This window comes from Chelativorans sp. Marseille-P2723 (assembly GCF_902809845.1).
Lineage (GTDB): Bacteria > Pseudomonadota > Alphaproteobacteria > Rhizobiales > Rhizobiaceae > Chelativorans.
Genome location: NZ_CADDWI010000008.1, coordinates 906,444 through 961,891, shown reverse-complemented (window position 1 = coordinate 961,891; position 55,448 = coordinate 906,444). Strand labels below are relative to the sequence as shown.

55 protein-coding genes and 2 pseudogenes are annotated in these 55,448 nt (G+C 58.7%); 28 read left to right on the top strand and 29 right to left on the bottom strand.

Annotation, left to right across the window (positions count from 1 at the left end; translation table 11 throughout):
- Positions 1–37 precede the first annotated feature (37 nt).
- Both HUS57_RS06345 and carB read left to right on the top strand, forming a co-directional pair.
- Complete coding sequence (locus HUS57_RS06345) at positions 38–856, top strand: MipA/OmpV family protein (RefSeq protein ID WP_173932324.1); 819 nt, start codon at positions 38–40, stop codon at positions 854–856.
- A gap of 270 nt (positions 857–1,126) precedes the next feature.
- A complete protein-coding gene (gene carB / locus HUS57_RS06340) occupies positions 1,127–4,621 on the top strand; it encodes a carbamoyl-phosphate synthase large subunit (protein WP_173932023.1) in 3,495 nt (1,164 codons plus the stop codon).
- A 442-nt stretch (positions 4,622–5,063) separates the two neighbouring features.
- Here carB and HUS57_RS06335 read toward each other — a convergent pair whose 3' ends face one another.
- Positions 5,064–5,849, bottom strand: coding sequence for a reverse transcriptase domain-containing protein (locus HUS57_RS06335; protein WP_173932022.1), 786 nt, complete (start codon positions 5,847–5,849; stop codon positions 5,064–5,066).
- Between the two features lie 138 nt (positions 5,850–5,987).
- Here HUS57_RS06335 and HUS57_RS06330 point away from each other — a divergent pair, with 138 nt between their 5' ends.
- On the top strand, positions 5,988–6,263 hold the full coding sequence (locus tag HUS57_RS06330; protein ID WP_173932021.1) for a hypothetical protein: 276 nt from the start codon (positions 5,988–5,990) through the stop codon (positions 6,261–6,263).
- 934 nt (positions 6,264–7,197) lie between these two features.
- Positions 7,198–7,713: a hypothetical protein gene (locus tag HUS57_RS06325; protein ID WP_173932020.1), complete on the top strand. Its 516-nt coding sequence runs from the start codon at positions 7,198–7,200 to the stop codon at positions 7,711–7,713.
- Positions 7,714–7,761: 48 nt separating this feature from the next.
- Here the strand turns inward: HUS57_RS06325 and HUS57_RS06320 are convergent, their stop codons facing one another.
- On the bottom strand, positions 7,762–8,451 hold the full coding sequence (locus HUS57_RS06320) for a lytic transglycosylase domain-containing protein (RefSeq protein WP_173932019.1): 690 nt from the start codon (positions 8,449–8,451) through the stop codon (positions 7,762–7,764).
- A gap of 105 nt (positions 8,452–8,556) precedes the next feature.
- On the opposite strand from HUS57_RS06320, the gene HUS57_RS06315 reads away from it, so the two are divergent.
- Positions 8,557–8,694: a hypothetical protein gene (locus HUS57_RS06315; RefSeq protein ID WP_173932018.1), complete on the top strand. Its 138-nt coding sequence runs from the start codon at positions 8,557–8,559 to the stop codon at positions 8,692–8,694.
- Positions 8,695–9,073: 379 nt separating this feature from the next.
- Positions 9,074–9,250: a hypothetical protein gene (locus HUS57_RS06310; protein ID WP_173932017.1), complete on the top strand. Its 177-nt coding sequence runs from the start codon at positions 9,074–9,076 to the stop codon at positions 9,248–9,250.
- 140 nt (positions 9,251–9,390) lie between these two features.
- Here the strand turns inward: HUS57_RS06310 and HUS57_RS06305 are convergent, their stop codons facing one another.
- Entirely contained in the window at positions 9,391–10,305 is a 915-nt protein-coding gene (locus tag HUS57_RS06305) for an EAL domain-containing protein (protein WP_173932016.1), read from the bottom strand.
- 329 nt (positions 10,306–10,634) lie between these two features.
- On the opposite strand from HUS57_RS06305, the gene HUS57_RS06300 reads away from it, so the two are divergent.
- Together HUS57_RS06300 and HUS57_RS06295 are read left to right on the top strand one after the other, a co-directional pair.
- Complete coding sequence (locus tag HUS57_RS06300) at positions 10,635–11,837, top strand: pyridoxal phosphate-dependent aminotransferase (protein ID WP_173932015.1); 1,203 nt, start codon at positions 10,635–10,637, stop codon at positions 11,835–11,837.
- Between the two features lie 317 nt (positions 11,838–12,154).
- On the top strand, positions 12,155–14,161 hold the full coding sequence (locus HUS57_RS06295) for an elongation factor G (protein WP_173932014.1): 2,007 nt from the start codon (positions 12,155–12,157) through the stop codon (positions 14,159–14,161).
- A 285-nt stretch (positions 14,162–14,446) separates the two neighbouring features.
- Here HUS57_RS06295 and HUS57_RS06290 read toward each other — a convergent pair whose 3' ends face one another.
- The gene (locus HUS57_RS06290) at positions 14,447–15,337 is read right to left on the bottom strand and encodes a LysR family transcriptional regulator (protein ID WP_173932013.1); all 891 of its coding nucleotides are present in this window, start codon (positions 15,335–15,337) and stop codon (positions 14,447–14,449) included.
- A gap of 38 nt (positions 15,338–15,375) precedes the next feature.
- Positions 15,376–16,350, bottom strand: a complete 975-nt coding sequence (gene trxB, locus HUS57_RS06285) for a thioredoxin-disulfide reductase (protein WP_173932012.1) — start codon at positions 16,348–16,350, stop codon at positions 15,376–15,378.
- A 260-nt stretch (positions 16,351–16,610) separates the two neighbouring features.
- Between trxB and HUS57_RS06280 the strand changes: the two genes are divergently transcribed.
- The 7 genes from HUS57_RS06280 to HUS57_RS06250 all read left to right on the top strand — a co-directional run bounded on the left by HUS57_RS06280 (position 16,611) and on the right by HUS57_RS06250 (position 23,115).
- Complete coding sequence (locus tag HUS57_RS06280; protein WP_173932011.1) at positions 16,611–17,081, top strand: Lrp/AsnC family transcriptional regulator; 471 nt, start codon at positions 16,611–16,613, stop codon at positions 17,079–17,081.
- Between the two features lie 182 nt (positions 17,082–17,263).
- Entirely contained in the window at positions 17,264–18,409 is a 1,146-nt protein-coding gene (gene ugpC / locus HUS57_RS06275) for a sn-glycerol-3-phosphate ABC transporter ATP-binding protein UgpC (protein WP_173932010.1), read from the top strand.
- Entirely contained in the window at positions 18,379–19,227 is an 849-nt protein-coding gene (locus HUS57_RS06270) for a metallophosphoesterase (RefSeq protein ID WP_173932009.1), read from the top strand. Before ugpC ends, HUS57_RS06270 begins: the two co-directional genes overlap by 31 nt.
- A gap of 29 nt (positions 19,228–19,256) precedes the next feature.
- Positions 19,257–20,555: an ABC transporter substrate-binding protein gene (locus HUS57_RS06265; protein ID WP_173932008.1), complete on the top strand. Its 1,299-nt coding sequence runs from the start codon at positions 19,257–19,259 to the stop codon at positions 20,553–20,555.
- 61 nt (positions 20,556–20,616) lie between these two features.
- Positions 20,617–21,543, top strand: coding sequence for a sugar ABC transporter permease (locus tag HUS57_RS06260; RefSeq protein WP_173932007.1), 927 nt, complete (start codon positions 20,617–20,619; stop codon positions 21,541–21,543).
- Positions 21,533–22,351, top strand: a complete 819-nt coding sequence (locus HUS57_RS06255; RefSeq protein ID WP_173932006.1) for a carbohydrate ABC transporter permease — start codon at positions 21,533–21,535, stop codon at positions 22,349–22,351. Before HUS57_RS06260 ends, HUS57_RS06255 begins: the two co-directional genes overlap by 11 nt.
- Positions 22,351–23,115, top strand: a complete 765-nt coding sequence (locus HUS57_RS06250; RefSeq protein ID WP_173932005.1) for a tyrosine-protein phosphatase — start codon at positions 22,351–22,353, stop codon at positions 23,113–23,115. Before HUS57_RS06255 ends, HUS57_RS06250 begins: the two co-directional genes overlap by 1 nt.
- A gap of 94 nt (positions 23,116–23,209) precedes the next feature.
- Here HUS57_RS06250 and thpD read toward each other — a convergent pair whose 3' ends face one another.
- The 9 genes from thpD to greA all read right to left on the bottom strand — a co-directional run bounded on the left by thpD (position 23,210) and on the right by greA (position 31,724).
- On the bottom strand, positions 23,210–24,142 hold the full coding sequence (gene thpD, locus HUS57_RS06245) for an ectoine hydroxylase (protein ID WP_173932004.1): 933 nt from the start codon (positions 24,140–24,142) through the stop codon (positions 23,210–23,212).
- Positions 24,143–24,183: 41 nt separating this feature from the next.
- Positions 24,184–24,582, bottom strand: coding sequence for an ectoine synthase (locus HUS57_RS06240; RefSeq protein WP_173932003.1), 399 nt, complete (start codon positions 24,580–24,582; stop codon positions 24,184–24,186).
- 4 nt (positions 24,583–24,586) lie between these two features.
- Positions 24,587–25,876: a diaminobutyrate--2-oxoglutarate transaminase gene (gene ectB, locus HUS57_RS06235; RefSeq protein WP_173932002.1), complete on the bottom strand. Its 1,290-nt coding sequence runs from the start codon at positions 25,874–25,876 to the stop codon at positions 24,587–24,589.
- A gap of 48 nt (positions 25,877–25,924) precedes the next feature.
- A complete protein-coding gene (ectA, locus tag HUS57_RS06230; RefSeq protein WP_173932001.1) occupies positions 25,925–26,473 on the bottom strand; it encodes a diaminobutyrate acetyltransferase in 549 nt (182 codons plus the stop codon).
- Between the two features lie 581 nt (positions 26,474–27,054).
- Positions 27,055–27,996: a polysaccharide pyruvyl transferase family protein gene (locus HUS57_RS06225; RefSeq protein ID WP_246727785.1), complete on the bottom strand. Its 942-nt coding sequence runs from the start codon at positions 27,994–27,996 to the stop codon at positions 27,055–27,057.
- Positions 27,997–28,795: 799 nt separating this feature from the next.
- Positions 28,796–29,407, bottom strand: coding sequence for a glycosyltransferase family 29 protein (locus HUS57_RS06215; RefSeq protein ID WP_173931998.1), 612 nt, complete (start codon positions 29,405–29,407; stop codon positions 28,796–28,798).
- On the bottom strand, positions 29,404–30,147 hold the full coding sequence (locus HUS57_RS06210; RefSeq protein ID WP_173931997.1) for a glycosyltransferase family 25 protein: 744 nt from the start codon (positions 30,145–30,147) through the stop codon (positions 29,404–29,406). The genes HUS57_RS06215 and HUS57_RS06210 overlap by 4 nt, the downstream gene beginning before the upstream one ends.
- Positions 30,144–31,190, bottom strand: coding sequence for a glycosyltransferase family 4 protein (locus tag HUS57_RS06205; protein ID WP_173932322.1), 1,047 nt, complete (start codon positions 31,188–31,190; stop codon positions 30,144–30,146). Before HUS57_RS06205 ends, HUS57_RS06210 begins: the two co-directional genes overlap by 4 nt.
- 60 nt (positions 31,191–31,250) lie before the next feature.
- Positions 31,251–31,724, bottom strand: coding sequence for a transcription elongation factor GreA (greA, locus tag HUS57_RS06200; protein WP_173931996.1), 474 nt, complete (start codon positions 31,722–31,724; stop codon positions 31,251–31,253).
- Between the two features lie 267 nt (positions 31,725–31,991).
- Between greA and HUS57_RS06195 the strand changes: the two genes are divergently transcribed.
- Together HUS57_RS06195 and HUS57_RS06190 are read left to right on the top strand one after the other, a co-directional pair.
- Positions 31,992–32,783: an extensin family protein gene (locus HUS57_RS06195; RefSeq protein WP_173931995.1), complete on the top strand. Its 792-nt coding sequence runs from the start codon at positions 31,992–31,994 to the stop codon at positions 32,781–32,783.
- Positions 32,784–32,867: 84 nt separating this feature from the next.
- Entirely contained in the window at positions 32,868–34,181 is a 1,314-nt protein-coding gene (locus HUS57_RS06190) for a hemolysin family protein (RefSeq protein ID WP_173931994.1), read from the top strand.
- A gap of 82 nt (positions 34,182–34,263) precedes the next feature.
- On the opposite strand, the gene HUS57_RS06185 is transcribed toward HUS57_RS06190, so the two are convergent.
- The gene (locus HUS57_RS06185) at positions 34,264–34,851 is read right to left on the bottom strand and encodes an NAD(P)H-dependent oxidoreductase (protein ID WP_173931993.1); all 588 of its coding nucleotides are present in this window, start codon (positions 34,849–34,851) and stop codon (positions 34,264–34,266) included.
- 78 nt (positions 34,852–34,929) lie between these two features.
- Here HUS57_RS06185 and HUS57_RS06180 point away from each other — a divergent pair, with 78 nt between their 5' ends.
- Positions 34,930–35,376, top strand: a complete 447-nt coding sequence (locus HUS57_RS06180) for a helix-turn-helix domain-containing protein (protein ID WP_173931992.1) — start codon at positions 34,930–34,932, stop codon at positions 35,374–35,376.
- Here the strand turns inward: HUS57_RS06180 and HUS57_RS06175 are convergent.
- From HUS57_RS06175 to HUS57_RS06160, 4 genes are all read right to left on the bottom strand, one after another.
- Positions 35,357–35,749: an acyl-CoA thioesterase gene (locus HUS57_RS06175; protein ID WP_173931991.1), complete on the bottom strand. Its 393-nt coding sequence runs from the start codon at positions 35,747–35,749 to the stop codon at positions 35,357–35,359. The genes HUS57_RS06180 and HUS57_RS06175 overlap by 20 nt on opposite strands.
- A 75-nt stretch (positions 35,750–35,824) precedes the next feature.
- Complete coding sequence (locus HUS57_RS06170; RefSeq protein WP_173931990.1) at positions 35,825–36,772, bottom strand: NAD(P)-dependent oxidoreductase; 948 nt, start codon at positions 36,770–36,772, stop codon at positions 35,825–35,827.
- Positions 36,769–37,584, bottom strand: a complete 816-nt coding sequence (locus tag HUS57_RS06165; protein ID WP_173931989.1) for a glycosyltransferase — start codon at positions 37,582–37,584, stop codon at positions 36,769–36,771. Before HUS57_RS06165 ends, HUS57_RS06170 begins: the two co-directional genes overlap by 4 nt.
- Before the next feature lie 16 nt (positions 37,585–37,600).
- Positions 37,601–38,821, bottom strand: coding sequence for an NAD-dependent epimerase/dehydratase family protein (locus HUS57_RS06160; protein ID WP_173931988.1), 1,221 nt, complete (start codon positions 38,819–38,821; stop codon positions 37,601–37,603).
- A gap of 305 nt (positions 38,822–39,126) precedes the next feature.
- Here HUS57_RS06160 and HUS57_RS06155 point away from each other — a divergent pair, with 305 nt between their 5' ends.
- From HUS57_RS06155 to HUS57_RS06145, 3 genes are all read left to right on the top strand, one after another.
- The gene (locus tag HUS57_RS06155) at positions 39,127–39,342 is read left to right on the top strand and encodes a hypothetical protein (protein WP_173931987.1); all 216 of its coding nucleotides are present in this window, start codon (positions 39,127–39,129) and stop codon (positions 39,340–39,342) included.
- Positions 39,343–39,382: 40 nt separating this feature from the next.
- Positions 39,383–39,688: an ATP-dependent Clp protease adapter ClpS gene (gene clpS / locus HUS57_RS06150; RefSeq protein WP_173931986.1), complete on the top strand. Its 306-nt coding sequence runs from the start codon at positions 39,383–39,385 to the stop codon at positions 39,686–39,688.
- A 68-nt stretch (positions 39,689–39,756) separates the two neighbouring features.
- On the top strand, positions 39,757–40,581 hold the full coding sequence (locus HUS57_RS06145) for an SIR2 family protein (protein ID WP_173931985.1): 825 nt from the start codon (positions 39,757–39,759) through the stop codon (positions 40,579–40,581).
- A 36-nt stretch (positions 40,582–40,617) separates the two neighbouring features.
- Here HUS57_RS06145 and HUS57_RS06140 read toward each other — a convergent pair whose 3' ends face one another.
- Together HUS57_RS06140 and HUS57_RS06135 are read right to left on the bottom strand one after the other, a co-directional pair.
- Complete coding sequence (locus HUS57_RS06140; protein ID WP_173931984.1) at positions 40,618–41,118, bottom strand: DUF2165 domain-containing protein; 501 nt, start codon at positions 41,116–41,118, stop codon at positions 40,618–40,620.
- A 129-nt stretch (positions 41,119–41,247) separates the two neighbouring features.
- Positions 41,248–41,820 (bottom strand): NADPH-dependent FMN reductase, encoded by a 573-nt coding sequence (locus HUS57_RS06135; protein WP_173931983.1) that lies wholly within the window; start codon positions 41,818–41,820, stop codon positions 41,248–41,250.
- Between HUS57_RS06135 and HUS57_RS06130 the strand changes: the two genes are divergently transcribed.
- The gene (locus HUS57_RS06130) at positions 41,819–41,974 is read left to right on the top strand and encodes a hypothetical protein (protein WP_173931982.1); all 156 of its coding nucleotides are present in this window, start codon (positions 41,819–41,821) and stop codon (positions 41,972–41,974) included. The two genes, HUS57_RS06135 and HUS57_RS06130, sit on opposite strands and share 2 nt — an antisense overlap.
- A 60-nt stretch (positions 41,975–42,034) precedes the next feature.
- Here HUS57_RS06130 and uvrB read toward each other — a convergent pair.
- A pseudogene (gene uvrB, locus HUS57_RS06125) lies at positions 42,035–44,834 on the bottom strand (excinuclease ABC subunit UvrB).
- 333 nt (positions 44,835–45,167) lie between these two features.
- Between uvrB and HUS57_RS06120 the strand changes: the two are divergent.
- Together HUS57_RS06120 and HUS57_RS06115 are read left to right on the top strand one after the other, a co-directional pair.
- Positions 45,168–45,380: a cold-shock protein gene (locus tag HUS57_RS06120; RefSeq protein ID WP_173931981.1), complete on the top strand. Its 213-nt coding sequence runs from the start codon at positions 45,168–45,170 to the stop codon at positions 45,378–45,380.
- 425 nt (positions 45,381–45,805) lie between these two features.
- Entirely contained in the window at positions 45,806–46,018 is a 213-nt protein-coding gene (locus HUS57_RS06115) for a cold-shock protein (protein ID WP_173931980.1), read from the top strand.
- A 90-nt stretch (positions 46,019–46,108) separates the two neighbouring features.
- Here HUS57_RS06115 and HUS57_RS17930 read toward each other — a convergent pair.
- Both HUS57_RS17930 and HUS57_RS17925 read right to left on the bottom strand, forming a co-directional pair.
- Positions 46,109–46,210, bottom strand: a pseudogene (locus HUS57_RS17930) (IS5/IS1182 family transposase); the annotation flags it as partial.
- Between the two features lie 56 nt (positions 46,211–46,266).
- Positions 46,267–46,653 carry a hypothetical protein gene (locus tag HUS57_RS17925; protein WP_246727756.1) on the bottom strand — a complete coding sequence of 129 codons (387 nt, stop codon included), beginning with the start codon at positions 46,651–46,653 and terminating at the stop codon, positions 46,267–46,269.
- Positions 46,654–47,933: 1,280 nt separating this feature from the next.
- Here HUS57_RS17925 and HUS57_RS06105 point away from each other — a divergent pair.
- A complete protein-coding gene (locus tag HUS57_RS06105; protein WP_173931979.1) occupies positions 47,934–48,386 on the top strand; it encodes a BA14K family protein in 453 nt (150 codons plus the stop codon).
- Between the two features lie 221 nt (positions 48,387–48,607).
- Here the strand turns inward: HUS57_RS06105 and HUS57_RS06100 are convergent, their stop codons facing one another.
- Both HUS57_RS06100 and HUS57_RS06095 read right to left on the bottom strand, forming a co-directional pair.
- Complete coding sequence (locus HUS57_RS06100; RefSeq protein WP_246727755.1) at positions 48,608–49,246, bottom strand: MBL fold metallo-hydrolase; 639 nt, start codon at positions 49,244–49,246, stop codon at positions 48,608–48,610.
- A 189-nt stretch (positions 49,247–49,435) separates the two neighbouring features.
- Positions 49,436–50,329 carry a branched-chain amino acid aminotransferase gene (locus HUS57_RS06095; RefSeq protein WP_173931977.1) on the bottom strand — a complete coding sequence of 298 codons (894 nt, stop codon included), beginning with the start codon at positions 50,327–50,329 and terminating at the stop codon, positions 49,436–49,438.
- Positions 50,330–50,558: 229 nt separating this feature from the next.
- Here HUS57_RS06095 and HUS57_RS06090 point away from each other — a divergent pair, with 229 nt between their 5' ends.
- From HUS57_RS06090 to HUS57_RS06080, 3 genes are all read left to right on the top strand, one after another.
- Complete coding sequence (locus HUS57_RS06090) at positions 50,559–51,089, top strand: MarR family transcriptional regulator (protein WP_173931976.1); 531 nt, start codon at positions 50,559–50,561, stop codon at positions 51,087–51,089.
- A complete protein-coding gene (locus HUS57_RS06085) occupies positions 51,076–51,798 on the top strand; it encodes a response regulator transcription factor (RefSeq protein ID WP_173931975.1) in 723 nt (240 codons plus the stop codon). Before HUS57_RS06090 ends, HUS57_RS06085 begins: the two co-directional genes overlap by 14 nt.
- A 533-nt stretch (positions 51,799–52,331) precedes the next feature.
- Complete coding sequence (locus HUS57_RS06080; RefSeq protein WP_246727784.1) at positions 52,332–53,624, top strand: ATP-binding protein; 1,293 nt, start codon at positions 52,332–52,334, stop codon at positions 53,622–53,624.
- An 80-nt stretch (positions 53,625–53,704) separates the two neighbouring features.
- Here the strand turns inward: HUS57_RS06080 and HUS57_RS06075 are convergent, their stop codons facing one another.
- From HUS57_RS06075 to HUS57_RS06065, 3 genes are all read right to left on the bottom strand, one after another.
- Entirely contained in the window at positions 53,705–54,301 is a 597-nt protein-coding gene (locus HUS57_RS06075; protein WP_173931973.1) for an NADPH-dependent FMN reductase, read from the bottom strand.
- Between the two features lie 177 nt (positions 54,302–54,478).
- A complete protein-coding gene (locus HUS57_RS06070) occupies positions 54,479–54,829 on the bottom strand; it encodes a tRNA-binding protein (RefSeq protein WP_173931972.1) in 351 nt (116 codons plus the stop codon).
- A 7-nt stretch (positions 54,830–54,836) separates the two neighbouring features.
- Positions 54,837–55,337 carry a YbjN domain-containing protein gene (locus HUS57_RS06065; protein WP_173931971.1) on the bottom strand — a complete coding sequence of 167 codons (501 nt, stop codon included), beginning with the start codon at positions 55,335–55,337 and terminating at the stop codon, positions 54,837–54,839.
- Between the last annotated feature and the right edge of the window lie 111 nt (positions 55,338–55,448).

Here is a 55,448-nt window from a genome sequence, read left to right as displayed (position 1 = left end):
GGGCCGCAAGGCGTTCGTATCGGAGTCTTCCTTGTCCATGCACTTCTCCGCCCTTTCAGCGGGCGCTCTCCTCCTTGCGGGTATCAGCACCGCTTCAGTCGCGGTCGCCCAGGAAGGATACAGCGATAATTTCCTGTCGGGCCACTGGTCGCTGACAGTAGGTGCAGCCGGCCTCGTGGCTCCACGATTCGATGGTTCGAAGGATTGGATCTTCAGGATCTCGCCCATGGTTTCGCTAAGCCGCAACGGACCGGAACCGCTTTTTTCTTCCCGCAACGACAGCCCGTCCTTCGGCTTCGTGGATACGGGTGTCTTCCGCGCCGGCCCCGCGGGCAAGCTTGTCTTCCGCCGCGACGGTGACACTGACAAGGCTCTCAGGGGCCTCGATCCCATAAGATTTGGCGTAGAGCTTGGCGGATTCGCGGAGGTTTATCCCTCCCAGAACATCCGCCTTCGCGGAGAGGTGCGCCGAGGCATCCGCTCGCATGATGGCCTTGTGGCGGATGTCGCGCTCGATGTTTTCGACGACCTTTCCTCCACCATACGCATTTCGGGCGGCCCGCGCCTGTCGTTCGCGAACGCTGACTACTTCGACGCCTATTATGGCATAAGCGCCACCGAATCCGCACGTTCTGGCCTGCCGCGATACGAGCCGGGCGGTGGCATCAAGTCCGTGGGAGCAGGTGCCGCTATTACTTGGATGACCACTGAAAAGATCACGACCAGCGTCTTCAGCGAATATGAACGTCTGGTGGGACCGGCGGCAAATTCCCCACTTGTCAAGCGCCGCGGCTCAGCCAACCAGTTCACCGTCGGCGTGTCCGCCACCTACCGGTTCGACTTTATGGTGGATTGAAAATCGGGCGCGCTGCCGCTCGAAACCCGCCCGCCGGCCCCGTGCCTCCAGTCGGTTGGCCGGCGGGCGAGACCATTGCGAACGCGCCTGCGCCAAAAGGTCCGAGCCTGCATGCTTCATATCTGTGGCTTGCCCGCATTTTCGGGGTTCCGTCGCCGGCTATCCTTGCCTATAAGGCCCGCCTAGCCTCAAAGTTATACCATCCCGCGCGAAGCTTCCGCCGCCACCGGCAGGCGGCGTGCGACCGCCGGAGCCACGGACGGATTTTTCATGCCCAAGCGCACCGACATTAAGTCGATCCTGATCATCGGGGCCGGCCCCATCGTTATCGGCCAGGCCTGCGAGTTCGATTATTCCGGCACTCAGGCCATAAAGGCGCTGAAGTCGGAGGGCTACCGCGTCATTCTGGTCAACTCCAATCCGGCCACTATCATGACCGACCCGGAACTGGCCGACGCAACCTATGTCGAGCCGATTACTCCTGAAGTTGTGGCCAAGATTATTGCAAAGGAGCGGCCGGACGCTCTGCTGCCTACCATGGGAGGCCAGACAGCTCTCAACACAGCTCTGTCGCTGCGCCGCATGGGCGTGCTCGACCGCTATAGCGTGGAAATGATCGGCGCCAATGCCGAAGCGATCGACAAGGCCGAGGATCGGGCTCTTTTCCGCGAGGCAATGGCGCGCATCGGCCTTGAGACTCCCAAATCCATGCTCGCAAACGCCACCGAGGTGAAGGAGGCGGACCGCAGGAAGCACGAGGCCGAACGGAAGGCGCTGCGCGAAAGATCTTCCGGCGCAGAGCTTGACGCCGCACTGGATGCGCTGGAGGCTGAATGGCAGCGCGGAGAAGGCGACCGGAAGCAGCGCTATGTGAACCACGCCATGGCTGTTGCCGCGCAGGCGCTGGATGAGGTTGGCCTACCTGCGATCATCCGCCCCTCCTTCACCCTGGGCGGCACCGGCGGCGGCATCGCCTATAACCGCTCCGAGTTCTTCGAGATCGTCGAGCGTGGCCTCGACGCCTCCCCCACCACGGAAGTGCTCATTGAAGAATCCGTGCTTGGCTGGAAGGAGTACGAGATGGAAGTTGTCCGCGACAAGGCGGACAACTGTATCATCGTCTGCTCCATCGAGAATGTGGACCCGATGGGCGTCCACACCGGCGATTCCATCACCGTCGCCCCCGCGCTGACGCTCACCGACAAGGAATATCAGCGCATGCGTAACGCCTCGATCGCGGTCCTGCGCGAGATCGGGGTGGAGACCGGCGGCTCCAACGTCCAGTTTGCCATCAATCCGGCCGATGGGCGCATGGTCGTTATCGAGATGAACCCGCGCGTCTCCCGTTCTTCCGCCCTCGCCTCCAAGGCAACTGGATTCCCCATTGCCAAGATCGCGGCGAAACTTGCCGTCGGCTACACGCTGGACGAACTAGAGAACGACATTACGGGCGGCGCCACGCCCGCCTCCTTCGAGCCCTCGATAGATTATGTCGTCACCAAGATCCCGCGCTTCGCCTTCGAGAAATTTCCGGGCACGGAGCCCCTCCTGACCACGGCGATGAAGTCCGTCGGCGAGGTCATGGCCATCGGCCGCACCTTCGCCGAATCCCTGCAGAAGGCGCTGCGCGGCCTTGAAACCGGCCTGACCGGCCTCGACGAGATCGAGATCCCCGGTTACGATCCGGAAGGCGACGCATCGGAGAACAAGAACGCCATCCGCGCAGCCCTCGGCACACCCACGCCTGACCGGCTGCGCATGGTGGCACAGGCGATGCGCCTCGGCATTACGGTCGATGAAGTGCACGCCATGTGCCACATCGACCCTTGGTTCCTGGAGCAGATCGCTGCCATCATCGCCATGGAAGAGCGCGTGCGCGAGCACGGCCTGCCCGGTGACACCGCCAATCTGCGCATGCTGAAGAGCATGGGCTTCTCCGATTCCCGCCTCGGCTCGCTCGCTGGACAAGACGCGGAAGATGTCCACAAGCTCCGCCGGGCGCTTGGCGTCCATCCTGTCTTCAAGCGCATCGACACTTGTGCTGCCGAATTTGCCGCGCCCACGGCCTATATGTACTCGACCTACGAGACGCCTTTTGCGGGAACGCCCGCCGATGAGGCGCAGGTGTCAGACCGCCGGAAGGTGGTGATCCTCGGCGGCGGGCCGAACCGCATCGGCCAGGGCATCGAGTTCGACTATTGCTGCTGTCATGCCGCCTTTGCGCTGCATGATGCCGGCTTCGAGTCGATCATGATCAACTGCAACCCGGAGACGGTCTCGACCGACTACGACACCTCCGACCGCCTCTATTTCGAGCCGCTGACGCCGGAGGACGTGCTTGAAATCCTGCGCGCCGAACGTGCGAAGGGAGAGCTTGTCGGCGTCATCGTGCAGTTTGGCGGCCAGACACCGCTCAAGCTGGCGGATGCGCTGGAGCGCGAAGGCATCCCGATCCTCGGCACCTCGCCCGACATGATCGACCTTGCCGAGGACCGCGACCGCTTCCAGAAGCTGCTTGTCAAGCTGGGCCTGAAGCAGCCGAAGAATGGCATTGCCTATTCAGTCGAGCAGGCTCGTCTCGTGGCATCGGAGCTTGGTTTTCCGCTTGTCGTGCGTCCCTCCTATGTTCTGGGTGGCCGCGCCATGCAGATCATCTGGGACGAGGCGCGGCTCCAGTCCTACCTCTTGGACACCGTCCCGGAGCTTGTGCCGGAGGAAATCCGGCAGAAGTATCCGGCCGACAAAACGGGGCAGATCAACACGCTTCTGTCGAAGAACCCCCTCCTCTTCGACACCTATCTTACCGAGGCAACCGAAGTCGACGTGGATTGCCTTTCCGATGGGAGCGATGTCTTCGTCTGCGGTATCATGGAGCATATCGAGGAGGCCGGCATCCATTCGGGTGACTCAGCCTGCTCGCTGCCCGTCCACTCCCTTTCCAGGGAAGTGGTAGACGAGCTTAAACGCCAGACCACGGCACTCGCCAAGGCTTTGAATGTCGGCGGCCTCATGAACGTACAATATGCGGTGAAAAACGGTGAGGTCTTCGTGCTGGAGGTCAATCCGCGCGCATCCCGCACAGTTCCCTTCGTGGCCAAGACCATTGGCCGCCCCATCGCCAAGATTGCCGCGCGCGTCATGGCGGGTGAGACGCTGGACAAGGCCGTCGCCACCTATGGCTCGCTCCCCGACACGCAGGATCTCGGCCACATTGCGGTGAAGGAGGCGGTGTTCCCGTTTGCCCGCTTCCCCGGAGTGGACATCCTCCTCGGCCCCGAAATGAAATCGACCGGCGAGGTGATGGGCCTCGACCGGGACTATGCGCTGGCCTTTGCCAAGGCCCAGCTTGGCGCGGGCGTCGACCTTCCCCGCTCCGGCACGCTCTTCGTCTCCGTGCGCGACGAGGACAAGCCGCGCGTGCTTCCTGCCGTCAAGCGTTTGGCCGATCTGGGCTTCAAGGTGCTCGCCACCGGCGGCACGGCCCGCTTCCTGCGCGAGAACGGCGTGGAGGCCGAGAAGATCAACAAGGTGCTGGAAGGCCGCCCGCACATTGAGGACGCCATCCGCAACCGCCAGGTGCAGATCGTCTTCAACACGACGGACGGGCAGAAAGCCGTCTCGGATTCAAAGTCCCTCCGCCGCGCGACCCTGATGCAGAAGGTGCCTTATTACACGACGATGGCCGGCGCCGATGCGGTGGTCGAAGCCATCGCCGCGCTGAAGGCAGGAAGCTTGGAAGTGCGGCCGCTGCAGGGGTATTTTTGAAGGCAGCTGTTTCGAGCCAAGCCACTATCAGCGGACGTTGTAGCATTTGCAGCAAGATGGAATCATCTGACGACCGCAAAATTCGGAAAAACAAGAAGAGCGTCCCTTGTCCGCCCGAATGAACGCCCGCGCTTCTAGTATATTTCGACTATCTCGTCGAAGATTGGCTCAATTTTGTCAATACCCAGAAATCCACCATATTTCTCTGCAGCAATGGATACACTCTTCGCGCCAAAAATCGTCGTGTACGCATTTTTTAGTATCTCTTTCCCTTTTCGACGCAACTCGTACTCGAAGTGTAACGCATTCCAGGTATCGCTGTAGCACTTTATGTAAGATCCAATCATCTGAGAAATAACCCTACTCATATCAGATATTCCATGGCCATTATTAAGCATATGATGGAAATTACACATGGATTCCATCTTATATAAAATAGATTCTATTTTTTTTCAGATATTCTTTGTATATATCTCCCCTCCCTCTTTGAAAAATAGACCTCCCTACCTAAAAAGCTAAAAGACTGCAGTTTAGACGCTATCTTTGTTTTCCCATTCTGCTCAATTGAGGGAATAGAATGGCCAATACTTCTAAGTTGCTCAGCTATGAATTCGCCTCGTTCGAGAGCTTCGCTCTTGGTCGACGCGAATAGAACGATGTCATCTGCATAGCGAACCATCGGGATCCCGGCTCGTTCAACAGCGAGATCAAACTCGCTCAGGGCAAGGTTAGATAGCAGCGGAGACAGCGGCATTCCCTGCCGTATCCCCCAGCCCTGGCGAATGCCTAAGCTAACCAACTTCTTGGCATCGCAATTGGCATCAGGCTTCACTTCTGTGCAAATTGCACTCCTGAGTAGTGGGATCAGGCTATGCCGTTTGAGCGCCCGTTCGACTTTCTCTACGAGCTTATCGCGATGAATTGTATCGAAGAAGCCTACGATATCGGTCTCAAAAACAAAAGGATAACAATGCCTTAGTTCAAGAGTCCGCTTTACGGCCTTGCGCAATCCCTTATCTTGAACAAAGCCGAAGGACGAGTTGTTTAAAATCGGAAAAAGGCGCCTTTGCTCAAGGTGCCTCATCATGCATCTTTGGACAAGGCGATCTTGTACCGTTGGGATGCAAATCAGACGCTCTTTGTTAGTGCCCTCTTTAGGAATCGGAAACGGACGAAGTCTGGAAAAGCCGAATTCGCCATCAGCTATCCTGCGACTAAGGAGCCGCAAATTGTGGTCTAAGTTCGCCGCAAATGCTTTGGCCGAAACCCCATCAATTCCTCGTGCCCCGGAATTCTTTGTACTGTCGCGCGAATTCTGCCAAGCCCAAGATAAACTCGTTCTCGAAAGTATTTTGGTCGGTCTTGGGTGATCATTCTTACCTTCGGCATAGGAGCACAAGGTGAGAAAACCTATGCCTTAGACAAGAGCGTGACATTGCGTCATCACGACGCCTGCCGGATCGTCTCCCCGCCCGTTTTGCCGTCTTTCCGGCAAATCGATTGGCTGGCGACCCATAACCGTAGTGAAGGCGGCTTCGGCATGAAGCTCAAGACGCACATCAACTACGGCACCGCCAACATGGTTTCGCACCTCACTCAAGGAAAGGAGAACAAATTGCGGCGACGCGCCCCCATCGCCTAGTCCGCCGGACAATAGTGTCACTCGCCCGTTGTGCCATTTTACAATCCTCGAGCATGGACACCTCCTTCGAGCAGCTATGGCGACATTGCGTCATCACGACGCCTGCCGGATCGTCTCCCCGCCCGTTTTGCCGTCTTTCCGGCAAATCGATTGGCTGGCGACCCATAACCGTACTGAAGGCGGCTTCGGCATGAAGCGTACACCATATTTGCCGCCTAACATAAGGTAATGGCGATCCGCAAGTGGGCTTTGCTGATATTCACCATAAAGTTGTTAGTCGCCAAAGCGGTCCCAGCGCTATCTCTCCCTTGGCTACGGCGTGAGCGGCCAGTTCGCCCAAAGCGAGTTCATCGTGCCAACGGCACGATGGAAGAAGCAGCGGGGACAAGTTCGAACCCTTCCGGAAATATTCAGCAGCACAAACAATCCCCTACTCACTATTCGCCATGCGCTGTTCGCTTATTTATCCCCGTCCTCTCTGCCTGCTCTAAGCTTCGCCCATCGCTCTTGCGGGAACCGGGTCCGGACCGGGGATCAGGGAGAGCGGCGGCAGCCTCCCTCCCCGGGGAACGGTACCCGGGGACATGTGAGGGCCCGCGAAAGGCCGGAGCCTTGCGCCGACCCCATCGGCCCCAAGCCGCAAATGGCGAGGGAAAGACGGGTGTGAAGCGCCGGGTGCGGAGAAGCCGCGGGGGTTCGGCTCAGGCGTTTCTGCGTGACCGCCTGGGCGCCCGAAAGGGCACGAGGAGCCTTCCTTGACCGGTCGACGTCGGGACAGCGGCCGGCGGGGCGCGTTGTGCGCGCCACCAAACCAAACAGAGAGGCACGGATGACGCGCCCCGCTTCCCGGTCTTCCAACAGCCAGACGCGATGTGCGGGCGTGGCGGCGATGAAGCACGTCGCGAACATGCACCAGAAGAGGTTCACCCAATAAATGGACGAGAACGAACAGCTGATATGCGAACTGACCGGCATCCTCAATGGGGCGCGCGAAGCCCTGCCGGAACTCCTGCGCAGCATCGCCGTCGTCCTCGAGCCGCCTTCATGGCCGCAGGCAGAGATGAACTTCATCTACCGTTTCCTGGCGGAGGAAGCCGGCCTGCCGGCGCGTTGCCCGCAGCCGCCTGCCGGCGGGCCGGCCGGCGGGCCGGCAAGTGCCGGAGCGGGCTTGCGCGGCGGAATGCGGGAGCCTGCGCGGCCCTGTGGAGCGGGGCCGAAGCCGAAAAGCTGGAAACGGCGTATCTGGGGCTTGCGGTTGGCTGGGCCTTCGAGGCGCAGCGCCGGCGCAAAATGGCCGGCATGGTTCTCGCGAGCCCGCTCCTGGCGGAGAGCGCCCCGCCGGATTCCGGCCCGCGATGACGGAGCGGGGCAAGAGATGCATGACGGCTGTCCGCTGGTCCGCGCCGCTCCCCATCTGCCGAAAAGCCGCCCCTCGACGCCCGCGCCATAGGCTGCAATGAGCAAGGCGGCAGGGGAACAGCGCGTGCTCGCCGGGAGGCTAGTTCCTCAGGCCCGTCTCCCTCAAAAGGCCTTTCCGCTTGGCATCGTAGTAATAGCCGCTGGCATAAAAGCGCACCGCCCGGTCCTCGTCGCCGTCGGCGGTGATATAGGCCCCGCGGAGATATCTGACGGCGTATTTGAGGTTGGTTTCCGCATCGAGCAGCCCGTGCGCCGGACCGCGATAGCCCATGGTCTGTGCCGTATCGTGGCGAATCTGCATGAGGCCCCAATAGATCCGGTTGCGCGCTGATGGATCGAAATTGCTTTCCCGCTTCACCACCCGCCGGACGAGCCTTTCCGGCAGTTTGTAATGGGCCGCATATTTGGCAATGAGGGCGTCAAGTTCCGGGCTGCGGGCGGTGACAGGCCGCAACTTTCCTTCCTGCTCGAAGGCGGTGAGCGCGGCGGGCCTTGCCTGGCTTGCGGCGAAAGCTTCATGCACTCCCGCCTTCACATTGGTAATTTCGGCGTGCTGCTCCTCGGCCAGTCCGACAATAGCATCACCGGTGGCGGAGGCTGCCACCGTCTGCCTGTCTTCGCCGATGGTGGAGTCAGAAAGCACCTCCGCCACCCCTCCCGTGCTCGTGCAGCCCGTCAGCGGCAAAAGGGCTATGAGCGCACAGAGCCCGAAGCTGCATGCGCCAAGGCGGCGTGTTCCGGCTGCAGGAACATTCGCAAAATCCGGCATGAAAATCCCCCAAGAATGCTTTGCCGGGGAGGCCAAGACATTTCCATGATTTACATCAAAGGATGCTTCTAGCGTGAAAATAAAGAAACCCTATGGGACTTTTTCATGTCCTATTGCCGCATCTTCGACACGCCATCCAGCTTCTGCGGCATTGGATGGTATCAATGGGGTTGCACCACCCGCTTCCTGCTGCCCATGGCGAGTGCCGATCCGTGGAAGAATGCATTCGACGACCAGGCTTAACCGGCGCGGCATACCCGGTAGAGAGGGAGTATCGGCGCCGCCCGGCGCTAACAACAAGATATGCTGGGAGGCGACCTCACCGTGGTGAATCCGGCGCGTGCTCGCTCAAGCCTATTACAACCTGTTATAGAATTTGCGCAACCTTATCCACAACTGTTGACTGGTTGTCCGGGTGCGCTTCTTGCGCATGATGCGCAATTGGACGATTCGTAACTTGCCGCTTTGTCATCGCTCGTTTTTTTTCCAGTTGTGCGTTCAATCTCATGTGCGTTTCGGCGGGCTGCGTGCGGCCTAACCCGCTTCATTCGCCGGCGAGGACAATATGCGTTATACGTGGGAAGATAATATCAAGCTGCGCCTGACAGACAGGAGGAAGCTCATGCTGGCTGTAGAAAGGCTGCTGGCCCGGGGAGTGCCGGAGGAGCTGATACCCATCCGCCTTGCCCATGCTTTTTATGTAGATATGGACGAACTTAATTCCGTCCTCGAATCCATGAGAGAAAGTTCGAAGGCCACGGAGCAACCCGCGCAGAGCGGCTACAGGGCTGTCGCTTAAGGCCGCTCCGCCGCTTTGTCTTTTACTGGCTGGATGCAGGTGCTGTGGTGCTTCCTGTCATAGAGCCAGACAGGCGCCGGGACTTGTTATGCCGTAGACGGTGACACGCGGGCAGGAAGATCGGCCAAAGCAAAAGCCAGTCAGCGGCGGCCGTCCTTTCGACCACGGCTCCCAGTGAATCGCAGGATCTTCGAGCGCGGGGCGAGCAGCGCCTTCCTGTTGAGTGGAGAGGTATCAAAGATTGCCCCGGCAAGTTTTGCCGGGCGCAGGAGATCGCCTTGCAACAGATCGACTCCAGCATCCAGCGCAACCCGCAATTGATCCACCGTCTCCAGCCCGTCTACCAGAACCTCTCTTCCCTCGGCATGGATCGCGGCCAGGAGCGAAGCAAGAAGCCCTGATGCCCCTGGGACCTCGACGATGCGGCGGAACCAGCCGCTGTCGAGCCTGATGAGGTCCGAGTCGGCTAGGCGCGCCCTTTCAAGGAATCTCGTGCCAACACCGAACTGACCTATGGCGACGCGAATGCCCCGTCGCCTGAGCGCAACGGCAAGGGGCCGCACAGATTCGATTTTCACATTCTCCGCAATCTCGCATATCAGCAGTTCACGCGGCAGTTCGATCTCCTCAAGGAGGTCTGCAAGATTGCTTGCCTGACGCGAAGTCGTCGTGGCGCGGCTAGCCGCGGCCGGGTCGAAGCTGGCAAGCAGCGCCAGTCCGGCTATGCCGATATTGCGGTAATTGCGCAATTGCAGCATGCGGGAAACTCCTTCCACAAAAGCGGCCTGACGGGGTAGCATGTCTGCGGCGAACGTCTTGCACGAGGCGGGACGGCCGTTGCGGTAGGGAACGATGTCTCCGCGCACGCCCCAAGGAACGAGTTGCCCCGATCTGTTGCGGAAGATCGGCTGGTAGACCGTTTTCAGAAGGTAGGGACCGCAGCGGGCCGCTTCGATCCCTATTTCATCGACCATAAGGGCGTCATCTATTCGCTTCCAAAGCGGCTGATCCGACATCACCCGGCAGTCCTCGCGCCGATGAAGGATGCGTTCCATAGATGCGACTTACCTCCCCCATGCAGAAACCCGGACATACGCCCTGACGCCGCTTTTCGCGGAGACATTGCTGGCGGTGCGCTGCCGTCCGGAATCCAGGCGCGTGAAGCATCGGAATAGCTTCTGACGTGAGCCATTCTTAGGCTTGGCGGCATGTGCCTCCCCGCAGGTGCCGAAAATACCCCGAACCTCGCATTCAACCCTTGATCGGGCGTTAAGAATGTTCCGAGAATTAGAGGAACTCTTGCGATCCGCCGCGCGATGGGACATTAAGGCGTGCCCTGCCGTCTCCCTGCCGGCACCATGAAATTCCTTTGGAGAAGCGACCCATGGCGTTCCTTGCCGATGCCCTCTCACGTGTTAAGCCTTCTGCTACTATAGCCGTCAGTCAAAAGGCGCGAGAGCTGAAAGCCCAAGGCCGCGACGTTATCGGCCTGGGTGCCGGCGAACCGGACTTCGATACGCCCGACAATATCAAACAGGCTGCTATCGATGCGATCAGGCGCGGCGAGACGAAGTACCCGCCGGTATCCGGCATTCAGCCCCTGCGCGAGGCGATCGCCGACAAGTTCAAGCGGGAGAACAAGCTCGATTACGACTGGAGACAGACCATTGTCGGCACAGGCGGGAAGCAGATTCTTTTCAATGCTTTCATGGCCACCCTCAATCCGGGCGACGAGGTTGTGATTCCCGCTCCCTATTGGGTCAGCTATCCGGAGATGGTGGCACTGTGCGGGGGTAACGCGGTCTTTGCCGAGACGAGGCTGGAGGATGGCTTCAAGCTGAAGCCGGAAGCGCTGGAAAAGGCGATAACGCCACGTACCAAGTGGCTGGTCATGAATTCGCCATCCAACCCCTCTGGCGCCGCTTATACGGGAGAGGAACTTAAGGGCATCGCCGAGGTGATTCTGCGGAATCCCCACGTGTGGGTGCTCACCGACGACATGTATGAGCACCTGACCTATGGCGATTTCACCTACCGGACGATAGCGGAGGTCGAGCCCCGCCTTTACGAGCGCACTCTTACCATGAACGGCGTCTCGAAGGCCTACGCAATGACGGGGTGGCGCATCGGTTATGCGGCTGGTCCCATCGAACTCATCAAGGCCATGGACATGATCCAGGGACAGCAAACCTCCGGCGCGGCGACGATCTGCCAGTGGGCGGCAGTCGAAGCTCTCACCGGACCGCAAGACTTCATCGCCAGGAACAAGGCGATCTTCCAGGGCCGCCGCGATCTGGTCGTATCCATGCTGAACCAGGCGAAGGGGATCAATTGCCCGGTGCCGGAAGGGGCGTTCTACGTCTATCCATCCTGTGCCGGAACAATCGGCAAGAAGGCGCCTTCCGGCAAGGTAATCGAGAACGACGCGGACTTTGTCTCTGAACTGCTGGAGGCAGAAGGCGTAGCTGTGGTGCACGGGTCGGCTTTCGGACTCGGGCCCAATTTCCGCATCTCCTACGCTACGTCCGAGGAGCAGCTTGAGGAGGCCTGCAAGCGCATCCAACGTTTTACCGCCGAGCTCCGGTAGAACGTAGGCTTTTCCGCGACCAGTCCTTCTTCCGCCTTGCTCTTATCGCCCTCTCGTGGGACGATAGCTCAATGCGAGTACCGGACACGTTACTCGCACGCGTGATGGCCGCCGCAGGTTTTCCCGGCATAGGAGCAGGTCCGGCGTTGTACGAGCATCATCCATTTCCGAGTATGGGCGCAGGGCGAAGGCCCCGGCTGCCTTTGGCAGCCGCTGGCGCTGCACGCTCGTCGATGCTTTGTATCATCGGCTCCTGACAAGGGGAGAGATCTAGGCCGGCCGCCGCCCAACGGGGCATGTGAAAGGAGGTCGGCACCATGGGAGATCGAGCCGGAGAAAGACTGACGGGGCCGAAATGCATCGCCATTATCGGCCCACTCGCAAGCGGAAAGACCACACTCCTGGATGCGATATTAACTCGCACCGGCGCACAGGCGGCAAATCACCCGATCGAGTCCCGGTCGAACGGCATGAGCGTAGAAGCGTGTTTCGCCTCCGTCAGCTTCATGGGCGAAAGCATGACCTTCATCGATTGCCCAGGCTCCGTCGAGTTCGCGCTGGAAGCAGAACCTGTGCTTGCGGCTGCTGACATAGCTATCGTGGTGGTGGACGCCGATGACAACAAGCTGCCGATGCTGCAGCTTTTGATGCACCGGCTGGAAGAGTTGCGCATGCCGCGCATCCTGTTCCTGAACAAGATCGACAAGAGCGCCACCAGCGTTCGCGAGATGCTCAAGGCGTTGCAGCCGGCAAGCACCAGCACTTTGCTCCTTCGTCAGATCCCGTTGCGGAGGAATGGCATTGTCGTGGGATCGATCGATCTGGCGCTGGAGCGCGCCTACGTTTACCAGGAGCACGCTCCCAGTGAAATTGCTCCCATCCCAGACGATGAAAAGGCGCGCGAACTTGAAGCTCGTTTTTCGATGCTGGAAACCCTGGCCGACCATGACGACCAGCTCATGGAACAGCTTCTTGAGGAGATCGAACCGCCGCGCGACGCCGTATTCGATGATCTTGCCGCAGACTTACGCGAAGGCGCTGTCACACCGGTTCTGATCGGCTCGGCGGAAAAGGGACATGGCGTGCTGCGCCTGCTGAAGAGCATCCGTCACGATGCACATGATGTTACCCGCACGCGACAGCGCCTTGGTCTTGGCGCAACCGACGGCGCGGTACTGCAAGTGATGAAAACCATTCATACGGGCCATGGCGGCAAGCTTTCGGTGGCAAGGGTTCTTGCCGGCAGCATCCCCGACGGGACTGAGCTTCCCGGCGCCGGGCGCGTATCGGGCATTTACAGGCTCCTTGGCCGGGAGCAGACGAAAATCCCATCCGCTGCCGAAGGTGAGACGGTAGCGCTGGGAAAACTGGATGTGGCAAATACCGGCGACACGCTTTACTCGGGTAAGTCCGCCCAAGGACCGCTCGCGCCTCTGGCGATCCCGCAACCGGTTTTTGCCATGGCTATCAGTCCGCGAGACCGGAAGGACGAAGTGAAACTGTCGGCCGCCCTTCAAAAGCTCATGCAGGAAGACCCGTCGCTCACTCTTGAGCAGAACCCCGAAACGAGCGAGACTGTTCTTAGCGGTCAGGGCGAGATGCATCTGCGCACAGCGCGCGAGCATCTTGAAGAAAGATACCAGATCGCAGTTGAAACGCGTGCACCATCGATTCCCTATCGCGAGACTATAAGAAGCAGCGTCATCCAGCGCGGCCGCCACAAGAAGCAATCGGGCGGACATGGCCAGTTCGGCGATGTGGTGCTGGTGATCAGGCCCCTGCCCCGAGGCGCTGGCTTTGAGTTCACCGAAACCATTACCGGCGGCGTGGTGCCGCGCCAGTACATCCCTTCCGTGGAGGCAGGAGTTCGAGAGGCGCTCAAGTCGGGACCGCTCGGTTTCCCCGTGGTCGACCTGGCAGTCAACCTTTCGGACGGCTCCTATCACACGGTCGATTCCTCCGACATGGCCTTCCAGCTTGCAGCGCGACTTGCGATGAAGGAGGGACTTGCCGCCGCAGGCCCCATACTGTTGGAGCCGGTGCTGAAGGTGGAGGTCGATACGCCAAGCGAGGCAACGGCGCGTGTAACCGCCATCCTTTCGCAGAGGCGCGGACAGATCCTTGGCTTTGACACAAGGGTCGACTGGCCCGGGTGGGATGTGGTGGAAGCGATGGTGCCTACCGCCGAAATGGGCAATCTCATCATCGAGTTGCGTTCGGCGACGGCAGGCGCTGCGCGCTATCGTTCAACCTTCTCCCACATGTCTGAGCTAACCGGGAGGTTGGCGGAAGACGCGCTGAATGGCAAAGGCAAGGCGGCGTAAAGTACCGGGTTGGCGGGAACGTTCCGCAGCCACTCAGTGCAAAAGCACAAAAAAAGAGCCGGATCACGAAGATCCGGCTAATCATTGGAGTGCCAATTAAGGCGAAACCTCCAGAGGGGAACACTCACCGGGGACTAATGGGAGGAGAACGCCCCCGGGAGTAACCTGCATATGGGCATTCGCCGCCTAAATGGCAAGCTCACACCAATGCATTTCAGCCATGCAATTTAGCATGGCTGATAACATTTCAGCTTTATCCCTTTATTGAACGAGCACATGGCAGGTTCAGTACGACCAGTTCCGCGACTTTGAAATCAGGAAATCGCGGAACACCTGCAACTTTGCCTGGTTCTTCATCGTGTCCGGGTAGCAGAAATACGTGTCGAACGAGGGCACAGCGGTCTCGGGCAAGAGTTGCACAAGGTCGCTATCGTCGCCCACAAAATAATCTGGAAGCATGGCGATTCCCGCGCCCCGCTGCACGGCAAGCTTGATCGCCAGAATATTGTTAATCTGCAAGGCGGCAGGCCGCCTGGAGCCTTCAGGACGCCCGGCCATCTCAAGCCAGTTCATGTCGCTCAGATGCGCAGGCACGGTTTCACCGAAGGTCACAATCCGGTGTCGATCAAGGTCGGCAATCGTGGTTGGCTTGCCATGCCGGCTCACATATTGAGGCGAGGCGTATAGATGGAAATGCACGGTGAACAGCTTGCGTTGTATGAGGTCGGGCTGCTGAGGCTGGCGCATCCGAATCGCACAGTCAGCCTCTCTCATCGTCAGATCCAGTTCCTCATTATCGAGAATGAGTTCAAGCTGAATGTCCGGGTATAAATCTCCGAACTCCGGCACCCGTTCAGTAAGCCACCCGGTGCCGAGGCCGACGGTCGTGGAGACGCGAAGAATGCCTGACGGACGGTCCTTCGTCTCGGAAAGCCGCACCTTAACGCTTTCAAGCTTCATCACCACTTCATGAGTGGTGCGATAAAGCATTTCGCCTTGTTCGGTAAGCACCAGCCCACGGGCGTGGCGGTGGAAAAGTGGCACGCCCAGTTCCTGCTCCAGCGCGCTTACCTGCCGGGATATCGCCGATTGTGAAAGATGCAGGGTCTCGGCCGCATGGGTGAAAGACCCTGCCGCTGCAGCGGCATGGAATACACGTAGCTTATCCCAGTCCAACGCCCTTATCCCCTCTTGTTCTGGCGAAACCTTCGCCTTTATTCGGCTGCCTCGCGATGCAGCGCCGTCTCCTCCAAAAATTTTTCCGCTTCGAGCGCAGCCATGCAGCCTAGCGCCGCTGCAGTCACCGCCTGGCGATAGACATCATCCGTGACGTCACCTGCGGCAAATACCCCCGGAACATCCGTGCGCGTGGAATCCGGCGCGGTCCACAGATACCCGTTCGGCTTCTGCTTCAGCTTGCCCTGGAAAAGTTCAACTGCCGGGGCATGCCCGATAGCCACGAACACGCCGTCTACCGGAATTTCGCTCTTCTTACCCGTTATGACGTTCTGCACGCGTATACCAGTGACCGAAGGCGGCATGGGCGGCTTTGCAGGTTCGCCGAGGATCTCGTCCACAACCGAGTCCCACAGAACTTCCACATTATCCTTTTTCAGAATGCGCTCCTGGAGAATTCGCTCCGCGCGGAACTCATCGCGCCGATGGATGACCATCACCTTGCGGGCAAGGTTGGAAAGATAAAGCGCTTCCTCAACTGCCGTATTGCCGCCGCCGATCACTACCACATCCTTGCCGCGGTAGAAGAAGCCATCGCAAGTAGCGCAGGCGGAGACACCAAATCCCATGAAAGACCGTTCCGAAGGCAGGCCAAGCCATTTGGCCTTCGCGCCGGTGGCTATGATCAGCGCATCGCAGGTATAGACCACACCTGAATCGCCGATCAGACGGAATGGTCGCGACTCGATATCAGCCTCAACGATCAGGTCGCCGACGATTTCAGCACCCACATTTTCCGCCTGCAAACGCATCTGCTCCATGAGCCATGGCCCCTGAATCGGCTCGGCGAAACCGGGGTAATTTTCCACCTCCGTCGTGATCATCAACTGCCCGCCCTGTTCAAGGCCCGCTATCAGCAGGGGTTTCAGCATCGCTCGCGCCGCGTAGATGGCCGCCGTGTATCCGGCCGGTCCCGATCCAATGATAAGAACTGGCGCGTGGCGGCTGGTCATTTTCGAGATCCTTTTTTTACGAACACAGAGGGCTACGGATGCGCTTGATGTAAGTATTCCATAGGTCTGAGCGCAAGGCGAAGGCGTACTTTCCAACAGTTAGCGCCTCCTGTGGGTCAATGTGCGGCCACGAGGGCAAGCTGTGGCTGTCTTTTGCGCTTCGCCTTCCGTAACGCACTTGGCTATGCAGGATGCATAGCTTAGGTTTTGTGGCGCATGTGCGACACAATCGTGTGCCGGAGCGGGCAAAGGGGAGCGCAATGCCGTTGAGGGCTGATCTCGACGCCATCGACTGGAAGATCCTGCGGGAACTTCAGAACAATGGCCGAATCACGAATGTCGAGCTTTCCAGCCGTGTCGGCATTTCCGCGCCGCCGTGTCTTCGGCGGGTGAAAAGGCTGGAGGAGAGCGGCGTCATCAAAGGCTACCGCGCCTTGCTCAACAAGCCCATGCTGGGTCTTGACGTGGTAGCCTTCTGCCTCGTCGGGCTACAGCATCAATCGGAAGCGGAGCTTAGGGCATTCGCCGAACGTGCGCGAAACTGGCCCATTGTGCGTCGCGCTTGGATGGTCTCCGGGGAATCCGATTTCCTCCTTCACTGTGTCGCAACAGATCTCACCACCTTCCAAACCTTTGTCATAGAAGAACTGACATCAACCCCCAATGTGGATACCGTGCGCACCGCCTTGACCATCCGGCAGGTGAAGGATGAAGGCCTGGCGGCAATCTAAGAAAGTAGAGAACGTTCATACTTAACAGCGAACCGCCGCTTTTTGGCAGGCGTTCAGCCGCAATGTCAGCCTGACTATACACCAATCTTCACAGTTTCAGGACAATACCGAGAACTGTCATCTAACCGTTATCCATCCACGCTATTTCCCCGCCATCGCTGAACCGACAACGGGACGCAGTCATGGCATCGATAGACATTCGCTCTGTCCGGAAATTGTATGGCAAGACGCTTGCCGTTCGCGGCATCGACCTTTCGGTGGAGCCAGGCGAATTCGTCGTCATTCTCGGCCCTTCCGGCTGCGGCAAGTCCACGCTGCTGCGCATGATCGCCGGATTAGAGGACATCAGTTCCGGAGAGATCCTGATCGGCGGTGCCGTCGTCAATGACGTTGACCCGGCCAGACGCGGATGCGCCATGGTCTTCCAGAACTATGCTCTCTATCCGCATATGACCGTCGCGCAGAATATTGGCTATGCGCTCAAAGTTGCCGGCAACCCCCGCAAAGAACGTGACGAACGTGTGGAGCGCATTGCCAAAACGCTCGGTCTCGAACTCTATCTCGATCGCAAGCCGAACGAACTGTCCGGGGGCCAGCGCCAGCGTGTGGCGATGGGGCGGGCGATGGTCCGTCAGCCTAGCATCTTCCTTTTCGATGAGCCGCTTTCGAACCTTGATGCGAAGCTGCGCATCCAGATGCGACTAGAGATCAAAAGCCTTCACCGCGAATTGAAGACCACGAGCGTCTTCGTCACCCACGACCAGGTGGAGGCCATGACCTTGGCCGACAAGCTCGTGGTGATGAGGGACGGGAAAATCGAGCAGGTAGGTTCGCCGTCCGAAGTCTACCGGCGCCCCCAGAGCCAGTTCGTGGCAAGTTTCCTCGGCTCGCCCCCCATGAACTTCCTGCCTGCGGTTGTTAACGCGTCGGGACGCGCCTGTGTTGCCGGAGATATCGTGACATGGCCGGGTCAGATCTTTGACCTTCCGGAGAATACCCGCATCGAGGTTGCGTTCCGCCCGGCTGCGGCACAGCTTTCGCAGGATTTCGACGGGACAAATGTGCTGCCCTTCCATTACGAAATGGTCGAGGATCTTGGCAGCGAACTGCATCTTTACGGTAGCGTCGCAGGAACGAGGGTTGCTGTTGCCCTGCCTCAGGAAACAGCCATCCCTCCCCGCCCCCTCGGCATTACCGTTCCCACCGATGCCGTCCACGCCTTCATCAGCGAGAATGGACGCCGTGTTGAGCCGCGCCTTGAAAACACTCCCCCCAACCGAAGCCTCGGAGCCGAACAATGTCGCGAGACGTCACTTTCGTACATCTGACCGATCTTCATATCGGTGATCCCGCCCAAGATGATCATCTCTTCAGCGATACGGCGCAAACGCTTCGTGAGATCCTTGCGCAGGTGGCGTCCATCACGCCCAAGCCAAGCTTCATCGTCGCCAGCGGCGACCTGACGAACCGCGGCGATGCCGCCAGCTATAGGCTGCTGTGTGAGATCATGAATGGCACTGACCTGCCGGTCATTTATGCGATCGGCAATCACGACACCCGGGAAGGGTTCTACGCCGGCATGGACATCCACTCCGAAGCGCCGGATGCGCCATTCTACCATGATCGCGTCATTGATGGCATTCATGTCATCACGCTGGACTCAAGCACGCCAAACTACATCGGCGGCACCATCGAGGACGAGCAATTCGATTGGCTTGCCAATGTTCTTGATACCAAGACCGAGTTGCCAAAACTCATCGTATCGCACCATCCGCCAGCGCTCGGAGACGGCCCGGATCTGGCCCATTGGCGGCACATCGACCACGGTCATTCGATGCGCCTTGCACAGCTTCTCAAAGGCCGCAATATCGTCGGCATCCTTAGCGGCCATATCCACCATGACCGCGTGTCTAACTGGTATGGCATTCCCGTTGTCGTCGGAACCGGTCAGCATGCCGCCACCGATATTCTGCGCAACGACGTCCTGCGCATGGTGCGCGGCTCTTCCTTTGCGATCGGCACCATCCGCAAAAGCGGATTGACGGTGGCATTTGTGCCCCAGCCAGCCAACCGCGAAGAACTCAACGTCTACCCTCTCGAAATGCTCCTCCAACGTGCCGCCGCCGCTCCGGTCGCTGCCGAATAACTCTCACAGAACAACCAGGACCGATATCGATGAACCGCAGAAATTTCCTTGCCTTTTCAGCCTCAACCTGCCTGACGCTTTCGGCCGGGATCGGCTTTGCCGATGCCCAGATGGCGGATGTCATCACCCAGCCGGTAACGATTTCTTTCTATAACTACAACCTGGCATCAGCCGGCATTGGCCGTGAAGCGACCCTTGAGTTGATCGAGGCGTTCGAAAAAGCCAACCCGCTGATCAAGGTCGAGCCAATTGGCGCCCCTTCCAATGAAGTGCTCAGCCGCGTCCAGGCCGACATGGTTGCCGGGCAGGACGTTGACGTTGCCCAGCTTGTCTTCCGTGACCTGATCTATGCCGCCGAGCAGCTTGGTGCACAGCCGCTCGAAGACGTAGTTGGACAAGAACTTGCCGACCATGCCGGCGGTTTCGTCCCTTCCGGCCTTTCTCTTGGCGAGGTGGAAGGTAAAACCTATGGCCTTGCCTATGTCTTCTCGACGCCGATCATGTACATCAACCGCACATTGTTCGAGCAGGCCGGCCTTGATCCTGATCAGCCGCCCCGCACCTGGGAAGACGTGAAGGCGGCAGGCATTGCAATCGCAGAGAAGACCGGCAAGCACGGCTTCTTTCCGGGAGCATACGGTCCCGCCGACGGCACCTTCGTTTACCAGTCGATCGTGATGTCGAATGGCGGCAAGGTGCGCGACGGCAATACGCTGACCTTCGCCGAGAAGAATCAGGCTGACGCGGTTGCAATGCTGCGCGATCTGATCGATTCGGGTGCCCATGCGCGGATCGATGTCGGCGCGCATGTCGATACGTTCCAGTCGGGCAATCTCGGCATGTTCCTTTACACCTCTGCCGTGCTTAACCGTCTGGAGAGCGCCGCCGCTGGCAATTTCGAACTTGGGCTTGCTGCGATGCCGGCGTTTGGCGACAAGCCGACTGCACCGACAAATTCCGGCTCGGCAATCTTCATGTTCTCCCAGGACCCGGTAAAGCAGCGGGCGGCTTGGGAGCTGATGAAATTCCTTACCTCGGACGAGGCTTATACCATCATCACCACCAAGATTGGTTATCTTCCGCTGCGCCTTGGAACGTTGGACGATCCGCGCTACCTCAAGAACTGGATCGAAGCGAACCCCAAATATCGCGCCAACCTTGAGCAGCTTGAACGACTGACGCCCAACATCGCATTCGGCGGCCCGAACTACCGTCAGGTGGAAAACATGATGAAGGATGCCGTCACGGAAGCCGTCTTCGGTACCGGCGATGCGTATGAAATCCTGCGCGCCGCGCAGGAACGGGCCCAGCCGCTGATGCCAAGATAATCACTCATCAGCGCCGAAGTCATGTGCTTCGGCGCAAACTCTTCCAGGTGAGATAACAGACATGGCAGTTGCCCATACCTATGCACCGCCGCGGCGGCTGCCGCGCCTGAAGCTGAGGGCGTTTGAGCCTTGGCTCTATCTGGCGCCTGCAGTTACGGTACTCCTGATGTGGACCTATGTCCCGCTCCTGCAGGCGTTCGAACTTTCCTTCTACGAATGGAACATGCTGCCGCGCTCGCAGCCACGCTATGTCGGCCTCGATAATTACGTAAACCTTCTGACTCTTCCCGACATGAAGCGGGCTGTAGTAAACACCATCCTCTACACGACCGGGCTGCTGCCCCTTTCGGTAGGTGTCCCGCTTGTTATTGCAATTCTGACGTCCGATCTGCGCGGACCGATGCGTAATATCTATCGGGCGATCATTTTCGTGCCTATGATTGTTGCGCCTATCGTTGCTGCCATTGTCTGGCGCTGGTTGCTCAATGAAGACCACGGGCTCGTCAACGCCTTGCTTCAGCACGTTGGTTTTAATGCAATCGGCTTTCTGCGTGATCCGCAGATAGCGTTGTGGACATTGGTCTGGATCACCGGATGGAAACTGATCGGGTTCTCGACCCTTCTGTTCGCTGCTGCCGATAGTGCCATCAACCCGACCTATTTCGAAGCTGCACGCATGGACGGAGCCAGCCGCTGGCAGGTCCTGCGGGACATCCGTCTGCCGCTCCTGTCGCCAACCATTTTGCTTCTGACGATGATGACCTTCCTCTTCGGCGCCCAGTGGAGCTTCGTTTACATCAACGCGCTGACCGGCGGCGGACCTCTCGGCTCCACCACCAACGTCTATTATCTGATGTGGGAATACGGATTCATGACCATGTCAGCAGGCTGGAGCACAGCCGCCGGGATATTGGTGTTCACCGTCCTGGGCGTCGTTTCCCTCGGGTGTCTGGCTTCAATGAAGAGGCTTGCCGTCTATGACGACTAAATCACGGCCGCCCCATGTCGCAGCGCATGCAGTGATGTTGCTTTTATCTTTCATTGCGCTGTTCCCGGTCTACTGGATGTTCCAGACCTCGTTTCGCGCCAGCAACGAGATCTTCTCCAGCGCCCTTTGGCCAAATGCGCCGACGCTGGACAATTACCGCGCGGTGCTGGCGACGATGCCGATCCTCGGTATCCTGCAAAATACCTTCCTGATGGCCGCGACGACTACGTTAGCGCAGGTGGTGACCGGACTATTGGCTGCCTGGGCACTCGTCCGCTGGACCTTCCCTGGCGGGCGCATCGCCCACACGCTCATCGCACTGTCCTGGCTGGTTCCTTTCCAGGTGGTGATGATCCCAAACTACGTGCTCGCAACCAAAATGGGGCTGCTTGACAGTATCGCCGGTCTCGTCATTCCCAACGCTGCGGCAGCTTTTACAATGCTGGTCATCTACAACGCGATGCGTGGCTTCCCACGGGCGGTCATCGAGGCGGCGCGTATGGACGGCGCAGGCAGCTTGCGCACGCTGATGGGCGTGGTGGCGCCCAATATTCGCGCGCCCCTCGCTTCCGTGTCCATCCTGTGCTTCATCTCGGCCTGGAATGATTATTTCTGGCCGCTGCTTCTAATCCGCCGTGTAGAGAATTCTGTGGTTCAGATAGGTCTTCAGTTCTTCATGACCCAGGAAGGCAACGACTGGGGCTTGCTGATGGCCGCTGCCACGCTCGCATCGTTGCCGATCCTGCTCATTTACCTCGTCCTGCAACGGCAGGTCGTCGATTCCTTCATCAAATCCGGTGTTCGCTGATGCCATACACGCAAGAACGACATATTCGCCTGGAGGCAGCCTATAACGTTCGCGACCTTGGCGGCTATCCGACCGTCTGCGGGACGAAGACCCGTTGGCGTTCGCTGATGAGGGCGGATGCCTTGCATGAACTCACCGGAAAAGATGTTGAGAGATTGTTATCTCTGGGCTTGCGCACCGTCATTGATCTGCGCAACGAGAGCGAAGTTGCGGCGCAACCAAACGTGTTTGCCGGACACGGGAACGTCCGCTACCACCACATCTCGCTTTTCCACGGCCTCGCACCTGCGGAGCTCATGTTCCGCGCAAGAGGACCGATCGACCTTTCGGAGCGCTACATCGAGGCAATCGAGAATTGTGGTCCTGCGCTTGTGAGCGTTGCGCAGGCAATTGCTGAGGCAGAAGAAGGCATGGTGCTGTTCAACTGCACCGCCGGCAAGGACCGCACCGGGATTGTCGCCGCCATGATCCTTTCCGTCGCTAATGTCGACCCGGACCTTATTGCCGAGGACTATGCGCTGACCGGAGAAATTGCGGCTCCCCTCATGCAGCGCCTTAAGGAACGGGCGATTCAGCGGGGCCTTGAGGACGAGATGGCTGCACGGCTTTTATCATCCGAGCGGACGGCGATGAAGGCACTCCTGCACCATATGAACATCGCGCATGAAGGCTTTGGCAACTATCTGGGCCGGCAACTGGCGAACTTCGACATCATTACGCAACTCCAAAAGCGGATTTTGGCTCACCCAGCAGGCTTACATTAACAACGCGGAGAAGGATCGACATGTGACGAGCCTGCATGGGCACGCCGCGGCTAGCCGCGACGCGCATTCCTTCTTTGAAGAAGTACTATCGAATTCAGGTCAGTTTCCCGGATGCTATTTCGATGGCAACGGGTTCACCACGAACGGCCAGGAAATCAGGTCTCGGCTTTCTGGCAGCAAATGGCTCCTGAAGCTGGTTCGACATGGCGTTGAAGACGAAGAAGGCATTGGAACGGGCAAATGGCGTGATGTTGCCATTGGAACCATGCATGGTGTTGCAGTCGAACAGCACCAGCGTGCCCGCTTTTCCCGTCGCGACCTCGATACCATGCTCACTGGCCAGCTTTGTCAGCGCCTCATGAGAGGGAACACCCACTTCCTGTTTTTTCAGCGAGGATCTGTGGTTGTCCTCGGGCGTCTCGCCGGCGCAAGCGATGAAGTGCTTGTGCGAACCGGGCATGAGCATCAATGGACCGTTTAGCGCATCATTGTCTGTAAGAAGCAACGAGGCGGATATGGCACGCATGCGCGGCATGCCGTCCTCCGCATGCCAGGTTTCGAAATCTGAGTGCCAATAAAATTCCTTGCCCGTAAACCCCGGCTTATAATTGAGCCGCGACTGGTGGATATAGACATCATCGCCCAGCAGGAAGCGGGCAATGCCTGCGATGCGGCGGTCCCGCGACAGCCGATTGAATAGCGGGCTTTGCTCCGGCAGCCGGAAAACGGTGCGCACCTCGTCCGAACCGGGCTCCGTAATGACGCTGCCTTCTTGCAGCGTCCTTTCTCCACTGCGCAATGCGGTAGACTCAGCCATCAGTGCCTTTACTTCCTCTTCTGTAAAGAGGTCCTTCAGCACGATGAAGCCGTCACGGTCGAACTGGTCGGCCTGCTGGGCTGTCAGCGGAGCGTCGGGCCGCCACTGGCTCCACACGGTCTTGTCCTGGCGTGGCAGCCAGCGCTCCTCGGGCAGACGGCTCGGGTACGGGTCGTGCCGTTGCTCGGTAGTATCGGTAATTGCTGACATCTTTCTTCTCCTTTTTCTTTCGGTTTCCGGGGCGTGAAAGATCACGCCTCCTCGGCCTCAAGTGCGTAGGAGCCATCCTCCTGATGAACTTCCTTTCCGGTCACAGGAGGATTGAACACGCAGGCCATGATCATGGGCTTGTCCGCATCGCAGCGCAGGATGTGCTTGTCGTTTTTGTCGAGCGCGTAGACGATGCCGGGCCGGATCTGGTGCACCTTTCCTGTGGTGCACTCTTCGATCGAGCCGGTTCCATCGATGCAGTAAACGCATTCCACGTGGTTCTTGTAATGCATTGGCAGTTCTGCACCTGGATGGATGGTAGTGATATGGAACGAGAAACCCATGCCGTCTGACTTCAGAAGCAACCGGACGCTGTCCCAGCCTTTCGAAAAAACGTGCCGCTCGGTGTTCCTGGCTTCGTTCAGGTCGCGCACGATCATGATTTCACTCCGCTGCGATTTGAATTGATTGGACTACTTCGGCGAAAGCGCTCTCGAGAATGTCGAGGCCGCGAGCAAAGGTTTCTTCATCAATGGTGAGCGGTGCCAACACTTTCACCACCTCGTCATGGGCCCCCGACGTCTCTATGACGAGGCCCTCGCGGAAAGCGCGCGCACAGATTTCGCCGGCAAGCTTCCCGGAGCCGACATCGACGCCCAGCATCATGCCCCGGCCCTTGAGGCGCGCAGCCGGAAGATGCTCCGCGATTTCCTCAAGACGGGATTTCAGATAAGCCGCGCGTCCTCGCAAGCTTTCCTGAAATCCTGGATCTGCCCAGAACTTCTCAAGTGCTACCGTCGCAGTGACGAATGCATGGTTGTTGCCACGGAAGGTGCCATTGTGCTCGGCGGGGCCAAAGACGTCATATTGTGGCTTCACCAGCAGTGCAGCCAACGGCAAGCCGAAGCCAGAGAGCGATTTCGCCATGGTAATGATATCAGGCTCTATACCCATCTCCTCGAAAGAGAAGAATGTGCCGGTGCGGCCGCACCCTGCCTGAATGTCATCGACGATCAGTAGCGCGCCGTGTTCGCGTGCGATTCTTGCAATACGGCGCATCCATTGCTGGGATGCGGCGTTGAGGCCGCCCTCCCCTTGCACAGTCTCCAGGATAATGGCTGCCGGTGGTTCGATCCCGCTGGAGGGCTCCGCCAGCATCCGGTTCAGAAGATCGGCGGTATCGACCGACTTCCCGAGCGCGTTCTCAAACGGCATTCGCGTAACGCCCGACAGAGGCAATCCCGCGCCACCTCGATGATATCCATTCCCAGTTGCCGCCAGGGCGCCGAGAGTGACGCCATGGAAACCGTTGGTAAACGCGATCACGTTGGTTCGGCGAGTAATCTTGCGTGCAAGCTTGAGGGCGGCTTCAACAGCATTTGCGCCGGTCGGCCCCATGAACATGACCCTGTGATCCATATTCCGGGGCCGCAGGACGATCCGTTCGAAAGCTCCCAGAAACCGCGCCTTAGCGCTGGTGTGCATATCCAATCCGTGGGCTACTCCGTCGCCGGCGACATAGTCAAAGAGGGCAGCCTTCATATCCGGATCGTTGTGACCATAATTCAGCGACGAGCAGCCAGTGAGAAAATCGATATATTTCGTGCCGTCGCTTGCATACAGATGAGCACCCTGCGCCTTTTCGAATATGGCAGGAAAGCTGCGGCAGTAGCTCCGGGCAGCCGACTCACGCCGCTCGAATATGGCTTGATCGTCCGTAGATACGGTCGTCATGGTCTTCCTTTCGGATGATTGTGATTTAGACAGGCAGGCGACCGACCGTCAGGCCGCGCACAGCGCCCCTTGCGCAAGCGCGATGGTCACCATGTGTTCGGTGGCATGCTCGCCGCCAAAATGGCTGTCCCTATGGAAGTACGGTTCGCTTTTCAGTTCCGCCTCGCCGTAACGGCGGGCGAATGAAGCAAAAAACGCCCAGCTTGCTTCATTATCTGGCGTAATGGTGGTCTTGAGACGGCGTACTCCGCTGCATGCCTCACGCCCGATGAGCGATGAAAGCATCTTCCCGGCAAGGCCCCGACCTCGGACAATTGGATCGACCGCGACCTGCCAGACGAAGAGCGTGTCAGGCTCGCGTGGTATGAGATAGCCGGAAATCCAGCCAACGACGGCACTATCAGCAGAACGCTCGGCGATGATGGAGGTGTCGCAGAAATGATCGCACTGAAGCAGATTGCAGTAGAGCGAATTTTCGTCGAGAGGCTTGCAGGATCTGACCAGGCGCCAGACGGCCGCACCATCCTGCGCACGCGGGGCGCGAAAGAGGATTGCATCAGATCGGTTTCGGGCAAGTTCAATATTCCTGATGGGCATAACTCTCCCTTCCTGTCACGCCTAGATGTTACGACCATCGAAGGATATTGCAACAGGACGCTGTGAAAATTCTCGAAAAGCCCTATGCTAATTCCAAATAATATATTGATTTTAAAGGAGAATTTTAACTATATGACTAGATCAAAGATGTTAAGATATCAAAGGATATTATAATGCCGACAACCGTCTCAGCACTTACCAAACGATCCAAGCGGTAGGTGGCGGTTAGGCATTCGACCGCCTGCTTGAGGCGGCCAGCGATCCTGACCTAGGCGTCTGTCAACTGTGCAACATGCCATCCGCTCGCGGACACGTACTGCCAGCACCGGGACGCAAAGGGGCTGAAGACAAGCGCCCTCACCGTTCGCGGGGCATTTTCGGAACATGCGCCATGCGGTAGTTGATGCGCCGCCCTAACGATCCGGCTGCCACCTTCCGGCGCAAGGTATGGAGCGTTTCTTCGTCAACTCAAACAGCGGCGTCGCATAAACGCGCGTTACGAAACGATCGCGGCAACTCCACAACTTCCTCAAGATCGGGACCACCATGCTGTGGCTCAGATGCTTAAATCATCGCCAAAGTTAGTTTCTTATCGAGACTTCTGCCCGCGCTCCAGCGCGGGCGACCCTTGCAATTGCATCGAACATTTGTGCAGTTCCGGTACGCGCCCTTTCCAGAGCTGCTTTAATGTTCTCCCTCTCCTCGGCTGTGAAAACAGCCTGATCGGGCATCCTCAGGATGTCTTCGATCTCACTGGTTTTGATGACACGCCACTTTGCAATACCTAAATCTTTGATCAACGCTTCAATCTTCCAAGCATTGGAACTTATTGCACAAAATGGAGTTTTCGCGGCCACACAAAAACAGATGGCGTGAAATCTCCCGCTAACATGAAGATAAGACCGCGATATATATTCAGAAAACTCATGTTCATCCTGGCAAAAATAACTATTTTTTCTGCGAAGACGAAACATTTCCCTATGAAGCTTTGTATAAACCGTTCTAGCCCCTCTCAATATGAAGGGATACTTTGGCTTAGGCTCTTTAAGCGTGTTTATCACGGGAAGAAAAATAGCTTCCGGATGCCGATGGGAGAGCGTAATCAGATCGTGCCCGGTTCTGGGTAAAACTGACTCGCCGATCGTCAACAGGTCGCGTTTCGAAGAGTCTGCCTGAGGGAAAAAACCTTCTGACATCGACAGGTCTGGAATATACGAGACGTGCCGACCGCTAGCTTCTGATAATTCCGCAGCGCTCCAAGAATCGCGGGCCGATATCAACGCAAACTTTTCCAGATAGCGCGACCACTCCGCCGGGTTTTCCTGATATAAAGCGTTTATCAGGACGACCGGCTTCTCCTTTGCGACCGGATGATCGACAACGCGAAGCAAATGCTCACCCGGAGCCCTGCCATGGTGGCAGGTGCCTTCCCCGTTGATTACTATGACATCGGCGCTGCCGGCGGACTTCAGAAATCGAGCGTCATCCCACCATCGGCTGCCAACCCTACTGCGCGCAAACATCAATGCCACGCGTTTCCAAGTTGGCACCGATAATCCGCATCACGCGGTCGCAGCCGAAGTGCCAGCGGCTTCCCGTATCGTTCATCAACGCTGCTTTCAGCCGCATAATCTAAGTCTCGAATCTCTAGCTACGATCTCGGTTACAAACGTTCTTTCTTTTTTAAAGTCGTGAGGGGTTGTCTTGATTGTTTGGTTACCGGAAAGGGAACTGCTCTCATAAAAATCAAAACCAAACAGATCTATCGTCGTACACTCAGGTTGAACCAGAAGGTCGACAACCGCCAAGCCAGAGGACGGACGCTTGACCCCGGCACGAGCGGCCAAACTTGCTATATCCCTCCTTGGGTGGACATAGAGACTTAAACTTCTCACCATTGAAGAGCCATCTTGCGCCTTCGCTGCGACATCCAAAGTACTCTGGTACATCCCAGCTCCTCCACAATGAGGTTTCGACCGGGATCGCGACGGCAAGCCAGTCTGTACGCTTCCCATGGGAAGAATATGCAGGAATCGGAGCCCGGTTAAATCGGATCACGATGTCGTTCTTTTCGATCTCTGGTCCATATGATTGCAAAACAAGCGAGCGCGCGCTTCCTACGACCGAAACGGATTTTCCTGCCAATTCTTGGAGAAGCACTTCCTGCCTGTCGAGGCGTCCGCAAAGCGCCCGCCACCACAGCCGGACGAACATTTCGCCGCGGTCATGGAGCTTCCGTATGGCGTCAAGGAAGCTTCGGTTGGGATCCGCTTCAAGACCAGGCGCGGGGCTGCGGTAATCGTTGACCCGATTCCTCGGATTCTAGACGACCGTGAGCTGCCCTGATCTGGCTTTCTCCTCCACCCATTTTCTTTCCGCTCTCCAATCATGCCGCTTCCAGCCACACCAACCGAAGCCGTAGAGGCTGATTGGCCATTCCGTTCGCGGAAATTCCTTCATGGCGTACACGATCGCCAGGAAACCAGTGCTTGGAAAGGCTTGCCGCCTTTCTTCGGGCGCGATCCGCAGCTCGTCGCAGCACAGCTCGTAGAACGAGGTAGGCAAAATGGCCACTTCCTTGCCTTGCCCGCAAAATACCTCGATTGCCTTAGCCGTCCAATCCTCATGACGCCCTTTAAGACGAGACAGAAAATTGGGCTTCGGATGATAGCGGGCGATAACCTGGCGATCATAGGGCAGGATCACCTGCCTGCATCCCGCAACCGCCGGATGTGCCAGATAGGACGGATCAGAAAGGTGGGTCTGTGCGCTCTTTCCCGAGTTCATGAAAAAAAGTATGTCGGTGCGCGAACCTGCTTCCGGCCCGTGGGGCGGACGATTAAAGCGGATCACGCAGCCGCTGGAGTCGATGGCGGAAGCAGCTTCCGGATCTACGGGGCCATTGCCGACAATCGCCACCGTCTGTGGGTTCATGACGTTCCGGGCCGCGGCTTGCGTGCTCCAAGCGCCCGTGCGGAAAGCCGGTAACGCGCTCGCCGGAACTCCCGGCCGAGCCGCTCGGCCAGATCTGTTCCCTTTTTCTGGATGGTGCTTCCGCCAAGCTCGTCATCCACCTCGCGGATGCCGGAAGGCACAGCGCTCAGCATCCGAAGACCATGGAGCCAGTGCATCTGGATAGTCGTATCGACGGGCCTGTCGAAATGTTCGGTTACGGCGAGCAGCCGTTCGGCAGCGGCGCGGCTGACGAGCTGTGCCTGCATGCCAAGACCGGGAAAGGCCGGAGCAATCAGCCGGATGCCACCCTCCCCGATGACCGCCGGCCCTCTTTCCCGCCCGGACTGTTTCGGAAAGCGCACGACATCCGCGCGCAGCATATTGGAAAGGGCCAGCGAAAAGACGGCACCGAAAACGGGCTCAAGTTGCACGTCATCCTCCACCACAAGGCCGGCATCAAGATCGCGCTCGATGATCATCCGCCAGGCCTTGCGATGCGACAAAAAACAGGCGATCTCCGTATCGCGCAGCGGAAAGGGATAATGAGGGCGGTGAAGCTGTGGCCGATAGACCATGGCGCGCTCATGCTCGCCCAAGGACTGGGCATCGACCGCATCGACGACGGTAGCCGGTAGCGGCAGCCCGGCCTTCAAACGCTCAACCTGCGGAGCGCGACCGCTGGCACGGGCGAGATGTATGATGAATGCTTCCGCTCTCACGGCTGCCACCCCCAGAGTGACTCATAAACTTCCTGCAATGCCGCCGCCTCGCCCGGCAGGGCGAAATGGGCAACCACATGCGCGCGTGCGGAGGCACCTTCCTGCGACGCTCGCCAGGGTTCCAGCATATAAGGCTCTATGGCGCGGGCAAGAAGAGATGCATCGCCGGAAGGCACGATCTTTCCAGTTTGTCCCGGAACAATCATTTCCGGGTAGGCGCCGGCGTCGCTCGCCACTACCGCTTTTCCGCTTGCCATGGCCTCCAGCGGCGTGAGGCCAAAGCCCTCATTACGCGATGGCGCCACACAGAGACTGATGCGCTGGAACCAGGGCCGCACATCGGCAACCTCACCAAGGAAGAACACGCGGCCCTCAAGCCCAGCATTATGCACCTTCTTGCGGAGCTCCTCGGCAAAGGTGCGATTCTCGGCAGTCACGCGGCCCAGGACCACGGCGGTCCACTCCGGATAGCGGGGCAGGAGTTCGACCATGGCATCGATAAAGAGGTCGGTGCCTTTCTGGTGACGTACCCGTCCGAAACACCCTATTCCGTAGCGCCCTGGCAGCCCTGAAGCGCGCCATTCCGACTCAGCACCGCTGGCTGGATGAAATCGGTTCGTGTCGATGCCGTGCATGACCACCCGGTGCGGAACCTCAAGGAACGAACCGGATCGGGCGCTGGTGGCGACCACCGAATCCACTCGCCGTATGAGCCAGCGTGTGAAGGGCTTATGACGGCGCTGGGCAGCGGAGGTAAAAACGACCTTCACGGGAGCGCGCAGGATATCGCGCAGGACCAGCCCGGCCACCATCTCGACGTTGCGACGTGCGTGCCAAATGCGGAACGTTCGAGCTGCCGGCTTGCGCATGAGCAAGGGAACCTGCCACCACCGCATTTTCGGAAGGCCGGCGGGCAGTCCGGGACCGAGTGTGACAATGGGCACACCTTCCCTTGCCTGTAATGGCACGAGCTGAACGATGGTGCTTGTGACGCCGGAAAGGCGCCGCTTGAAATTCGGGGCAACAACCGCAACGCGCCGCATATCCGCGCATTCGGCCGCCACGCCCGCCCCGCCATGGGTCATCATGGGAGAACCCGCGGGCTACACGTACTCGACCCGCACCACCTCGTAGCCGCGGGAGCCGCCCGGGGCATTGACCTCGACCGAATCGCCAACCCCCTTGCCGATCAATGCCCGGGCTATAGGCGAGGAAATGGAAACGCGGCCGGATTTCACATCCGCTTCCTGATCACCGACAATCTGATAGGTCTTCTCTTCCTCGGTATCCTCGTCCAGAAGGACAACCGTGGCACCGAATTTGACGGTGTCGCCCGATAGCTTGGAGACGTCGATCACCTCGGCGCGCGCGATCAGATCCTCAAGCTCGCTGATGCGCCCCTCGTTCAGGCTCTGCGACTCCTTGGCAGCATGATATTCGGCATTTTCCGAAAGATCCCCGTGGGAGCGCGCCTCGGCTATCGCCTCGATGATGCGCGGACGCTCCTCCTGCTGGCGCCAGCGCAATTCCTCCTTGAGCGCATCATACCCGGCCAGGGTCATAGGGACCTTGTTCATACAACACCACCTTCCTGCTTCATGTGCCCGGTAAAGGACCTTCCGGCACACAAAAGAAAACGGTCCGGCAGCCGGAGCCAACGGAACCGCTTATTCGACTCCGCTGAAATATAGCAATCCCTATGGCTTTTTCACGTGAAATCTTGATCCGCTTATTTTTGCCCTGTCGCCACAGTTTCGCCGTTGGGATCAATGGCGGCGCTGAGCATTCCTTTACGTTTCTGCGCAAGACTTAACCCCTCACGGAAGCGGACGGGGTGGGTAAGCATGTTCAAGTTCGGCGGGGTGCTGCCATTTGGCACAGGCAAGGTTGCATTGGCCGCTATCGGATTTAGCCTCTTGCTGATTATTTCGGCCTGCTCCGTGGATTCCGTGCTGCGACCGGAGGTGGATGTGGGTGTCAAGACTGCCTCAGTCGCGGGAACAGGGCTGCGAAATGTCCTTCCTTCGTCTCCGATGACCACCGCCTATCCGCGTATCATGGTACCTCAACCTGGTCCCGGTGCCCAAATGCCTGCGGAGGAGGTGGCTTGTAGGCGGGAGCTGAAGCGGCTCGGCGTGGTCTATCGCGACCTTGCTTTGATCAATGATGGTGGCGAGTGCCGCATCGATTATCCGGTTGAGGTAAGCGGCCTGGCGGGCAGGATCACCATGCAACCCCCGGCAACTCTCACCTGCAACATGGCGGTAGCCGTGGCACAATGGACCAGAGCCGAACTTGCCCCAGCCGCCCGGACACGCTATCTTTCCGGCATCGATACCATTCGGCAAGGTTCAAGCTATTCCTGCCGCCGCATCCGAGGCACAAGTGTCGCTTCCGAGCACTCCAAGGGCAATGCGCTCGACATCATGAGCATAAGACTGAAGAATGGGCGCGAAATCGACGTGCGGAAGCCTGGATTCTTTGCTTTCCGCCAGAAAAGCCTCCTCAACAAGGTCCGTGCCCAAGGCTGCGGCTATTTCACTACCGTCCTGGGTCCCGGCTACGACGCCGACCACAAGGACCACTTCCATTTCGACATAAAGAACCGCCGCAACGGACACCGCGCGTGCCGCTAGTGTAAAACCAATGCTGCTGTGGCATAGGATGACGTGGGCCCACTTAACTAAGCGGCTCGTCACCTTTCGGGGGTATATCGTCTGATGCTGATCGTAGAGATCGGGATTTTGCTGCTTCTGGTTATCTTCAACGGTTTCATGGCCATGTCGGAACTGGCGGTCGTATCCGCCCGCCCCGCCCGGCTGAAGGCTCTCAAGGACAAGGAGACGGCCGGTGCAGCCCGGGCGCTGGAGCTTTCCGCCGATCCCGGCAGGTTCCTTTCCACCGTCCAGATCGGGATAACCCTAGTGGGTGTTCTTTCCGGCGCGTTTTCCGGCGCCACGATCGGGGTGCGGCTAGCCGGCTGGCTTACTGAGGCAGGGCTGCCCCCCTCTGTGGCGCATTCGGTCGGCGTTGGAATCGTCGTCACGCTGATCACCTACGTTTCGCTGATCATAGGCGAGCTTGTCCCCAAGCAATTGGCCCTTCGCCATTCCGAAGCCATCGCGGCGCGCGTGGCTCCCTTCATGTCGGCCCTGTCCAGCCTTGCCCTGCCCATTGTTTGGTTTCTCGACATTTCCGGACGGGCGGTGCTCACCCTTCTCGGGCAAAGCTCGGAGAGCCAGCGACGCGTCACGGATGAAGAAATCCGGGCACTGATCGCCGAGGCTGAGCATACAGGCACGATTGAGACTGCCGAGCACCATATGATCGCGCGCGTAATGCGGCTTGCCGACCGCAAGGCGCGGGCCATCATGACCCCGCGGGGCGAAGTAGACTGGCTAGATGTGACCGCAGACGCCGAGACGCTCATTCAACAGGCGCAGAAATCGCCGCATCAACGGCTGCCCGTCGGCGAAGGCTCTGTTGACAGCATCATTGGCGTGATCAAGACGCGCGATCTGCTCGCATCACAGCTTTCGGACACTGCTTATGATCCGCGAACGCTGGTTGAGGAAGCACCCATCGTGCACGATCTTGCCGATGCGCTTCACGTGCTGGAAGTGCTGAGGGAGGCGGATGTGCCCGTGGCGCTGGTACATGACGAGTACGGCGCCTTCGAAGGGATTATAACGCCAGCCGACATTCTGGAGGCCATTGCCGGCGTGTTCCGCTCCGATCTGGATGAAGGCGAAACCGATGTCGTGCAACGCGAAGACGGAAGCTGGCTGCTGCCGGGCATGATGCCCGCCGATGAAATGGCCGACCACCTCGGCCTGCAACTTCCAGGAAAACGCAACTACACCACCGTCGCGGGCTTTCTCCTTTCATACACACAGGAGCTGCCTGTAACGGGAACGGTCGTCGATATACTGGGCTGGCGTTTCGAGATTGTTGATCTGGACGGCCGGCGCATCGACCGAGTCATTGCGAGGAAGATCGATGAAACGGAAGAGCAGGAACCTGTCGGCAAATAACCGGGGCCATTAAATACATGCCGCCGAGCCGGCAAAAGCCGGCCCGGCTTCCCTTCGGAAGAGGGCGGGCTTTATGCTGCCTCTACTTTTTCCCGTCATCGTCCCGCGCAGCTTTGAGCGCGCGCACCCACCAGGCGAACTGGTCCAGCATGTCAGCAGCGCTCTTGTTCAGATGCTCGATCTGGGAGAGCATCTTCTCTCCGCTGTTAACGGCAAGAAAGTCAGGAAGCAGGATGTGGACCGCGTTGCGAATCGGCGCCATCTGCAACTCGACCGCATGGAGCCGTAGCTGCTCGACCGCTCGCGCGCCGCCCGTTCCGCCGTATCCTACAAAGGCGGCGGGCTTGTTGTTCCACTCGCGATAGGCGTAGTCCAGCGCGTTCTTGAGCACTGCCGTGGGCCCGCGATTGTACTCCGCTACAGTAAAAATGTAACCATCAAGCGAGGCGACCTTCTCCTGCCACGCGCGCACCACCTCGTTCGGCGAAGGACCATAGGCAGGCGATGCCAAGTCCTCGAAGAACGGCAGCGGATGGTCACGCAGGTCGACCAGTTCCACAGCAAAATCATCACGCTGGCTGGCAAGATCATATATCCAATTCGCGGGCTTTTCTGCAAACCGCCCCTCACGCGTCGATCCTATGACGATGCCAATGCGCGCTTTACTCATTTATCGAATCCTTCTTTAGGTATAGAATAGATACCGAGGAAATAATGGATACTGTGGCCTACGCAAGGAGGCACCTTAATGAAACCCGGTAACCTCGATGCGACCATTAGAGTTGAGGCCCCAACCAGAAGTGGCCGCTCAGAACGGCCGTATCAGGTCGATACGTGCCGGCCTATACACGAGATCCTCAAGCTCGTCGGCGACAAGTGGACGATACTCGTCGTCCACCATCTCGGCGGCGGCACCATGCGCTTCAGCGCGCTGAAGCGCGCAATTGACGGCATCTCGCAGAAGATGCTGACGACAACGTTGCGCAACCTTGAGCGGGATGGCTTTGTGACCCGCACCGTCCATCCGACAATCCCGCCGAAGGTCGAATATGAACTGACGGGTCTCGGGCACGGCCTGCTCGAACCGGTCAATGCGATGTCCGCCTGGGCGATAGAGAACCGGGAGCGGATCGAAGAGGCACGGCAGCGGTTCGACCGCCAGCAGGCAAGGCGATCTAGATCTCGGGCGGAATAGGAGTTGGCCGTCCTGCCTCATTGAGCGCAACCATGACGAAGTCAGCGCTGGTGACCATCTCCATGACTTCGGAAAGATAACGCTGCGCCCATGCCTCGACCTTCAGCACCATGGAGGTACGGCCAACGCGTTCCACCCGCGTGTACACGCACAAGGCGTCGCCGATCTTGACCGGTCTGGCGAATGCCATCTCCTTTACGGCCGCCGTCACGACTCTTCCACGGGCGCGCTCGGCTGCCCTCAGGCCGCTTGCAAGATCCATCTGCGCCATGACCCAGCCGCCGAAAATGTCGCCCGCGGCGTTCGCATCGCTAGGCATTGCCTGGGTTCGGAGAGTAAGCTCGCCCTGAGGGGCCGGATCCTGCCTAGTCATTAAAGCCTCTTATTCTTTTAAATTCAACCATTTAACCCTACAAAAAGAATCGTAACTTCAGCCATCTGATCTGGCTTATGAAGCAGGTGAAACATTTTGTGAAATGAGTTGTTCAATGACACTCTTGTCATACATCCTGCAAAGAGCGGCGATCGTCCTTTGAAGCAGCTCGAACCCGCCTGGCCGCCAACCAAGTGCGCGCAGCCTGTCGGTCCGCATCTGATTGATCGCGCTCCGGTTACCCGCCGCAGGCAGCGAGTGGCTTGCACCGCTCTTGCGCTTGAGAATGGCGAGGATCTCCCGCCGGTCGACAATGAGATCAGAAACGTTGAGAAGCGTTTCGTCGATAGTTCCTCGTTCCAGAACGAGCCTTACTGCATCGGCAACATCATCTCCGTGCACCTCCGTCCCCACCCGGGGATCAATTTGTTCTCCGGAAAGATAATCTGCAAAAAGACCGCTCCATTTATGCGGCAGACCAGCGCCTGCGGGCCCGTAAACCCCGGTCACGCGCAAGCTGATGCCTTGAAAGCCCGGTCCGCAAAGCCTCTCCAGCGCCTTTTCAGCTTCGAGCTTCACGATGCCGTAAAGCGTGTCCGGATGTGGCTCATCCGTCTCGGCCAACCATTCTCCAGGCGGACGCCGGCCATAGACGGCGCGACTGGACAAAAACACCGCTCGCTTGACACCCGCCGCCTTCGCTGCGCTGAAAAGCGCCACCGAGCCATCGATGTTCCTGCGCCGGAAGGCTTCCGGATCGCCTCCTTCCCCCCCGCGATATCGTCCCGGCACATGATCGAAGGCGCAATGCACGAAGAAATCCGCCCCCTCGAAAAGGCTGTGGGTGACTTCCTCGTCTCCTAAGGAGAACGGAACGTACCGCACGGGCGAGGAGAAAAAATTTTCCGGCGGCGCATTCCGACCGAGAACGACAACTCGATGCCCGGCATCCAGCAGGTTCTCCGCAATGAATCGGCCAACATAACCGGTACCGCCTGAAATTACGCTCCGTGGCGCCTTCACGCGTCATCCCCCGGATTCGGCAGCAAGGCAGGATCGGGAATATCCGCCCCATCATGATATGCTCGCCACAAATCGATAAGCGGCCTTAACGCTTCCGCTTTTGGATGATCTTTCTCCCATGGCTTCTCATATTGGAAATGGACGACCGACACCGAGCGCCAATCCCAAAGCTCCGGCAGGTTGAACCACACATATTGAAGCATGTTGAAGAAGACGGGCAGGCCATGCCAGTCTGGGAAGAATTCTTGCAAAAACGTCTGATCGGTGCGCCGCCAGAACGCCCCGGGCCTGTCAAGCTTTTCGACCATCGCCGTGAAAGTTTCCTGCGATGGCCGAGCGACGAAAACGCCTGAGTTCAGGCGGTGAAAATCGGCAAGGCTCTCATAGACGTTAGGAGCGGCGGAGAACTCGGGATAGGCAAACAGGCGGTCTATGTTGCGGATGACGATGGCATCCGCATCGATGAACACGACGCGCTCATATTCGGTAAGCTGCCACAGGCGCAGCTTGGCAAAATTGTCGAGCGGGGTATGAAACGCCGGCTTGTTGCCCTTGGTAAATGGCGCGTCCGCGTGCAGCCGCGCCCGCTGGTGCCGTTCGTTGAAGGCGGCGGAGGTAGGCAGAAGCTCCGCTTCCAACAAGCGCGCGCCAAGCGCCGCAAGCGGCTGCAACGCGCGCGCCTCCACGCCACCCGTGTGCATGACCACAATGTCCGCGCTGGTACCCGTCAGCTTGAGCGAACGGAGCAATGCCACTGCGCCCATGGCATAGTCGGCATTGGTGACGAGGGTAACATAGGCGTGCCTTTCCATGCGAAGCTGGGACGTCTTACCCGACCTTCTTGAGGCGGGTACCTTCCGGATCGCGCTCCACAGTGGCCGCGAGGTCCTTTGTCCAGGCAGAAACGGAGGGAATTCGACTTCTGTCGACGCGATAGGCAAACTTCTTTGCCACATCGACTATCTCGCTCAGCAGTCCTTCCGCGAGCGTGGTAGGCTCCAGACCGAGCGCCAGGAATTGCTCGTTATTTGCTACCAGATCGTTTTCCGGCGCCTCTTTGCGAGGATTGGGAAGATAGGCGATATCCGCTCCCGTTATCCGTGCAATAAGCTCGGCAAGATCGCGCACGCGGTGCGTCTCGGTCATCTGATTGAAGATTTTGACCCGGTCGCCGCTCTTAGGCGGATTAGCAAGCGCAAGCTCGATGCAGCGTACCGAGTCGCGGATGTGGATGAAGGCGCGCGTCTGCCCTCCCGTTCCGTGCACGGTTATCGGGTAGCCGATGGCCGCCTGGATGAGAAAGCGGTTCAGCACTGTGCCGTAATCGCCATCATAGTCGAAGCGGTTGACGAGTTGCGGATGCAGCTTCGTCTCAGGCGTATGCGTGCCCCACACGATTCCCTGATGCAGGTCGGTGATCCGCAGCCCGTCATTCTTGGCGTAGAACTGGAACAGGAGCTGATCGAGGCACTTTGTCATGTGATAGATGGAGCCCGGATTTGTGGGATAGAGGATTTCCTGGCTCACCGTCTCTCCCGAAAGCGTCTCCACACCGACCGTCAGATAACCTTCCGGGATCGCCGCGCCAATGTTGGAGTAACCATAGACACCCATAGTGCCGAGATGGACCAGGTGGGCACCCACTCCGGTTTCCACCATTGCATTCAGAAGATTGTGGGTGGCATTGACGTTGTTGTTGATCGTGTAATTCTTGTGCCGGTCGCTCTTCATGGAGTATGGGGCAGCACGTTGCTCGGCAAAATGCACGATCGCATCCGGCCGGTGCTCTGCCAGCCAGCGCTTCAGGATCTCGTAATCCCGCGCAAGATCAATCAAGTGAAAGTGGATGCGGCGGCCCGTCTCCTGATGCCAGATGCGGGTTCGCTCCTGAATTGAGTCCATCGGAGTCAAAGATTGAACGCCAAGCTCCGTGTCAATCCACCGGCGCGAGAGATTGTCGATGATGTGGACATCATGGCCCTTCGCGGAAAGATGGAGGGACGTTGGCCAGCCAACAAAACCGTCGCCGCCGAGAACAGCAATCTTCATGGGAATCGATCCTTGTTTCAACGGGAGAACTGCTATCCGTCGATTATGACGGCAATTCTATGCCCTTCTCAGGAATAAGGAAAGGCGCACAGCGTTCCTCTTAGTAAGTAGAAAACACCAAAATTTCAGGCGCTCCTGAAAGGCTGGGATAGAATCCCATTTCCTCTTGACGACCAAAAAGCGAATCAAAAAACCCTTCATCTGGACGGGATTATCGTGCATGATAACGCCACAGTCGTTCCCGCTATCGCGGGAGGCGTTGCGCGGGAGGGTAGTCGCACGCCATACAGGGAAGGATCAGGAAAATGCTTCCATCCGGAATGGCCGAAGCCGGTGTCTATGATGCTGAGGACATGATGGAAATCCGCAATGCGGTGGAGGCTGTCTGCGCAGAGCTCGGCATTGATCGTGCCGATCAGCCTAGCCGTGAGCGGATCGCGACCCATGTGATGCGATCCTGGGTGCTTGGCCGCCGCACCCCGTTGGGGCTCGTTCAGGCGGGTCTCGATGGCGCGGCATAAGATAGCGGCACGAAACTCAAGATAACATGGCTGGGTGACCATGAGCGTTCCAGCCCTCAAGGTACGCGACAAGACGAAACTTGGAACCGAACGGCCGCGGCTGCACAAGGTTATTCTTGTCAATGATGACTACACACCACGCGAATTCGTGGTGGCTGTCCTGAAGGCGGAGTTCCGCATGAATCAGGATCAGGCATATCGCGTGATGATGACGGCTCACCGACGCGGCACATGTGTCGTATCCGTCTATCCGAAAGATGTCGCCGAGACGAAAGCTAGCCGGGCGACCGAGGCTGGGCGGAAGGCCGGCTATCCACTGCAATTCACAAGCGAGCCGGAAGAGTAGGCGAGGCTTCCTTCCCACCGGAACGCAGGCTCCGCTCCACCGTTATTGCGGAACGGAGATCATGCTGCATGCCAAACCCGATGGAAAGTCTCGCCGAGGCGGTACGGCAGAGGAACGCGATCCTTTTCGTGGGTGCAGGGGTTTCGATGAGCGTCGGGCTGCCATCGTGGGACAGGCTCACCCGGCATATGGAAGAGGAACTGCGCATCCCGGTCGAGAGTACCGGAAAGCCCCGCTACAGTTATCAGACGCTGGCCGAATATTACCGGCTGAAGCAGGGAAGTCTCGGCCCGCTCAGAAGCTGGATGGACCGGAACTGGAGTGTTTCGAGGGAAAGGGTGAAGCGCTCTGTCCTTCACCGCCTGATCGTGGAACTCGACTTCCCGATCATCTACACGACCAACTATGACCGCAATCTGGAAGTAGCGTTCGAGATCCACGGACGCGAGTTCGTGAAGGTGGCCAATGCGCGGGACGTGAGCCGCATAAGGCCGGACGCTACGCAGATCGTCAAATATCACGGCGATTTCGACGAGGATGCGTCTCTGGTGCTGACGGAGACGGATTATTTCAATCGGCTCTCCTTCGATTCACCGCTCGACATGAAGTTCCGTGCCGATGCGCTGGGACGAACCATCCTCTTCATCGGCTACAGCATTTCCGACATGAACATAAGGCTTCTTCTTCACCGGCTGTGGCAGACTTGGCGCGATTCCGGCTATGAGCAGGACCGGCCGCCCTCGTTCGTCTTCATGCCACGCCGCAACCCGGTCGAGGAGGCGGTGCTGGCACGTTGGGGAATTTCGGCGCTTAGCGAGGAGGGCAACAACCCGCAGGAGGCGCTCGGCAATTTCCTGAAGCGGCTGGCCGCCATAGCGACACAGAAGGAGTGAACGGGCAGGCAGGCGCGATGCAGCTGCCTTTCCTGCCTATCTGGCCAGTTCCTCATCCGGCATTGCGACGAAGATCAGGACGGCAATGATGGTGATAAAGAAGCGGAAGGCCGATTCGATGCCATTCCAGGTGCTCGACATCCACATGCCGAACCATTCGCCCCCGATGGACATGAAGCCGACCTGCCAGACAAGGAACCCGAGCGCAAGACCGGCAATCGCCCAAGATTTTGACCGGTTGAACAGGCGTGCATCGGCGCTGATCTGCCCCAGCATGTGGAAGGCGCCCACCCAGCACAGAATTGCGGTCAACGTTTCACAAGCAATGATGAAGACATAGGCGATATGATGCAGCACCGGACTATGGATGGCCCTATAGGTGATCGTTGCATCCGGGAAGATCGTGTCCATCATCAGTACGTGCTCGACGAAGGCGAAATTGGTGCCGTAATCCGTGATGTTGCCGAATGAAACGAGCGTCGCAAAAAAGGCTATCGCCGCCACGAAGGCGGTCTTGCTCAAACGCGTGATCAGCATGGCTTGCCCCCTGTCCGGTCGCGGATGTAACCGCTCACTCTTTAATGTGACTCCAGCCAGGTTAATGCCAACTTACAGCGTTCCCGCGCGCAGCCGCGAGAAAGTCACAGACTTGGCTGTCAAATCCGCTCAATTGGGCCGCGGATAGACCGACAGGACGCGCCCGATAAAACCCCGGAACTCGGCCATAAAGCTCCGCAAAAACTCCCGGGTGGATTCCACGCTCACATCGCCGTCATCGGAGATCAGGCCCGGCGTGAAGTGGATGTACGCCTCGACAGCATTCATCATCGGAGAATTGCAGAAGCTCAGTATCGCTTTCAGATGCTGCTGCCCGACGGCGGTGCCGATAGAGCCCGGCGAAGCACCGATGATAGCCGAGGGCTTTCTTGTGAAGGAATTCTGACCATAAGGGCGGCTGGCCCAATCGATCGCGTTCTTCAGACCGCCAGGCAAGGAGCGGTTGTACTCAGGCGTGACAAAGAGAACGGCATCGACCTCCGCGATCGCTTGCTTGAACTCCCTCGCTATCGGGGGATAGTCGGCATCATAGTCGTAGCTATATAGAGGCAGATCGCGAAACGGGATTTCCGTCATCTCCAGCTCTTCGGGTGCCAAGCGAACGAGAGCGTTCGCCAGTTTGCGATTGATGGATTCCGTCGCAAGACTGCCTACGAAATACCCTACCTTGAAATCGGACATGAAAGCCTCCGGCGTGTTCCTGAGCCATTTCAGCGCCGAGGCGGCGAATCGTCACCCGAGAAACGGTTCCGCTGCCATTGTTGCTGACGAGAAAGGAACCCCAATCCTGCAAATCAGTTCCATGAAGGACGAGGTCGGCCAAAAAACATCGTAAATAAGCCTGAGCCTGTAGCGATCAGGCGGCAAAGGGCAAGCAAGACGATTACGGTAATCCCTATCTTCCCGGACGTCCTGATTTCTTTGGACGCCGCCTGCGCTGGCGTTTCTCGGCAGGGTCTTCATAGGAGCCTGCGCCGATCTTGCCGCGCCGCAGAATGAGATCATCGTCTTCCCTAGGAGCAGGCGCCCTCCGTCCCAGGGGCGTTTCCGTGCGGCGCACAGTCATCTCGTCCAGGTCGTTCTTGCGGAAAAGACCCCTGCCCGCCGGCACCGCATGGGCACCGGACGAACCCATTTCGTCGAGGTCAGGCTTGCGGAAAAGGCTGGTAGGCGACGAAGTGGAAGAACCCCTGCCCTTTGCGGCCTGACGACGCTTCTCCTGTGTGTTCTCCACGCCTGCATCCCGCGACATGGGATCGTCCAGAAGGGCAAGCTCGGTTTCGCGCAGGCGCTTGATCTCGTCACGCAGGCGGGCGGCCTCCTCGAAGTCGAGATCGGCCGCAGCATCCCGCATGGACTTTTCAAGATATTCGAGATGAGCCTGAAGATTGTTGCCTACGAGATTGTTGAGGTCATCGCCCTTCGCCCCGCCAATCTCGGCGCGCACATGATCGCGCTCATAGACGGAATCGAGGATGTCCCCGATGTTCTTCTTGACGCTCTCCGGCGTGATCCCGTTCGCCTCATTCCACGCCTGCTGCTTCTCGCGGCGGCGGTTTGTCTCGGCCATCGCCCGCTCCATGGAGCCGGTGATGTGATCGGCGTAGAGGATGACGCGGCCGTCGACATTGCGCGCGGCGCGGCCGATGGTCTGGATGAGCGAGGTTTCAGAGCGCAGGAACCCTTCCTTGTCCGCATCGAGGATGGCTACGAGGCCGCATTCGGGAATATCCAAGCCCTCGCGAAGCAGGTTGATGCCGATCAGCACGTCGAAGGCGCCGAGGCGCAGGTCACGGATGATCTCGATGCGCTCCAGCGTGTCGATGTCGGAGTGCATGTAGCGCACGCGCACGCCCTGCTCATGCAGATATTCGGTCAGATCCTCCGCCATTCGCTTGGTGAGCACCGTGACCAGCGTGCGATATCCAGCTCTGGCGGTCTCGCGGATTTCGCCCAAAACGTCGTCCACCTGGGACTTGGCAGGGCGAACCTCTACCGGCGGGTCGATGAGGCCTGTGGGACGGATCACCTGCTCGGCGAAGACGCCGCCCGATTCCTCCATCTCCCAATTGCCGGGGGTGGCCGAAACAGCGATGGTCTGCGGGCGCATGGCGTCCCATTCCTCGAAACGCAGCGGCCGGTTGTCCATGCAGCTTGGCAGGCGGAAACCATATTCGGCCAGCGTCGCCTTGCGGCGGAAGTCGCCGCGATACATGCCGCCGATCTGCGGGATGGTGACGTGGGATTCGTCCACAAAGACAAGCGCGTTGTCCGGAACATATTCGAAGAGTGTCGGTGGAGGTTCGCCGGGTGCACGGCCCGTGAGATAGCGTGAATAATTCTCGATGCCGGCGCAGGAACCGGTGGCCTCCAGCATCTCAAGATCGAATCGTGTGCGCTGCTCCAGCCGCTGGGCTTCGAGCAGGCGCCCGGCACGCTCAAGTTCGGCGAGGCGCAGCTTCAGCTCTTCCTTGATGCCCTTGATCGCCTGGTTGAGCGTCGGGCGCGGCGTGACATAGTGCGAATTGGCGTAGATCTTGACCGACTTCAAGTCGTCGGTCTTCTTGCCTGTCAGAGGATCGAATTCGGTGATGGCCTCAATCTCGTCGCCGAAGAGCGAAATGCGCCATGCCCGGTCTTCAAGGTGGGCGGGGAATATCTCGATCGTGTCGCCACGCACGCGGAAAGAGCCGCGCGTGAAATCCGCCTCGCGTCGCTTGTATTGCTGTTCCACGAGATCAGCGAGCAATTGGCGCTGGTCGAGCCGGTCGCCCACGGCCATCTGGAAGGTCATGGCCGTGTACGTCTCGACCGAGCCGATACCGTAGATGCAGGAAACGGACGCAACGATGATGACGTCATCGCGTTCGAGCAGAGCGCGCGTCGCCGAATGGCGCATGCGGTCGATCTGCTCGTTGATGGACGATTCCTTCTCGATATAGGTGTCGGAACGCGGGACGTAGGCCTCCGGCTGGTAGTAGTCGTAATAGGAGACGAAGTATTCGACCGCGTTGTCCGGGAAAAAGGATTTGAACTCGCCATAAAGCTGGGCGGCAAGCGTCTTGTTAGGCGCGAGGATCAGCGCAGGGCGTTGCGTCTCCTCGATCACCTTGGCCATGGTGAAGGTCTTGCCCGAACCCGTGACGCCGAGGAGGACCTGCGTGCGGTCGCTGTTGTCGATGCCTTCCACAAGATCGCGGATCGCGGTGGGCTGATCGCCGGAAGGCTTGAACTCCGTGACCATCTTGAAGGGAATGCCGCCTTCCGTCTTTTCTGGCCGCGGCGGGCGGTGGGGCACCCAGGAATTCCTGAGGTTTGGGTCTCCCCCTTCTATAAGGCGCGACAGCGCGGCCACCGTGGCCGTGACACCGCCCGGCGCAAGGCCTTCGGCTTCCTCCAGCGTAATGTCCAGACCCGCGACCGGCATCATCTCGCGCGGAAGCCGCGCCGCCCATCGACGTGCCGCGCGCCGTCTTGCCCGGAGCGGCCGAGCGTTCCGGAATTTTCTTCTTCTTTGCGCCGGACGCCGCGGACCGAGCTGCTCGCGGCGCATCCTCATGCGAATGTGGCTGTTCGACCTGGCGGGCAATCTGCTCCGCCCAGTCCGAAACGGGACCGGAAAGAGGAGTCCCGGAAAGTGGAGGCTGCGACTGCTCTGCGAAGCCGCCAACATTCTTTCGCGATAATTTGGCCATTGGCGGAATATGGAGATTCCCAGCGCAAATGGAAAGGGGCGCCGCGATGCTATAGCGTCGCTGCCGCATCTTAAAGGACGCGCAGCCGCTCCAGCGGCCCAATGCCGGGGTAGACTGTCAGGAACAGACTGAAGCCGGCTCGTGCTGAATGAAACATCTCCGCTTGCGTCAATCCGTAATCCGTGCGATATGTGGCGGACGCTCGGGTGGTTGCAGACCCGGAGACTGGACGCGTTAATTGGACGACCCCTTTCCCCGACATCGTGACATCTGGCGAAGCGAAACTGCGCACGTTGCGCAGACGCTGACACTCAACGGGAAAAGGAGTTCCCCATGGCCCAAACCGGCACCGTAAAATTCTTCAACGCAACCAAAGGCTTCGGCTTCATCACGCCGGATGACGGTGCGAAAGATGTCTTCGTTCATATCTCGGCAGTCGAAAGCTCAGGCATGCGCTCGCTGGTTGACGGACAGAAGGTTGCATTCGACATCGAGCCCGACCGCATGGGCAAGGGGCCGAAGGCAGTGAATTTGTCCGCTGCCTAAACGACGGACCATTGAAGATGAAAGGCGCGCGGGCAACCGACGCGCCTTTTTTTATGTGGCTGAACAAGCAGAATTCTTGGTCTTGCGCGAAACGGTCGACAGGCCGCGCCAACGTTTCGATAACTGATATAATAGTCATGTTGCATGACTGACATAAAGTTTAGCTTGCCCGCTTCGTCAAAATGAGGGACAATTTTCCCGTTCGGGCATTTGCCGGCCCGGAGACTGGAATAGCATGCCCCCGGCATACGACACGAAAAGGCTCCCGGGATGTCGCGCGTATAAGAAATCCGGCAGGATCGCGCGTGAGCTGACTGTTTCTTCTCCCCCAGTAAACGACCGAGACCAACCCTGACCATGAGCGACAGGAAACACTGTGTTGATGGTCAGATGATGTAAGTGACGGGAGAAAAGGAATCCGTTCCATGCGCCAGAAAGGCATCGTAAAATTCTTTAACCACGCCAAGGGCTTCGGCTTCATCACGCCGGAGGATGGTCAGAAGGATGTGTTCGTCCATATTTCGGCTGTTCAGGCGTCCGGTCTGACCGGCCTGGAAGACGGGCAAAACGTGTCGTTCGACACCGAACCTGACAAGCGCGGCAAAGGCCCCAAAGCTGTCAATCTGACGCTTGGCTGAAGCTAGACGGGACGCCCGTGAGGGCGGAACGGCCTTTTCCACGCCGGCCTCGCGCCGGCGTTTTTTGTTCTAGGCTGTGGTGACAATTTATCATGTGAGCCAGAGCATGATGCTTGTCTGTTTGACGAAGTTGGCCGCAAGCTTGTCGTAGCGCGTTGCGAAACCTTGCCACTGCTTGAGTCTGGCGAAGAAGCTTCCGTGCCCCAGCGGTTCTTGTAGGCGACCGTGTCTCGTCGTGCTGATATTCGCTAGACGGCAGCGGGATGTCGGGGCTCGCCGCCGATCGTAGAGGTGGACGGCGTGGCGCGCTCTGTTGCGCCAACCCGCCTGCGATAAGGCGGCAGGCAGGTGCTATGTCGTTCTTTCGCTGGGTCGATGGAGAAGCGCACGGCCGGCCGCGAGCGTTTACAACGGCATGGAGCTTGGTGCCGAGCCGCCGCGCAAGCGGCCTTCAACTCCGCCCTTTCGCCACGCTCCGGCGCTTCAGCATGGACAAGGGTGACAGCGATCATCAGCCATTCGAGGGCGGGATTTCCCGGCAATGGCCTCAAACAGGCGGTCGAAGACGCCGTCTCGATCCAGCGATAACAGCGTGGCTTCACCGCCTGATAGAAGCGAATCTTCCGGTAGATCATGCCAGCGCGCCCGAACGTTCTATTCACAACAGCGCATTGAAGAAACGGCTATAATCGTGCGCGGACCGCGCGCTCCCTTCCATCCGCCCGACACGATCGTCACGAAGAGTTTTACCTTCCAAAGCCAACCTCCAAAAGCCGGCCTTGAACCTGATTTGCTCCCACAGGGGGAACCCCAAACCTTAAACTGTCACCACAGCCTAGACCACATCCTGTTGCGGGGCATATCCGGCTGCCCTAAGCATTCCGCGAGTTCGGCGGGAGTGAAAAGGTGGAGGATCGGTCCGGCCGCTTCCTTAGTGTGGCGTTGGTTCATTCGGCCCTTGCGCTGAGAAGCGCTTGAGTCTGGCAGAGGCCTTCTCGATCGGACGAAAGTCGAGAACGTTAAGGCCGCCAGCTAAGCACGCGCCTGCCGCCTGTTGATTCGCGCATGCCTGCAACCTTTTGGACCGGCAGGTTGTCCATCGCGCAACATGCCCTGCACGGTGTTGGGACTAGCACCTGCTCGAAATAGGCCAGAAGCACGGTGCGGTTCATGCGCGCCGTTATAGACAAAGGAAACGGTCATGCTCGCAAACGGCAGCGCGCACCAGTGAAGGCCGTGGTCTTCCAATGGCCTTCGGCTAGGCCGCAACGCGCGCCACGTCACGCTCTTGCGCAGGCGCGCCACCTTCGTCGACAGGCCCGCCTCGCAGATGAATACGAGCCTGACCGGATCGAGGAAGAGCTGGCCGTCAACCCCGGTCCGACGGCGCATCAAGATGTCGGGCGCTTCTGTCGTTCAACGTGATATCCTTACGCTCTGCCAGGAAGGCGCTGCGCTGCCTTGCCCGCGCTGTCCGCCGATCTTTGCCCTGCAACCCGGCAAATCCTGCGACAAGCAATCGTAGAGCCACGGCCTGCCGCGCAGACACATGCCTTCCTCGCAGCCCTTCAGGATGCAACCGCAAATCACCGCAAAGTGCTCTTCCCATCATCCACCTGAGCCAATGTGGACCCAGAAGCACACGCGAACGCAAACGTCACATCGCAGTCCAGTCATGAAACGTACGAAGTGCTCTCGACGTGGATCTTTTTGTTTTGGCGGAAAGGAACCAACCTGCCCTTCCTGTGCGTTACATGCACCGAAGGTCGAGCTGTGAATGAGGTGCGGAAAATCAAACTCCCTCATTCGCGCTGAAGGCTGTAGCCCAATGATGTTCAGCTACCGTTCAGCTAAGCTCACGTAACCTTGGCAGCACTGCAACTTTAACTCGTGTTCACACACGGGAGACAAAGCGATGAAACGGATATTGAAGAGCGCCGTGCTAGGTGTGGCCGTCGCGGCGACCACGCTTTCGGCGATTCCGGCTGCGCAGGCCGATCATCATTGGCGGCGCTACCACCGCCACCATAGCAGTGATACTTTTGCGGCCGGCATTGCTGGCCTTGCACTCGGCGCGATCGTCGGCGGCGCGCTTACACAGCCGAGATACTATTACCCTAATCCGGTCTACGCGGCACCGCCGGTCTACGCTCCGCCAGTCTATGCGCCGCCGATATACGCTCCGTTCCCGCGCTACCACTACCGCCCTGCCCCGGTCTATCGGAGCACCGTAACCTATTACGGCGCACTCGAGCCTTGGTCCCCCGGATGGTACAGGGCCTGCAGCGCACGTTTCCGCAGCTTCGACCCGGCATCAGGCACATATCTGGGCTACGACGGAAGACGCCATTTCTGCAACATACGTTGAGGTTGCAGGATCGACCGCAAAAGAGTACCGCATTCAACGGGTCAGACATCTTCCGTGCGTTCTTTGAATGAACGCACGGGTCCCTCTTGATTGGAGGACGCTGGCCGATCCGTCGCCGCGTGAGATGCGCGCGCCTCGCGCGTTGAGCCTTCCTGGATCATTCAACGTTTCATCCAAACGCCGAGTGACGTCGAGCGCGGACACTCGACGCTGGAACTCCGCTAAATCAGGAATGGATTGTTACGCCGCTCGTCGCCGAAGCGGCCACCCGGGCCGTGACCGCAGATAAAGCTGACATCATCGCCAAGCGGCAGAAGCTTGTCTTTGATGGAGCGGATAAGCGCGTCGTGGTCTCCGCCCGCAAGGTCCGTGCGGCCGATCGAGCCATTGAAGAGCACATCGCCAACATGAGCGAACTTTGCATCAGGGCTATAGTAGACGACATGCCCCGGCGCATGCCCGGGGCAATGCAGCACCTGAAACTCATGACCAGCAAAGGACACGACGTCGCCATCCTCCAGAAACCGATCGGGCGTGACATTGCGCACCTGCCCGGTAAGCCCGAACATCTGGGCTTGCGTCTCAAGATTGTGAAGAAGCTTCAGGTCGGCGGCATGCGGGCCGATGATCTCGACGCCAAGCGCGTCCTTCAGGTCCATCGCCGCACCCGCATGGTCGATATGACCATGCGTCAACCAAATCGCCTCAACCGCAACGCCGGCCTTCTCGACCGCCGCGCGGATCCGCTCCACCTCCCCTCCGGGGTCCACCACAACTCCACGCATTTCCTCATCATCGAAGAGGATGGTGCAGTTCTGCTGGAATGGGGTGACTGGGATTATGGCTGCTTTGAGTGTCATAAGCGTAGGGAATAGAGAAATGGGGAGGTAAGGCAATAAGAAAAACGGCCGGATGAACAAAAGATCCGTCATCCAGCAACTATTTTACCTTTCTCGCCCACCTGGTTTCGTTGGCGGCGGCTGTAGTATGACCGCCCGGCCGCTACCGAATCTGAAACCAAGCGCTGATAAGAAGAGAAAACGCGCCCTTTACTCAGCAGCCAAAGACTGCCGGGGTCTTACTTCCTGCGCATAATCGTCCATCAAAAGACGAGTGATCTCGCCGACCTGGAACTTATAGGGGCCGATCTCGGAAACGGGGGTTACTTCCGCCGCCGTGCCACAAAGGAAACACTGCTCAAAGCCAGTCATTTCTTCCGGCATGATCGCCCGTTCGACCACTTCCAGGCCGCGGCGGCGAGCAAGGTCGATGACCGTGCGCCGCGTGATTCCGTCCAGGAAGCAATCCGGCGTCGGGGTGTGGAGCAGACCATCCTTTACAAAGAAGATGTTGGCGCCGGTTGCCTCGGCCACCTGACCGCGCCAATCGAGCATCAGCGCATCCGCATAGCCCTTGGCTTCAGCGGCGTGCTTGGAAAGGGTACAGATCATGTAAAGACCCGCGGCCTTCGATTTCGAGGGTGCCGTCCGCGGATCGGGCCGGCGGTACTCGGCAATATCGAGCCGGATGCCTTTCAGCTTCATCTCCGGATCGAAATAGCTCGGCCACTCCCATATGGCGATGGCCAGATTGATACGGTTGTTCTGCGCCGAAACACCCATCATTTCGCTACCGCGCCAGGCAATAGGACGGACATAGGCATCCTCCAGACCTTGCTTGACCAGAAGCTGACGGCAAGCCTCGTCGATCTCAGCTACCGAATAGGGAATGCGAAAGCCCAGTATGCGGGCCGATTCATGAAGGCGTTCCGTGTGTTCGGTGAGCTTGAAAATTTCACCGCCATAGGCGCGCTCGCCCTCAAAAACGGCACTGGCATAGTGCAGTCCATGGGTCAGTACGTGGATCTTGGCATCGGCCCATTTGACGAACTCGCCATTGAACCAGATAAAGCCATCAAGCTGGTCGAAAGGAACGGATGCCATTGTAACCTCTCTTGTGGGTCTGAGCCCGAAAACTGCAGCGTCGGATGCGGAAGCGCCATTATGCGGAGGACCACCTGCCGATGCAATTCCGGCAAGGGAAGAACCGGAAAGCGGTCGCCAAGCGCCTTTTTGTTCGCTATGGGCCAAGAAGCTAGAAAAAATTATCAACGCCCCCTAATTATGTCAATATAGCTGACGTAATTTTCACCTGTGCCGAAAAGATGATGAAATGCCCATAAAGACGTCCGAACAGCCGGCGCCTGAGGCCGAGGACATCGATTTCACGCTGATCGAGCTTCTGTTCTTTGCATACCGGGATTTCACGTCTGATCCGGATGCGATTCTGCCGCAATATGGGTTCGGGCGGGCGCACCACCGCGTGTTGCATTTCGTCAATCGCAGGCCGGGCCTGACGGTAGCGGAACTGCTTGAAGTACTGCGGATCACCAAGCAGAGCCTTGCGCGAGTATTGAAGCAGCTCATCGACACTGGTTACATCATCCAGGTGCAGGGTGCACGCGACCGGCGTCAGCGCGAGCTTTACGTGACGAAGAAGGGCCACGCGCTAGCCCTCGCTCTGGCTTTGCCACAGTCCCGCCGTATCCGTAAGGCACTCGAAGAAGCGGGGATAGAGAATCGTGCCGGGCTGGAGCGGTTCCTGAGGGCAATGGTGAACCCGGAGCTAAGAGCCCAGCTCGACAGGCGGTCCGCCGATGGCGACCCGCCGGAAGAGAGAGGGCCGACAAATGATCGACGTTGAGGATGAAGGAGCCGACACAGGCAGGCCGTCCGACGATGCAGCGCATCTCCTTGTGGTCGACGACGATACGCGCATCCGCACCCTGCTTCACCGCTTTCTGCGCGAGAACGGCTTCCGCGTAAGCATGGCGGCCAACGCGGCTGAGGCACGCCGCAAGTTGGCAGGCCTTGAATTCGACCTCATCATACTGGACATCATGATGCCGGGCGAGGACGGGGTGACGCTGACCAAGAGTTTGCGCGAGGCGCGAAACGTGCCGATCCTGATGCTGACCGCACTGTCGGAGACCGATAACCGAATTAAGGGTTTGGAATCAGGTGCGGACGACTATCTTGCCAAACCATTCGATCCGCGCGAGCTGGTTCTGCGTGTCAATAACATCCTCCGCCGGGGAGGCCATCCAGACACGCCGAAGCTGGAGCAACTTGTCTTCGGTCCGTACACTTTCCAGATCACCCGTCGCGAGTTGAAGCGGGCCGGCGAGTTGTTGAAACTGACCGAACGCGAGCGCGAGATCATGGCGATCTTCGCGGAACGCGCGGGCGAGACGGTGCCCCGGCATGAGCTGGTCGGCAGCGACTCGGATGTCGGCGAACGCACCATCGATGTGCAAATCAACCGGCTGCGGCGAAAAATCGAGAAAGACCCTTCCAATCCCGTCTGGCTTCAGACGGTGCGGGGCATCGGCTACCGTCTCAGCGTGGAATAGCGCATTTTAGAAAAGTTCGGGCCGCGGGCTGTGCGTCCAGAAGGACGCATGGCACGAAATGAGAGCGCAGCAGCGCCATCACTGTGGCTAGCCGTATTTTAGTACTCTCGGTAAGGTCGCATCTTTTGCCAAGCCTTACTTCTTTTCAAGATGCCAATGCGCCTGGTTCCGTTCTTCGCCTGCTTTGACTTATCGATCGAAACACGTAGTAGTGCTGCGGTGGATACTTCCCCTCCCTGCCGGGAGGACTTCGAACGCTCTCCTCTTCTTATCCATTTGCAGGCCGCGGGCGAGCAGGTAAGCACAGCCAGCCATCTCGCCGCCGTGACGCTGCCGTGAAAGGCCGCTAAAGTGGAAGAAAGGGCGGCTGCAAGCGCTGCAGCGATTGTCGCGCGTCCGCCTGCATGGAAGGACATATGGCTCGATACGAACCCTTTGCAGCAGGTACAGGGACTGCGCTGGCACGGTTGCGGCAGGCGGGTTCTCCCTTGCGCCGGGGTTGGCGGCGCTTCTGGCAGATCGTCTCCCGCTACATGCCGAAGCGGCTTTATGCGCGGTCGTTGATCATCGTCATCGCGCCCATGATCCTGCTCCAGTCGGTTATTGCCTTCGTCTTCATGGAGCGGCATTGGCAGATGGTCACACAGCGTCTTTCCCAAGCGGTGACGCGGGATATCGCTGCCATCATCGATGTGATCGAATCCTACCCGCAGGAGGACGACTACGCCGAGATCATTCGTATCGCTCAGGAGCGGCTGCAACTCAGGATCAGCATAGAACCCCCGGACCCCCTCCCCGCTCCCGGTCCAAAACCCTTCTTTTCCCTTCTCGACCAGACGCTGACGGAAGAGATCACCCGCCAGATAAACCGGCCCTTCTGGCTCGATACGGTTGGAAATTCCAACATCATCGAGATCCGTATCCAGCTTGAGGACAGCGTGTTGCGAGTGTTCGCCCGCCGGGGGCAGGCCTATGCGTCTAATACCCACATATTCCTTCTGTGGATGGTGGGCACTTCCCTGGTCCTTCTAGCCATCGCGGTAGCCTTCCTACGCAACCAGATCCGGCCCATACTGCAACTGGCCGAGGCTGCGGAGAGCTTCGGCAAGGGACGGTCCACAACAGATTTCCAACCTCACGGCGCGGAGGAGGTGCGCCGTGCGGGCTCCGCCTTCCTGCAGATGCGCGAGCGCATCGAACGCCAGATCGAGCAGCGTACGGCGATGCTTACGGGCGTTTCCCACGATCTGCGCACCATTCTCACACGCTTCAAGCTGCAACTGGCCGTGGCCCGGAACAAGGCGGACATCAAGGCGCTGGACGCAGATATTGATGAGATGCGCTCGATGCTGGAAGGCTATCTGGCTTTTGCACGGGGAGAGGCCCTGGAGGACCCTGGCAAGTTCGATCTTGCAGCCTTTTTCTCAAAGATGGAGGAGGAGGCGCGGTTGCGCGGCTGTGCATTCACGGCCTCGCTTACCGGTGATAGCGAGGTTCTGGTACGCCCGAATGCCTTCTCCAGGCTTCTTGGAAATGTGATCGGGAACGCGTTCCGATACGCATCGAATGTGAGGGTGACGGCTTATCACGGCAACGGGACGTTGACTGTCACGGTCGAGGATGACGGACCCGGCATACCGCCCGACAAACGCGAGGAAGTCTTCAAACCCTTCGTGCGGCTGGATATTGCACGCAACCAGGACAAGGGAGGCACAGGTCTTGGCCTCTCCATCGCCCGGGATATCGCCCGCAGCCATGGGGGCGATATTGTGCTTGAGAGTAGCGAGACGGGCGGGCTTCGGGTCATCATCCGCGTGCCGGCATAGTCATCGGGGCGGGCCAACAGCCCAATCATTGATGGGGCGACGCGTTGCGCCTCAGCCTCGAGGCCCGGAATGAGGCACGGTCAGGCTGCTTCGACCTGTGCTTTGCGCTCGGCCTTACGGATGGGTTTCAAGGCGACTGCCCATTTATGCAGTTCGGTGAGCATAGCTTTTGCCCCTCCGACAATCTGTTCGTCTGGAACGAATTCGCCGTTCTCGCCGAGGAACTTAGGAAAGAAGGGAACAGGCACCTCCTGTGGCAGGGCATGAACATTCACGTTGCCCAGCAGGAGCCGCAAAGACTGGGCGGAGCGCATACCGCCGGAAACACCGCCGTAGCTCATCAGGCCGGCAGGCTTGTAATGCCATTCACGCTGCAGGACCTGTACCGCGTTCACAACGCTCGCTGGAGGAAAATAATCATATTCAGGCGTCACGAACACGAAAGCGTCGGCCGAGTCGACGCTTTCTGCCCAACGCCGTGTGTGCTCGTGCTCATACTGTTGCAACCGCGGGTGCGCAGCCTCGTCCAACAACGGCAGGTTGAAATCCATAAGGTCCACCAGATCAACGTTGAACGCGCCATGCGCTCCTGCGACCTGCGCGAGCCAATTGGCGATGAATGGCCCCTTACGGCCGGGACGCGTACTGCCGATAATGATGTTGAGCTTCAATGACATGCAATTCCTCGATGCTGCGCACCGCCCGTGCCGAGATGAAGGGAAGGGCAGTATATTTTTTATACCGAGGCGAAAGTAGATACTTTACTTCAAAGTACAAGACGGCGCTTTATCGCAACCAGCGCGCCAGCCGCACGCCGACAAAACGCGCCGAGCCTTGATGCCCAAGAATACCGGCTAATGCAGCCGACTCCCATTGGGAACCGGCTTGTCCGCGCTGGCAAGGACGACATCCCCAGCCTCGTCGGCAACACCCAGCGTCAGAACTTCAGACAGGAACTTGCCAATCTGGCGGGGCGGAAAGTTGACGACCGCCATCACCTGCCTACCGACCAAGGATTCGGGTGTATAATTGGCGGCGATCTGGGCGGAGGATCTTTTTGTTCCGATTTCCGGCCCGAAGTCGATCCACAGCTTGATCGCGGGCTTGCGTGCCTCTGGATAGGATTTGGCTTCGACCACAGTGCCGGCGCGAATGTCGATCCTGTCGAAGTCCGCGTATTCTATCTCCGGCTTTCTGGAACCCATGGCAAATTCAGGCCGTGCCGAAGGTTTCGAACAGAACACTGTTCAACGCTTGCTGTGCGGTGCTTCCCGACCACAGCACGTATTGGAATGCCTGATAATAGCACTCGCAAGCTTCCAGCGCGCTGTTGAGCATCACCTCCACCTGCTGGCTGGTGGGCTCCAGGCCACCGGCAAGCACAAGCGATTGCCGGAACATGATGACACCCTCCCGCTCCCAGAAATCAAAATGGCCGAAAAGCATCTGTTCGTTGATGAGCGACAGGAGGCGCATGATCTCCGCTGCCTTCTGTTCCGGCACCTTCAGGTCGAAGGCGCAGGCCACATGCAGCGCCTCGAACTCCTCCATCCAGGAGAAGGAGACGTGATAATCCGTCCAGGTGCCAGCGACCGAGATAGCGATTTCATCATCGCCATTGCGCTCGAAGCTCCAGTCGTTGGAATGCGCGACATGCTCGATGACATCCACTGGGTGAGCGCCGCGCATCACGTCGTATTCAAGAAGGCTCATAAATTCTGCTTTCCCTTTTTGGGGAGCACCATACGGCGCCCGCCATGTGGCACATTCGGTTCAAACGCACGCGACCGAACACGTTCGACACACTGAGCGGAGCGAAGAAGA

What these genes read in the sequence shown, in the direction of transcription:
- HUS57_RS06105 (WP_173931979.1), top strand. Translation starts at nt 47,934, where the DNA reads ATGAAACGGATATTGAAGAGCGCCGTGCTAGGTGTGGCCGTCGCGGCG.
- HUS57_RS06295 (WP_173932014.1), top strand. Translation starts at nt 12,155, where the DNA reads ATGGGAGATCGAGCCGGAGAAAGACTGACGGGGCCGAAATGCATCGCC.
- HUS57_RS06155 (WP_173931987.1), top strand. Translation starts at nt 39,127, where the DNA reads ATGCTTCCATCCGGAATGGCCGAAGCCGGTGTCTATGATGCTGAGGAC.
- HUS57_RS06070 (WP_173931972.1), bottom strand. Translation starts at nt 54,829, where the DNA reads ATGGGTTCCAGAAAGCCGGAGATAGAATACGCGGACTTCGACAGGATC.
- HUS57_RS06160 (WP_173931988.1), bottom strand. Translation starts at nt 38,821, where the DNA reads ATGAAGATTGCTGTTCTCGGCGGCGACGGTTTTGTTGGCTGGCCAACG.
- HUS57_RS06250 (WP_173932005.1), top strand. Translation starts at nt 22,351, where the DNA reads ATGCCATACACGCAAGAACGACATATTCGCCTGGAGGCAGCCTATAAC.
- HUS57_RS06130 (WP_173931982.1), top strand. Translation starts at nt 41,819, where the DNA reads ATGAAAGCCTCCGGCGTGTTCCTGAGCCATTTCAGCGCCGAGGCGGCG.
- HUS57_RS06165 (WP_173931989.1), bottom strand. Translation starts at nt 37,584, where the DNA reads ATGGAAAGGCACGCCTATGTTACCCTCGTCACCAATGCCGACTATGCC.
- HUS57_RS06175 (WP_173931991.1), bottom strand. Translation starts at nt 35,749, where the DNA reads ATGACTAGGCAGGATCCGGCCCCTCAGGGCGAGCTTACTCTCCGAACC.
- thpD (WP_173932004.1), bottom strand. Translation starts at nt 24,142, where the DNA reads ATGTCAGCAATTACCGATACTACCGAGCAACGGCACGACCCGTACCCG.
- HUS57_RS06310 (WP_173932017.1), top strand. Translation starts at nt 9,074, where the DNA reads ATGCTGGCTGTAGAAAGGCTGCTGGCCCGGGGAGTGCCGGAGGAGCTG.
- greA (WP_173931996.1), bottom strand. Translation starts at nt 31,724, where the DNA reads ATGAACAAGGTCCCTATGACCCTGGCCGGGTATGATGCGCTCAAGGAG.
- HUS57_RS06320 (WP_173932019.1), bottom strand. Translation starts at nt 8,451, where the DNA reads ATGCCGGATTTTGCGAATGTTCCTGCAGCCGGAACACGCCGCCTTGGC.
- HUS57_RS17925 (WP_246727756.1), bottom strand. Translation starts at nt 46,653, where the DNA reads ATGATCTACCGGAAGATTCGCTTCTATCAGGCGGTGAAGCCACGCTGT.
- HUS57_RS06305 (WP_173932016.1), bottom strand. Translation starts at nt 10,305, where the DNA reads ATGGAACGCATCCTTCATCGGCGCGAGGACTGCCGGGTGATGTCGGAT.
- ectA (WP_173932001.1), bottom strand. Translation starts at nt 26,473, where the DNA reads ATGCCCATCAGGAATATTGAACTTGCCCGAAACCGATCTGATGCAATC.
- carB (WP_173932023.1), top strand. Translation starts at nt 1,127, where the DNA reads ATGCCCAAGCGCACCGACATTAAGTCGATCCTGATCATCGGGGCCGGC.
- ectB (WP_173932002.1), bottom strand. Translation starts at nt 25,876, where the DNA reads ATGACGACCGTATCTACGGACGATCAAGCCATATTCGAGCGGCGTGAG.
- HUS57_RS06205 (WP_173932322.1), bottom strand. Translation starts at nt 31,190, where the DNA reads ATGCGGCGCGTTGCGGTTGTTGCCCCGAATTTCAAGCGGCGCCTTTCC.
- HUS57_RS06190 (WP_173931994.1), top strand. Translation starts at nt 32,868, where the DNA reads ATGCTGATCGTAGAGATCGGGATTTTGCTGCTTCTGGTTATCTTCAAC.
- HUS57_RS06280 (WP_173932011.1), top strand. Translation starts at nt 16,611, where the DNA reads ATGCCGTTGAGGGCTGATCTCGACGCCATCGACTGGAAGATCCTGCGG.
- trxB (WP_173932012.1), bottom strand. Translation starts at nt 16,350, where the DNA reads ATGACCAGCCGCCACGCGCCAGTTCTTATCATTGGATCGGGACCGGCC.
- HUS57_RS06195 (WP_173931995.1), top strand. Translation starts at nt 31,992, where the DNA reads ATGTTCAAGTTCGGCGGGGTGCTGCCATTTGGCACAGGCAAGGTTGCA.
- HUS57_RS06325 (WP_173932020.1), top strand. Translation starts at nt 7,198, where the DNA reads ATGGACGAGAACGAACAGCTGATATGCGAACTGACCGGCATCCTCAAT.
- HUS57_RS06260 (WP_173932007.1), top strand. Translation starts at nt 20,617, where the DNA reads ATGGCAGTTGCCCATACCTATGCACCGCCGCGGCGGCTGCCGCGCCTG.
- HUS57_RS06115 (WP_173931980.1), top strand. Translation starts at nt 45,806, where the DNA reads ATGCGCCAGAAAGGCATCGTAAAATTCTTTAACCACGCCAAGGGCTTC.
- HUS57_RS06215 (WP_173931998.1), bottom strand. Translation starts at nt 29,407, where the DNA reads ATGAACCCACAGACGGTGGCGATTGTCGGCAATGGCCCCGTAGATCCG.
- clpS (WP_173931986.1), top strand. Translation starts at nt 39,383, where the DNA reads ATGAGCGTTCCAGCCCTCAAGGTACGCGACAAGACGAAACTTGGAACC.
- HUS57_RS06090 (WP_173931976.1), top strand. Translation starts at nt 50,559, where the DNA reads ATGCCCATAAAGACGTCCGAACAGCCGGCGCCTGAGGCCGAGGACATC.
- HUS57_RS06085 (WP_173931975.1), top strand. Translation starts at nt 51,076, where the DNA reads ATGATCGACGTTGAGGATGAAGGAGCCGACACAGGCAGGCCGTCCGAC.
- HUS57_RS06265 (WP_173932008.1), top strand. Translation starts at nt 19,257, where the DNA reads ATGAACCGCAGAAATTTCCTTGCCTTTTCAGCCTCAACCTGCCTGACG.
- HUS57_RS06095 (WP_173931977.1), bottom strand. Translation starts at nt 50,329, where the DNA reads ATGGCATCCGTTCCTTTCGACCAGCTTGATGGCTTTATCTGGTTCAAT.
- ugpC (WP_173932010.1), top strand. Translation starts at nt 17,264, where the DNA reads ATGGCATCGATAGACATTCGCTCTGTCCGGAAATTGTATGGCAAGACG.
- HUS57_RS06185 (WP_173931993.1), bottom strand. Translation starts at nt 34,851, where the DNA reads ATGAGTAAAGCGCGCATTGGCATCGTCATAGGATCGACGCGTGAGGGG.
- HUS57_RS06225 (WP_246727785.1), bottom strand. Translation starts at nt 27,996, where the DNA reads ATGTTTGCGCGCAGTAGGGTTGGCAGCCGATGGTGGGATGACGCTCGA.
- HUS57_RS06080 (WP_246727784.1), top strand. Translation starts at nt 52,332, where the DNA reads ATGCCGAAGCGGCTTTATGCGCGGTCGTTGATCATCGTCATCGCGCCC.
- HUS57_RS06140 (WP_173931984.1), bottom strand. Translation starts at nt 41,118, where the DNA reads ATGCTGATCACGCGTTTGAGCAAGACCGCCTTCGTGGCGGCGATAGCC.
- HUS57_RS06100 (WP_246727755.1), bottom strand. Translation starts at nt 49,246, where the DNA reads ATGACACTCAAAGCAGCCATAATCCCAGTCACCCCATTCCAGCAGAAC.
- HUS57_RS06300 (WP_173932015.1), top strand. Translation starts at nt 10,635, where the DNA reads ATGGCGTTCCTTGCCGATGCCCTCTCACGTGTTAAGCCTTCTGCTACT.
- HUS57_RS06255 (WP_173932006.1), top strand. Translation starts at nt 21,533, where the DNA reads ATGACGACTAAATCACGGCCGCCCCATGTCGCAGCGCATGCAGTGATG.
- HUS57_RS06135 (WP_173931983.1), bottom strand. Translation starts at nt 41,820, where the DNA reads ATGTCCGATTTCAAGGTAGGGTATTTCGTAGGCAGTCTTGCGACGGAA.
- HUS57_RS06065 (WP_173931971.1), bottom strand. Translation starts at nt 55,337, where the DNA reads ATGAGCCTTCTTGAATACGACGTGATGCGCGGCGCTCACCCAGTGGAT.
- HUS57_RS06240 (WP_173932003.1), bottom strand. Translation starts at nt 24,582, where the DNA reads ATGATCGTGCGCGACCTGAACGAAGCCAGGAACACCGAGCGGCACGTT.
- HUS57_RS06120 (WP_173931981.1), top strand. Translation starts at nt 45,168, where the DNA reads ATGGCCCAAACCGGCACCGTAAAATTCTTCAACGCAACCAAAGGCTTC.
- HUS57_RS06270 (WP_173932009.1), top strand. Translation starts at nt 18,379, where the DNA reads ATGTCGCGAGACGTCACTTTCGTACATCTGACCGATCTTCATATCGGT.
- HUS57_RS06345 (WP_173932324.1), top strand. Translation starts at nt 38, where the DNA reads ATGCACTTCTCCGCCCTTTCAGCGGGCGCTCTCCTCCTTGCGGGTATC.
- HUS57_RS06145 (WP_173931985.1), top strand. Translation starts at nt 39,757, where the DNA reads ATGCCAAACCCGATGGAAAGTCTCGCCGAGGCGGTACGGCAGAGGAAC.
- HUS57_RS06315 (WP_173932018.1), top strand. Translation starts at nt 8,557, where the DNA reads ATGTCCTATTGCCGCATCTTCGACACGCCATCCAGCTTCTGCGGCATT.
- HUS57_RS06075 (WP_173931973.1), bottom strand. Translation starts at nt 54,301, where the DNA reads ATGTCATTGAAGCTCAACATCATTATCGGCAGTACGCGTCCCGGCCGT.
- HUS57_RS06180 (WP_173931992.1), top strand. Translation starts at nt 34,930, where the DNA reads ATGAAACCCGGTAACCTCGATGCGACCATTAGAGTTGAGGCCCCAACC.